Here is a 57,671-nt window from a genome sequence, read left to right as displayed (position 1 = left end):
AGGTCTGATTTTATATTTTGCAAAATGATTGAATTTAATTTTAGGCGATGCGGTCAAGGTAAATTGACCCACCGTCACACCCCGGGGATTGTATGCGCCACCCGCCAATTGCGTAGGCTCGTTCGCCAGCGCATTGCCCTGAATGCCATGCCCATATTGTTTATATTCAAACATCAATTCTGCATCAATTTCGGTATTCGGTATGAACCCCCAAGTATCCTTGGTCAGTTGAAAATCAAACCCAGCGCCGGTATACCAAGCATGTCGGTCTGCTTGATCCTGGGCGCCAACGGGTGCGACACGGCTTTCGATCGATACACCATTGCGATGCTCGTCACTTCTGGCGTAACCACCCCGGAAAAACAACATAATCCTTTTATCACTCATACCCTCAAAATCAATCTGTTCTTTCGAGGTTCTGGTTTCCTGAATTTGCTCAACTTTCTGCATGGTTCGAGCCGATTCTGCTGTCACCCGATTCAATTCATTTTGCATTTCTTGCGTGCGAGCCGATTCAGCTTTCATTCTATTTAACTCATTCTGAATTTCTTGCAGGGCATTTTCCAGTTGCTTGATGCGTTGAGTCGCTACATCTTGCGCGTAGACTTGCGGCGTAGTCACTGCAAGAATGATTAATAGTGAAGCTCTTGTTACAAAATTAGCTGCTGATTTTCCCTTTTGTAAAAAATACTTCATATAATTTTCCTTTATTAGTTTTTAGTTGTGGCGAATAATTAATTGCAATAGCATAATAAAAAAGCTTTGCAGCAACTTTGATCTACATCAAGATAGTAGTAATCAGTGTTTTGTTTTTGGAATTTAATGGATCCTAGTATTAGAACGTTTGCATCATTTCCACCCGTGGAAAATGCGTTGAGCGAGCCCAATGGGTTGCTGGCCATTGGCGGGGATCTTACTTCGCAGCGCTTGCTCGAGGCATATAGCAGGGGTATCTTTCCCTGGTTTAATGAAGGCCAGCCGATTCTTTGGTGGAGCCCGGATCCGCGCATGGTGTTGTTTCCCCATGAGTTAAGAATCTCTCGTTCACTTCGCAAAGCTATTAAGAAGACAAACTATGAGATTTGTGTGGACTGCAACTTTACCCAGGTTATGCTAGCTTGCGCGGCACCGCGCAAAGGTCAGTCAGGCACCTGGATACACCCGCAAATGATTGCTGCTTATACTGCGCTGCATGAAATGGGTTTAGCGCATTGTGTGGAAACCTGGATCGATGGTGAGCTTGTGGGGGGGCTGTACGGAGTGGCTTTGGGTAAGGTGTTTTTTGGCGAGTCAATGTTTTCACGGGTTCAGGATGCATCAAAGATTGCCTTGGTGCATCTGGTAAAGCAATTACAATCCTGGCAATTTGGTCTGATAGATTGCCAGGTTAGAACCCAGCATCTGGAATCCTTGGGGGCGCAGGAAATTTCCAGAGCGGAATTCAGTCAAAAGCTGGATAGTCTAATTACTGCCGGATTTGAACCCGGCAGTAAATGGAGCTTTGAACGCATCTTGATTGAGTAGAGTGCCCGTGCTTAAATTTCACACCACTAATCCCTATTCCTGCAGCTATTTGCCTGATAGATTGGCATGCTCTGAAATCGCAACGCCAGAGCATCTAATTGATACAATGGCTTACGGAAATCTGGTTCAGGCGGGTTTTCGCCGCAGTGGACATTACGTCTATCGCCCTTGTTGTGAACATTGTCAGGCTTGCCAATCAGTGCGTATCAATGTCAAAACTTTTACTTCCAAACGTACCCAACGCCGTGCTTGGAAACGGCATCAGAACTTAGTAGCCATACAGCATCCGTTGCATTATCAAGCGGAGCACTATGCACTCTATCAGCGCTACCAATCCAAACGGCACTTGGGCGGCGGCATGGATAATGATTGTCGGGAGCAATATCATAATTTTTTGTTACAAAGTTATGTGAATTCTAGATTGATAGAATTCCATGAAGCAGGACAGTTGCGCATGATCAGCATTATTGACATTTTGCCCGATGGCATTTCATCGGTATACACATTCTATGACGCGGATATTGCTCATGCAAGTTTTGGCACCTACAATATCTTATGGCAGATTAAACAATGTCGGGAGCTGGGGCTAGACTATCTTTATCTCGGCTATTGGATTAAAGAAAATCAGAAGATGCGGTATAAGGCTGATTTTCGATCACTCGAAGTTTTGATTAATGGTCGCTGGCAACTGCTGGATGACAACAATATTTCTTAAGATGCATTAAAATTGGCCATCGCTTCGGGATAAAATCATTTATGTTCTATGCTTTGCTTCGTCCGCTGCTGTTTAAATTAGATCCTGAATTTGCTCACAGAATAACATTTGGCGTAATTCAACAGATCAGTAAATTAGGCTTGCTAAAGAACGTTTCTATTCCTTGTCAGCCACGAAACGTGATGGGATTGACGTTTCCTAACCCTGTAGGATTGGCTGCTGGCTTAGATAAGAACGGTGAGTATCTGGATGCGCTCGCTACGTTGGGGTTTGGTTTCATTGAGATTGGCACCGTAACACCAAGACCTCAGCTAGGCAATCCAACGCCTCGCATTTTTCGTGTGCCTGAGGCAAACGCGATCATCAATCGCCTAGGTTTTAATAATCAGGGTGTCGAGCAATTGGTGGGGAATATTAAGCGCTCGAATTATCAAGGTATCTTAGGTATTAATATCGGCAAGAATTTTGACACGCCGCTAGAAAAAGCGATCGATGATTATTTGATCGGATTGCAGAAAGTTTATCGTCACGCTAGTTACGTGACAGTCAATATTTCATCGCCAAATACCAAAGATTTACGGCAATTACAAGCTACTGATGCCCTTGATCAGTTGTTAGGTGAATTAAAATCTGAACAAGCCAAGTTAGCGCAAATTCATGGAAAATATGTGCCGATGGTGGTAAAAATAGCCCCCGATCTTGATCAAGAGCAAGTCGAGTCGATTGCAACGTTATTGCTGAAACATTGCGTAGATGGCGTAATTGCAACCAACACGACTATCTCTCGAGCCGGTATTGAGCATCTGGCACTCGCGCAGGTGAACGGGGGGCTCAGTGGTGCTCCATTGACTCAGCGCGCTACGGTGGTAATTCGGCAACTGCATCATTTCTTGCAAGATGCTATTCCTATCATCGGTGTCGGCGGTATCCTGTCAGCAGGTGATGCGCAAGATAAATTAAGCTCCGGTGCCAGCCTGATTCAGCTATATACCGGTTTAATTTACCGTGGTCCTGATTTGGTCAGAGAAATTGCCAAGACGGTTTGTGCTGATTTAAAAGTTAGTCATTTGCAATAATGGATAAACTGCTTATAGATCAGATAGATGATATTTTACCGCAAACCCAATGCAGGAAATGTAGTTTTATTGGGTGCAGACCTTATGCAGAAGCTATCGCAGAAGGTCGTGCAGATATCAATCAATGTCCACCTGGTGGGCAACAAGGTATCCATAGAATTTCCGAGTTATTGGGTGTTCCGGCTAAGCCGCTCGATACAACATATGGTTTCCCAAGATCCAATCAAGTTGTTGCCTGGATTGATGAACATTTGTGTATTGGGTGCACCTTTTGCATCCAGTCTTGCCCCGTTGATGCGATTGTTGGTGCTGCAAAACAAATGCATACGGTGATCGCAGACGAATGCACAGGTTGCGATTTGTGTGTTGCACCATGCCCGATGGATTGCATTCGCATGATTCCAGTTGATAAAGAAATAACAGATTCGGTTAGCTCGCTCGTAGATGTGGATAGAAAACAAGCTGCAGAAAGAGCGCGTTCACGTTACCAATTTCGCCAGCAACGACTTGCACATATCACCCAAGTTGGTAACAAGATACATACTGAAGAATTTATTCAACCGCCGGAAGATAACCAGGTAAGCGCTGAAGTGCGTAAAAAGACTATTATTGCAGCTGCACTCAAGCGTGCAGCTGCAATACGCGTTCACGCAACAAACGAATCGAATTTCAGAAAAGCCAAATGAACTCAATCAAGCGTCACGAAATTTTTGCTTGCCTGAAATCAGCCAATCCCCATCCGACCACTGAGCTAGAATACCATTCACCTTTTGAATTGCTTATTGCAGTCATTCTGTCTGCACAGGCAACAGACAAAAGCGTCAATTTAGCGACACGAAACTTATTCTTGCAAGCCAACACGCCAGAAAAGGTTCTTGCTTTAGGAGAGGCTGGCTTAACAGAATTTATCCAAAGGATTGGATTATATAAAACCAAAGCAAAGAATATCCTGGCCACCTGTCAATTGTTGGTGCAACAGCATCATAGTGAAGTGCCCCGTACGCGAGAATTACTCGAGCAATTACCCGGTGTTGGACGAAAAACTGCCAATGTGATTCTGAATACAGCTTTCGGCGAACCAACAATTGCTGTCGATACTCATATTTTTAGAATTGCCAATCGCACAGGCTTGGCTCCTGGAAGGAATGTTTTGGAAGTGGAATTGAAATTGCTCAAGGTGGTGCCTAAAGAATTTCTTCAGGACGCGCATCATTGGCTGATTCTTCATGGTAGGTATGTTTGTAAGGCGAGAAAACCAGAGTGTTCAACATGTAAAATTAATCATCTGTGTGAATTCAAGAATAAAAATATTTAACTTCAACAACGCTATATCTATGTTTAAACCATCTCGAGAACAAGCGCGCCAGTTATTTTTTGATACTTGGCGTAAATTCCGCCAGCAGGATGTCTTATCCGGGATTGAAGCAATTGCGTTGGAGGTGATACTGCAGCACCAGGAGTACCAGGGGTTACTTGATAATGCCGATCAATATTTAGATAAGGACTTTTTGCCTGAAATGGGTAATACGAATCCATTCTTGCATATGAGCATGCATGTGGCGATTAAAGAGCAGCTGTCAATCAATCAGCCAATTGGCATTTGTGAGCGATTTGCTCGATTGCAGGAAAAAACGGGAAGCGATCACGATGCTACCCACCAGGTAATGGAATGCCTCGCAGAAATGATTTGGCAAGCGCAGCGCTATCAATCTGCGCCGGATGCAACTATTTATTTTGATTGTCTGGATAAGCGATTAAATAAAAGCGAGATAAAACCAAATAGATAGTGGTATTTATCCCGCCTTTAAATTTCAGCTGCAAATAGAATTATTAAATCTACTTTCTTTATTTGTTCGAATTCAAAGTACCCGGTAGGCTTGAATAGTAAAAAGCCAAGTTGTCAATATCTGCTGCACTCAAGTTGGCAGCCATCGCAGTCATGATAGGATCATTTCGTGCACCGGATTTGTAATCATTCAACGCTTTTGCTAAATAGGTCCTGTACTGTCCACCAATCTTAGGGAAATTTGGTGCAGGACTGTTTCCATCGACACCATGACATGATGCACACACTTCAGCCGCTTTACTTTTACCTGCTTCAATATCAGCAGCCACTATTTGACTTGATAGCATCAAGGCCGCTGCACTTACTGCAGCAATTACATAATTCTTCATAATTCGTTCCTTACGTAAATGACTTAATTAATTTTTAGAATAATAAGCAGCAAAATCTTTGAAATCTTGCTGCGATAGCGTTTGAGCCAAGCCATTCATGGTCGGATGGTTGCGCGTGCCATTTTTGTACGCTTCCAACGCTTTAACGAGGTATTCTTCATGCTGCCCGCCCAGCTTAGGAACATTATAAGCACTAGGAAAAGCTGTTCTATATCCTGGAATTCCGTGGCAACCTTCACACATTGAAAGTTTGTCTTTTGCCGCAGCTGCATCTCCTTCCGCTTGAGATGCGCCTGTAAATGCCAAGAGCAGACCCATGGCAAGTAATAAATTCATAATTAATTTTTGTTTCATCTAATCCTCCTTCTCTCAAAACTTGAACTTTAAACGATACGCCCGGTTTGGTCAATGAAAAGTGTGAGTATGTCCATGTTGTTTATAGGGAAATGCTAGTCTCAGGTGCTCAAGTCTTTGGCAGATATTGATTCCAATTCTTCCCATCTTGTTAAGCAATCTGTCAGTTCTTTTTCAATCATTGCAAGGCGTTTTTGTAATGCCTTTACTTCGTCGGGATAATCGCGATAGATTGTTGGCTCATTCAGGCGCAAAATAATATTAGCCTGTTCATGTTCCAATAAATCTATTTTACCAGGTAACGCTTCAAGTTCCTTAGCTTCCTGATAACTAATTTTTTTGGTTAGAACAGATTTGGATGATTTGGAAATTTTGGTTGGTGAAGTATCTGGCTGGCTGGATAATGTTTTTTGCTGACTGATATTATTTTCAAAACGTTTTACACGTACCCACTCTTCATAACCCCCAATATATTCACATAATTTTCCATTTCCTTCAAAAGCAATTACTTGTGTAACTACGTTATCTAGAAATTCGCGATCGTGACTGACCAGAAACAACGTACCAGTATAATCCTGCAGCAATGCTTCCAGTAACTCTAGCGTTTCGATATCCAGATCATTGGTGGGCTCATCCAACACCAGTACATTGGCTGGGCGGGTAAATAATCGTGCCAGTAACAACCGGTTACGCTCTCCACCCGACAGTGATTTGACCGGCGAGCGTGCGCGCTCCGGAGGAAACAGAAAATCCTCCAGGTAACTGATGACGTGTTTGCGTTTGCCGTTAATCTCGATAAAGTCTGAACCTTGACTGATAGTATCGGTCAGAACCATTTCTTCATCGAGTTGCTCACGCATTTGGTCGAAATAAGCAACTGCCAGCTTGGTTCCTTGCTGAATCTCTCCGGAATCCGGTGCTAATTCACCTAAAATTAATTTTAATAAGGTTGATTTTCCAGCACCATTAGGGCCCAATAACCCCACCCGGTCCCCTCGCATAATGCGGCAAGAGAAATCTTTGATAATTATTTTATCGCCATAGCTTTTATTGACAAGTTCCAGCTCAGCCACTAATTTTCCCGAACGTTCGCCGACATCGACATTAATATTGGCTTTGCCGGCTTTTTCCCTTCTTGCTGTGCGTTCTAGCCGTAATGCTTCCAATCTTCGTACTCTGCCCTCATTGCGTGTGCGTCGCGCTTCGATGCCTTTTCGTATCCAAACTTCTTCTTGTGCCAGTATTTTATCGAATTTTTGCTGATGCACCGCTTCAACCTCGAGCATTTCTACTTTCTTGCGCTGATAATCCTTGAATCTTCCCGAGAAATTTTCCAGATTGCCGCGGTCTAGTTCGATAATTCTGGTTGCCACATTATCCAGAAAACGCCGGTCATGCGTAATAAACAAAACACTGCCGGAGAAATCTTGCAATAATCCTTCCAGCCATTCAATCGAAGAAAAATCCAGATGATTGGTGGGCTCATCCAGCAACAGTACATCCGGCGATATCACCAGTGCGCGCGCCAACGCCACGCGCTTTTTCAAGCCACCGGAAAGATGTTCAATCAAGGTATCCGCAGGCAGATTCAACTTATCGATTACTGTTTCTATTTTTGCCTGCAGACTCCAACCGTCTTCCACTTCCAAAGTACTTTGCAAATCCTGCAATCGAATCAGCAACGCTTCAGTGTCATCTGTTGTTTCACTCAACGCATGCGAGACAGCATGATAATCCAACAATATTTGGCTAATATTGCCTAAGCCAGTTGAAACTTCCAAATACACCGTATTGGCAGGATTCAACAGAGGTTCTTGTGAAACGTGAGCCAGCTTTAAATTAGGTGCACGCCAAAGTTTTCCATCATCCAACTTGATTTCTCCTGCCAAGGCACGCAGCAAACTTGATTTACCTCCGCCGTTTCTGCCAATTAACCCTACACGCTCTCCCGGATCCAGTTGCAAATTTGCATGATCGAGTAAAGCATGGTGGCCAAAAGCCAAACAGGCGTTTTCCAGTGTAATGAGCGGCATCAGTAAGGTTTGTTTTTTGCAGGAGTAATTAGATTCTGTTTTTTGATAAGCAACAGGGAGGCGATTTTGTCATGCTTTAATCTGCTTGGCAAAAATGTATTAATAAAAATGGAGCCCATGAGCTCCATTTTTACAACAATCATTAAAATAAATTGAATTACTCAACTGCCGATACATTGATTTTTTTCGGCAGTACTGCTTCCCGTTTCGGAATAACCACTTCCAGTACGCCGTGTTTTGACGATGCGGAGATTGCATCGGCATTCGCAGTATCCGGTAAACTGAAACGCCTGTAGAAAGAACCGTAGGTACGTTCAACACGTTTATAACCTTCTTTTTCTGTTTTGCTTTCAGATTTCTTTTCGCCCTTAATAGTAAGCACACCATCTTCCATGCTGATGTCAATTTCCTCCGGCTTTACCCCAGGAATATCCGCATGAATGACAAATTTATCATCTCCTTCCTTAATATCCACAGCGGGCGCCCATTCCGCAGTTGCGGTGGAACCTTCAGCGACACCACGGTCCAGCTCTCTTTGTAGTTGACTCAACAAACCCCAAGGTTCATAACGTGTAATAGCCATGATAATTTCTCCTTATAAATTAAAAACACATCATGCAAGTTCAATACCAACGCCTTGTTCAATCCCACACTGCTAATCAATTGAAGCGGCGGTTTTACAGTTACAGAAAATACACTTTCGATGCTGATATAAGGTTCATTTGATTTTTTTCAAGCGATTGGATAAGAATCTTTAACCGATTTTCAGTTATATTGATCGCAAATAAAAGAATTGCAATTATTGGGAGTAACGTCGTCGCAATCCATACATAATTGCTACCGTAATTGCCAGCAGTAAAACTATCCAGATCATGTTCCGTTTAACCCATTCGATTGGATTTGCCCGAACGGAAAAATTTGCTTCGGCAAGGCCAAGTATTTTGTTCTTTGTTTGTGCACTATTTTGTGCCAATAAGTGCAACTGGAATTTTAATACTTGCTCACCCGAAGAATTCGGTGTCACCCACCAACGCCATTTCGCCGCGCCACCATAGTCTGAAATTGGATCTTGCGGTCCCTGCCGATCAATTTCAAAGGTTGCTCCGGCAATTTCTGCCTTCATGTTGGAGGAAACAGTACCGCTAATTCCCTGAATCGAAGTACCCTCGGAAGCTGTGGCAACAATTTCGTTCAGAAATCTGGAAAGATGCTTCGTTTCCAAATTGAGAATTACTTCAAAGCCTTCATATTGTTTGACTGTTGACGGAATCGTAATCGCCGCGCTATCGACTGGTAATTTCATAATCACCGGATTAATCCCCCTCTGGGCCGATAGCATGTGCAACAACGCATTGATTGAGAAAGGTACAACTAGTAATACCGCCAATAATGCGATTGGCATGATGAAATTAATATTCAAACCGGATTCAGGTTCTGAGTGGGGCATGATTTCTCCAACTGTTCATTTTATAGCGAAATAATATCATTCTTAGTCCAACACTTTTTCTAGACAAGTTACGCAGTTAATTACTATCGCATTTAGTCGATTCGGAATCAGCGCACAAGATCATAATAAAAAATAATTTTAAGTCTTTAGTGAATCATTCCGAACAGAAATTGTTGAATTTTTTATACCTTATAGTACGTAATGTACACACTAAACGATAACATCTGTCGTGCAAGATTAATTTTTTATTTGTATTGTATTGACAAAAAACCGCCAGATCAAAATCTAATCGTTTGAATCCTTTTCTGATCGGGATAATAGATGCGGCCATAGCCGCTGCATTGCCAAGAAAGTGAAAGAAGCGGACCAGGTTATCATGGCAAGGCCTGCTAAACCTTCAGCAGCACTCAGCATGCGGATGGCACCAACGGGTAATAAGTCACCGAATCCGACGGTTGTGTACACAACCGACGAATAATAAATAAAATCAAATAAATTGCCTTTATCCATGCCGGTAATATGTCCCATATCGGGGCTATGTTGCATCAACATATAGCCTAAAGCAAAAATCACAATTTCGAGTACGTGCGCCACCAACAAGCCCAGCATGACGATCAGCACTCCGATGCGTTTATGCACATGCACGCCAATCGTGCGACTTAAAAAACGCAATGCTTCGTAATGCAATATCACACAAACAGTAACAACCGCACCGGAGATCACTAATCCCAGTAAATAAGAAGCATGCTCATTCATAATTTCAAGCGAATTTTTTGATCACAAAACGTATTGTAGCTACATATAATAGGGAGAGGTTTAAGTGCAGAACCTTTATATAGCGATAATTACGCCGTCATAGGGAAAATTCATGGGGCAAGTGACTGAAATCATAGGGCGTGGATTGGCCCGATTTTTAACCAAGCAGGTACGACAAAGCATTCAGGTTGCAACAATCAGTCAGGAAAAGCTTGCTGCTACCTTGCAGCCTGGCGATGTGCTGTTGGTGGAGGGAAATACGCGCGTTAGTGTCGCTATCAAATATCTGACGCAATCCACGTGGTCACATGCAGCACTTTACATCGGCAATGTACTTCCGCATGGCGCTCCCTGGGAACTCCCCCGAGTACTGATCGAAGCCGATCTGAAAGAGGGTGTGCGCGCCATTACACTGGCGCATTATGCGCAAATGCATACCCGGATCTGCCGTCCTGTCGGTTTGAGTAATGATGATCGCAAGCGCGTTGTCGATTATGTAGTTGCACGCATCGGCCATCATTATGACCTGAAGCACATTTTCGATCTCTTGCGCTATCTACTCCCAACGATCCCGGTTCCTACACGATTCCGCAGGCGCATGCTGGCATTGGGAAGTAACGATCCGACACGGGCAATCTGTTCCACTCTGATTGCACAAGCCTTCGAATCGGTGCGTTATCCCATTCTGCCGGAGATCGAGCGTACTTGGTCAGATGATCCCGCGCGCACCGATTGTTATGCAGATATTTACCATATCCGTCATCACAGCTTGTTTACCCCAAGGGATTTCGATATATCGCCTTACTTTGATATTATCAAGCCGGCAATCGAAAATGGCTTTAACTACCGCTCACTTGCTTGGAGCGATACAACGCACGATCCTAAACGAGTTCAGTGTGAAGTTGCTAAAGTAAAAGAATGAGGTTAGGTACGGTGATATTTTTGCTAGAGTTGGCGCTGTGCCGGCTACACTTGATAGACCGTATCGGCAAGTTGGTGAAGCTGCATGTGATGATAAACGAAAACAGTAAATGGAGCGCCGCAACTAAAACTTATGTATTCCGGCTATAAATCAGTTCAGCTTTTATTCTGGCAATACGCGCTGTGCGCACTTTGGTGTTAATAGCGCTAGGCAATGCAGTTGACTCAGGTAAATTTTGCCTGAGTTCAGCGGCAATTGCACCGGCATCCACTTTTTTTGCCGCAAGATATGCTTTTCTAAATCGATCGGCTTGCACATAAGGCCTGATTGCATAGCCTGGGCGGCCATGAAAATCGCATGCGCAAGCTTGCAAGAATTCCTCAAATCGTCCTGGTTTACGGTAAGCATCGACCGCTTGCAGCATATTTGCCATGGTGGATGGTTTAAGCTCTTCCGCCCGGTGTACATCGCCGTGATAACGGGCAACCAGCAACGCGAGGTCACGCGACTCTTTAGGGACTTTGATGCGTTCACACAAATTCTTTGTCAATTCGATGCTGCGCGCTTCATGGCCTATATGGCGCGGCCATTCTTCGGGCGATGTTGTGCCTTTGCCCAAATCATGGGTCAGTGCGGCAAAGCGTACCGGTAACGAATAGTTTTGTGCGGCGGCATAATCAATGACCATCATAATATGCACACCGGTATCGATTTCAGGATGTACATGCCCCGGTTGCGGAACGCCGAACAACACGTTTACTTCGGGAATAATCCGTGCCAAGGCGCCGCATTCCTTCAGTATATAAAACATTCTGGAGGGGTTTCTCTCCATCAATCCGCGCGCAAGCTCCTGCCAGACACGTTCCGGTACCAGTGCATCGACTTCGCCGTTGTGTACCATATCATTCATTAGCATCATGGTTTCCGGCGCAATGCGGAAACCGAAGCGTGCCGCAAAGCGGGCGGCTCTGAGAATACGTACCGGATCTTCCGTGAATGCCGGACTGATATGGCGTAAAATACCAGCTTCCAGATCAGCGACACCATTAAAAGGGTCGATGATATTGCTATCTGCGTCTTTGGCAATCGAATTAATGGTGAGGTCTCGACGCGCCAGATCTTCCTGTAAGGTAACCTGGGGGGAAGTAAATACTTCGAATCCTTTATATCCGAGTGAAATTTTTCGTTCAGTCCGGGCCAGTGCGTATTGCTCATTTGTCTGCGGATGCAAGAAAACCGGAAAGTCCTTACCCACTGGACGATAACCCAATCGCTCCATCTCCTCCGGCGAAGCGCCCACTACCACATAATCATGATCCTTGACCGGCAATCCGAGCAGTTCATCGCGCACCGAACCACCTACGAGATACGTTTTCAATTACTGTTTTGCCCTCACAATCCCTAGACGCTCCTTAAGTGTTGGTGAATTATGCCCATGCTCGAGTACTTTGGCGTAATACATCGAATTCTTCAAAACCTTCTTGACGTAATCCCGGGTCTCATTAAAAGGAATTGTTTCAGCATAAATAGCGCCTTCCAACATTCTAGTGTCGTCACGCCAGCGTCTGGCCCGACCCGGCCCGGCATTGTAGGCAGCTGAAGCCAACAGCGGTTGATTATCCAATGTGCTCAGCACGTGCTTCAGATAATAAGTACCCAATTGCAAATTAGTATTCACATCCACTACGAGGTTCTGGCGGAAATTTGGTATTCCCAATTGCTTGGCAACCCATTCGGCCGTGGCCGGCATCAATTGCATCAAGCCTGTTGCCCCAGCATGAGATTTAATATCTGCGATAAATCGACTTTCCTGCCGAATTAAACCATACACCCAAGCTTCATCCAGCTCATGCCGTCGCAATACATTTTTCAGTGTTTCCCGATGTGGCGATAAAAAACGCAGACTGAAATCATGTTGCGTTATCGTTCTATTCGCAGTATTGATTGCGCGGTCATACATACCTTGACGGCGCGCTACTTCCGATGCAGCCAATAATTCTGCATCGGAAAATTGCCGAACGGTCCAACTCCATTCACGAAATGCCTCGGTGCGTAAATTCATGCGCGCAAAAGCCAATGTTCGCTGTATGCCGGGTCTGCGTTCCATTGCGGATACCTCGTTAGCGTTTGCGCGATAAGTTTTGCCTGCGATGCTGAGTGTGGTGCCCAGCTCTTCCCGTGCCAATTGGCCATAAAAACTGTGCTCATCGCTGAGCGGAATTAAAATATTATTTGCATCTAGCGTTTGGCCTTTAGCGATTAACGCACGCGCTTTCCAGTAGCGCCAGGTATCAATCTGCTGCTCGGTAAGTGACATTTTTTCGATAGTCTTCAGTACCTCATCCCAGTGAGTGACCCGCAAAGCTGCGCGTGCTTGCCAGGCAAGCACGATATCCGAAGGTGGGTAGGTTTGTGGTGTATTCTGAGCTTCCCGGAACCAATCCAGAGCACGTGGATCATGCCGCATTGCTGCGCGGTACCCGAGCCTTCCAAGGAAAAAGGAACGATCAAATGGAGTAAGCTGGTTTTTGATCTTTAACCACTGCACATAGGCTTGATTGGTATCATTGCGAAGCAGACGCAATAGCGCAAACAAAGCAATTTCGCGGTCACTGCGCGATTTAATTTTGTTTTTTAATGTATCCAGATACCGCAACGGATTCTTTGCTGCATTATTCAAATCAGCGCTGTTTAACGATTCGCTGTTAGGTAAATAACGATTAATGTGCGTAGCCACGCCAGTTTGACCTTCTTCCAAGGCGAGTCGAATTCGGGTCCAGATATCTTCCAGCGTAATTTGTCCGCTGTAGATTAACGTTCGAAAAACTTGTGTGCAGCTTTCGGGCTGACTGGTCGGCGTAAACCACAATGACCGTACTTCCGATAGCACTGAATTATCTTTCGCATTCAGGCGGTTCTGATAGTAATAGCACAAGAGTTCAGTATCCCTATTCACTGACAGCGGATATTCAGTTTCAAAAAGTAGCCATTGTTGATTCTTGCCCAAGATCTTGAGCCAATCGCCGCGTAATCGATCTGCAACCAAGTCGCCGTCATAGCGTGTGAGAAAGTATCGAATGTTGGCAATGTCGGTGGCTTGCAACCTCATGCGCAATTTAAAATACTCCACATAGGGTCCAAGCACGTGGTGCTGCAACCTTGCGGCATATTCATCTAAGCGTTTGACATTGCCGACCTGAAAAGCTTCACGCGCGGCGATAAAATCAAAGTCCTGACTTGCAGATAGCGTTCCGGAAAAGACTAAAAAGATTAGTCCTAAAAGATAATTTCTCATAGCTATTTCCCGCGCAGGAACACAATCAATGAAGGGTACTTACAATCAAGAAATAGAGCAAATATTTTACAGCTAGCTTGGGTTTCCACATCTTTGCTGTAAAAACCCAGCATTATACTTCACGTTCCGGCAAAAATTCCGCAACCAGTCGGGTAATGATGATTAAACAACACCTTGACCCAGCATAGCATCAGCCACTTTGACAAAACCGGCGATATTGGCACCATCCACATAATTAATGCTGCCATCGGGTTTGGTGCCATACTTCAGGCAGGATTTGTGAATGGCCTGCATAATTGCTTGCAGGCGTGCATCAACCTCTTCATGAGTCCAAGACAAGCGCATTGCATTCTGACTCATTTCCAGACCTGAGGTAGCGACACCGCCGGCATTGCTTGCTTTGCCCGGCGCATAGAGTACTTTATTATGGATAAAACATTCGACCGCATCAGCAGTCGACGGCATATTGGCGCCCTCGGCAACACAGATAACACCGTTGTTAACCAGTGTTTGTGCATCAGACCCAGTGATTTCATTTTGCGTTGCGCACGGCAATGCCACTTGTACCGGCACATGCCAGGGATTATCTCCTGGCAGAAAAGTGACATCGGCGACACGTTTTGCATATTCATCCAGGCGCGCATACAGATGATTCTTTACTTCAGCCAATATCGCCAGTTTTTCCGAGGTAAAGCCATTTTCATCTACGATCGTGCCGCTGGAGTCAGATACAGTAACTACCTTGGCACCTAGTGCCATGGCTTTCTCTACGGCAAATTGGGCCACATTACCCGAGCCGGAAACCGAAACACGCATCCCTTCCATATAACGTCCTGCATGCCGCAGTACTTCCTGAGCAAAATATACCGTGCCATAACCCGTTGCTTCCGGACGAATCATGGATCCGCCAAAACTCAATCCTTTACCGGTAAATACACAATCAGCTCGATTGGATAGTTTTTTCATCATCCCCGCCATGAATCCGACTTCACGCCCACCAACACCGATATCACCGGCGGGGACATCGGTATTCGAACCAATATGGCGAAATAGCTCACTGATAAAAGCTTGGCAAAAACGCATAACTTCACCCGGGCTCTTACCTTTCGGGTCAAAATCGGAGCCACCCTTGCCACCACCCATCGGCAGCGTCGTCAATGCATTTTTGAAGGTTTGTTCAAACGCCAGAAATTTAAGAATCGACAGATTCACCGAAGGATGAAACCGGACGCCGCCTTTGTAGGGGCCAATGGAAGAGCTGTGCTGAACCCGGTAACCCCGATTGACCTTAACTTCACCATGATCATCGACCCAGGATACGCGAAATATTATCACTCGTTCCGGTTCGACCAAGCGATCCAGCAAACCATGTTCTGCATACCGTGGGTGTTCCATTATGAAGGGCCACAAGCTCTCAACGACTTCCGTAACCGCCTGCATATATTCTGGTTGATTAGGATTGCGCTCAGTCACATACGCGCTGAACTCCTGAAGGCTCTTATATTTCATTTTCAATTCCCCGGTAAATGAAAGGTTATTTGCGAATAGCCCAATTCTGCCAAATAAATTCACAGGTTGCACTGTATTTTTGTTAGAAATGGAGTTTTTAGTAATTTTTTTGTGCTGTTACATTGAAATTATCAGCTATTGAGGGCTAGGTTGCAGGAAACTGATTCTGACAGTAGGTGGAATTCTTTTTCTACTGAATTGGTTTTATACGCAGAATGAAGGTCTCTAGTTGTCGTATCCCTTATCTTAGGGGATAATGTACCCTTTTATTTACTTTATTTTTCTGAAAAATTAGGGAGCTAGTATCGATGGGGACTTTCAAGGATTTTGACGCGACGGTATTTAAAGATTTGACCAGTGCGGTGCGTGCATTGGCGATGGATGCCGTGCAAAAAGCCAATTCCGGTCACCCCGGTATGCCGATGGGTATGGCTGAAATTGCTGAGGTGCTGTGGATTCACCACTTGCGTCATAATCCTGGCAATCCGGGTTGGGTTGATCGTGATCGGTTTGTTCTATCTAACGGGCATGGGTCCATGTTGATTTATGCTTTATTGCACTTAACTGGTTATGACTTGCCGATGGAAGAACTTAAAAAATTCCGTCAATTCCATTCAAAAACGCCTGGGCATCCAGAATACGGCTATACGCCGGGCGTGGAGACTACTACCGGGCCGTTGGGTCAGGGTATCACAAATGCAGTAGGCATGGCTTTGGCAGAGAAAGTATTGGCGGCCGAATTTAATCGTCCGGGCTACAATATTGTCGATCATCATACTTATGTTTTCCTGGGTGACGGCTGTTTGATGGAAGGTATTTCGCATGAAGCTTGTTCATTAGCCGGTACTTTGGGTTTAGGCAAGCTAATCTGTTTTTATGACGATAACGGTATTTCCATAGACGGTCATGTGGAAGGCTGGTTTACCGATGATACGCCGAAGCGTTTTGAATCTTATGGCTGGCATGTGGTGCCTAATGTCAACGGTCATGATCCAGTAGCGATTGAAGCGGCGATTGAAGCCGCGAAGCAAGTAAACAATAAGCCATCGATGATTTGTTGCAAAACGGTCATCGGATTGGGTTCGCCGAATATGGCCAATACCCATTCAGTACATGGTGCCGCATTAGGTGATGCGGAAATTGCTGCCACTCGTCCACATATTGGTTGGCATCATCCGCCTTTTGAAATTCCGCAAGATGTTTATAGTGTTTGGGACGCAAAAGCGAAGGGCCAGAAGCTCGAGACGGAATGGAATCAGAAATTTTCCGAGTATGCGGAGAAGCATCCTGCTGAGGCAGCGGAATTTAATCGTCGCATGGCAGGGGAATTGCCCGCAAATTGGAGCAGTCATGTTGAGAATGTTATTAATCAAGTCAATGCGAAGGCAGAATCTATCGCGAGCCGCAAGGCTTCACAAAACGCAATAGAAGACTTGGCGCCCATTCTGCCGGAATTAATTGGAGGATCTGCCGATTTAGCCGGCTCCAACTTGACGCTATGGTCAGGTTCCAAAGGTGTTGGTAATAGTGTCGGCGGTAATTATGTTTATTACGGTGTGCGTGAGTTCGGTATGAGCGCCATGATGAACGGATTGTCGTTGCACGGCGGCTTGATTCCTTACGGCGCAACCTTCTTGATGTTTTCAGAGTATGCTCGTAATGCACTGCGCATGGCTGCTTTGATGAAGATTCGCAACATTTTTGTCTTTACACATGACTCAATCGGGCTGGGTGAGGACGGTCCAACGCACCAACCGGTGGAACAAACGGCAACATTGCGTTATATCCCGAATATGGATGTATGGCGGCCCTGTGATACCGTTGAATCAACCGTTTCATGGGTGCGTGCCATTGAACGTAAAGACGGCCCTTCAATATTGATTTTCAGCCGCCAGAATCTGCCATTCCAGAAACGAGACGCGGTAATCATCAAGCAGATCGAAAAAGGTGGCTATATATTAGCCGAAGCAAGTAATAGCAAACCGCAGGTTATTCTCATCGCTACCGGTTCGGAAGTTGGTCTGGCCGTGAACGCACAGAAAGTGCTGGCGGATGAGGGCGTGCATGCACGCGTTGTCTCCATGCCTTGTACCAATGTTTTTGATCGCCAAGAACCTTCTTACAAGGATAGTGTCTTGCCAAAGGGTGTCAAACGAGTTGCCATTGAGGCCGGTGTGACAGATTTCTGGCGTAAGTATGTCGGATTGGATGGCGCAGTAGTGGGCATTGATACTTTTGGCGAGTCAGCGCCTGCAGATGTGTTATTCAAGCATTTTGGTTTTACCGTCGAGAACGTGGTAAAAACAGTGAAAGGCGTTCTCTAATTTAAGAATAGGGTGTTCGGATGACGAATTTTGTTTGTCCGAAAGCAGTAAGTTTTTTATTCAAGGAGTTTTAGCATGACAATTAAGGTTGGGATTAATGGGTTTGGTCGTATCGGGCGTATGGTTTTCCGCTCCGCAGTACAGAATTTTTCTGACATTGAGATCGTCGCGATCAATGATTTGCTAGAGCCGGATTACTTGGCTTATATGTTGAAACACGATTCAGTGCATGGTCGTTTCAAGGGCGATGTGTCAATTGATGGAAACACATTAGTGGTTAATGGCAAAAGAATTCGTTTGACCGCAGTTAAAGATCCTGCTGAATTGAAATGGAACGAAGTGGGAGCTGAGGTTGTTATCGAATCTACGGGATTGTTCCTGACTAAAGAAACTTGCGAAAAACATCTGGTGGCAGGTGCTAAAAAGGTCATCATGTCTGCACCCTCGAAGGATGATACACCCATGTTTGTGTATGGCGTGAATGACAAATCCTACAAAGGTGAAAATATAATTTCCAATGCTTCCTGTACTACCAACTGCTTGGCGCCAATGGCCAAAGTATTGAATGACAAATGGGGTATTAAGCGCGGATTGATGACCACAGTGCATGCGGCAACAGCGACACAGAAAACAGTGGATGGCCCATCCAACAAGGATTGGCGCGGTGGTCGTGGTATTCTGGAAAATATTATTCCATCTTCAACGGGTGCTGCCAAAGCAGTCGGCGTGGTTATTCCTGAGCTGAACAAAAAACTTACCGGTATGGCTTTTCGTGTCCCAACCTCAGATGTTTCGGTGGTTGATTTAACAGTTGAGTTAGAAAAAGAAGCTAGCTACGATGAGATTTGCAGTGCGATGAAGGAAGCTTCTGAAGGCTCAATGAAAGGTGTATTAGGTTATACCGATCAAAAAGTAGTTTCTACCGATTTCCGCGGCGAAAGCTGCACTTCGATTTTCGATGCTGAGGCGGGCATGGCCTTGGATAAAAGTTTTGTTAAAGTAGTGGCATGGTACGACAACGAGTGGGGTTATTCTACCAAAGTGTTGGAAATGGTTCGTACTGTTGCCAAGTAATTTATATTGATGAATACGCGGTCGATGATAATTAAGATCTTGATTGCTATATAAATTAATATTAACTTCACCAAGACTTAAAGGGTAGCGTTTGCTATCCTTTTATTTTCTTAAAGACAATTTTGGAGTTTATCGTGTCTGTTATTAAACTTGTTGACCTTGATCTTAAAGGTAAGCGTGTATTCATACGTGCTGATCTGAATGTGCCCGTGAAAGATGGTAAAGTGACATCGGATGCACGTATTACCGCCTCTATGGCGACGATTAATCATTGCCTCAAAGAAGGTGCCAAGGTGATGGTTACTTCTCACTTGGGGCGTCCTGAGGAAGGAAATTGGACTGAAGAAAATTCTCTGAAACCGGTTGCTGATAATATTGCTAACCGGTTAGGAAAACCGGTTCGATTAATCAAAGACTGGGTGGATGGCGGATTTGATGTTGCTACTGGAGAGCTGGTGGTGCTTGAAAATTGCCGTATCAACAAAGGTGAAAAGAAAAATGCTGAGGAAACTGCGCAGAAGTACGCAAAATTATGCGATGTGTTTGTAATGGACGCCTTTGGCACAGCACACCGCGCAGAGGCTTCAACCCATGGTGTTGCGAAATATGCTCCAGTAGCTTGTGCAGGAATTTTACTGACTGAAGAGCTGGAGGCCTTAACTAAAGCGCTGTTGAGTCCAGCTCGTCCTATGGTTGCTATTGTGGGGGGCTCGAAAGTTTCCACCAAGTTGACTGTGCTTGAGTCGCTATCCGAAAAGGTAGATCAATTGGTTGTTGGTGGAGGGATTGCTAATACTTTTCTTAAAGCAACCGGCAAGAATGTCGGTAAATCATTGTGTGAAGATGATTTGGTTCCAACGGCTAAAACTTTGATGGATAAAATGGCTAAACGCAATGCATCGATTCCGATTGCGGTCGATGTTGTGGTTGGTAAGAGATTTGATGCAAATGAACCAGCCGTATTGAAAGACGCCGGTAGTGTGGTAGATGATGAAATGATTTTCGACATCGGCCCAAGAAGTGCGCAGGAATTAGTGGATATTATTATGAAAGCCGGTACGGTGGTATGGAACGGCCCCGTGGGTGTATTTGAATTTGATCAGTTTGGCGCTGGAACCGAAAAGATTGCACGAGCAATTGCAGAAACCAAGGCATTCACGCTGGCAGGCGGTGGTGATACCATCGCAGCGATTCAAAAATATGATATTTATAACAAAGTTTCCTATATCTCAACGGCAGGCGGTGCATTTCTAGAGTTTTTAGAAGGTAAAAAATTGCCTGCAGTAGAAATTTTGGAAATGCGTGCTAACGAATCGTTAAGAACATAATGATTCGAAGAACAAAAATTGTAGCTACACTGGGTCCTTCAAGCGGTAATCCGAGAACTTTGGAACGTATGATCCGGGGCGGTGTCGATGTTGTTCGGATCAATTTCTCACATGGAACGCGCGAACAGCATATTGAATTGGTGGAGATGACGCGTTCATTGGCCCGCGCAGCAGGTTTTACTGTGGGCGTTCTAGCTGATTTGCAAGGCCCCAAGATCCGTGTCGGCAAGTTTGAACACGGCAAAATCAGGCTTGAAGTAGGTGATCAGTTTATTCTCGACGCGGCATGTGAAATGGGTAATCAGGAACGAGTTGGTTTAGATTATAAAGAACTGCCGAGCGATCTGGAAACCGGGGCCACACTGATGCTGGATGATGGACGTATTGTACTGGGAGTATCTCAGGTGAAAGGCCATCAGGTATTTTGTGTGGTCGAGCAAGGCGGAATATTGTCAAATAACAAAGGTATTAATCGTAAAGGTGGTGGGTTGGGCGCTCCCGCTCTGACTAGCAAGGATTTAGAGGATATCAGAACGGCTGCTGAGTTTGACGCAGATTATTTGGCAGTATCGTTTGTTCGTTCGGGTGATGATATACGACAGGCGCGCACCTTGTGGCAAGAAGCAGGAGGCAAGGGCATGATTATGGCTAAGATCGAACGATCGGAAGCTATTCTTGCGCTGGATGATATACTTGAAGCTTCAGATGCAATTATGGTGGCGCGTGGCGATCTGGCGGTTGAAGTTGGTGATGCTGCTGTTCCGGCACTGCAGAAGAGAATGATACGTTCGGCGCGGGCAAATAACAAAATCGTTGTGACCGCAACACAAATGATGGAATCCATGATTACCAATCCAATTCCAACGCGTGCTGAAGTATCAGATGTGGCCAATGCAGTGCTCGACGGTACTGATGCAGTGATGCTGTCGGCGGAATCTGCTGCTGGTGAATATCCGGTTGAAGCGGTGGAAGCCATGGCTAGGGTTTGTCTGGAAGCGGAAAAGGAATACCTGGTGAGTATTGATCGACGGATGCAGAGTATTACTCCGGCAACCATTGAAGAAGCAATTGCGCGCGCTACGATGTATACCGCTGGTGGTCTGCAGATTCGCGCAATTGCAGCATTGACACAAAGTGGGGTGACCACATTGCTGATGTCGCGCAGGAGTTCCAAGGTGCCTATTTTTGCGTTAAGCCCGAACGAGGAAACGCGTAGAAGAGTTACTTTGTTCAGAGGTGTTTACCCGGTGGAATTTGGTGAAGGAATGAGCGATCCAGAAGAGATTCTCAATCTGGCCGAGCAGGAATTACTCGACCGCGGTGTTGTGCGCAGCGGTGATATCATGGTGATGACGATAGGTGAGCCGGTAGGAAAGACGGGCGGTACTAATACCATGAAAATTATTAAGGTCGGCGAGTGGAAAATAAGACAAGGAATTGATGCGACTTAAAAGCACTGACATGATGTCTACGCAGTCAAATGTACGAACACAGCTGTAGTTAAAAAGAATCAATCGCATTCGTGTGGAATAATCGCTTATACTAATATTTACAAAATTTTATTCAGATAGTTTTATTAAGGAGATCTAAATGGCACTTGTATCATTAAGACAATTACTCGATCATGCGGCAGAAAATAGTTACGGATTGCCTGCGTTTAATGTCAATAATCTGGAGCAAATCCAAGCGATCATGCAAGCGGCAGATGAATGCAATAGTCCGGTGATTATGCAAGGCTCAGCTGGTGCAAGAAAGTATGCCGGTGAGGCGTTCTTGCGTCATTTAATCGCTGCCGCAGTAGAAGCTTATCCTCATATTCCTATTGTAATGCATCAAGATCATGGCGCTTCTCCATCGGTTTGTGTCAACGCAATCCGTAGTGGCTTCTCGAGCGTAATGATGGATGGTTCCTTACAAGCCGACGCTAAGACTCCATCCACTTATGAATATAATGTCGATGTCACAGCGGATGTCGTTAATACTGCGCATTCAGTAGGTGTTTCCGTAGAAGGTGAGCTAGGTTGTCTGGGTTCACTGGAATCCGGCATGGGTGAAGCGGAAGATGGACATGGCGCAGAGGGTGTGTTGTCCCATGATCAATTGCTGACCGACCCGGAAGAAGCTGCTGATTTCGTCCGTAAAACTGGCGTGGATGCATTGGCTATTGCAATCGGAACCTCGCATGGTGCCTACAAATTTACCCGCAAACCTACGGGCGACATTTTGGCGATTCAACGTATTAAGGAAATTCATGCGCGTATTCCTAACACCCATTTGGTGATGCACGGCTCGAGTTCGGTACCGCAAGATTGGCTGGATATCATTCGTCAATACGGCGGTGACATCAAGGAAACCTATGGTGTGCCAGTGGAAGAAATTCAGGAAGGCATCAAATATGGTGTGCGTAAGATTAATATCGATACCGACATCCGTTTGGCAATGACTGGTGCGATTCGCCGCAGCCTGGAAAAAGATAAAAGCAATTTCGATCCGCGCAAATTTCTGAAAGAAGCCACGGCAGCCGCCAAGGATATTTGTAAAGCACGTTTTGAAGCATTTGGTTGTGCTGGACAAGCAGGAAAAATAAAGCCAATTTCTCTGGAAGATATGGCTAATCGTTATGCTAAAGGCGAATTGAACGCCATTGTTAAGTAGTTAAGCGAATTTTTAATAACCCTATGGTCAATGTGCAGTTTAGTATAATTTATCATAGGGTTCAGATTCGAGTGTAATTGTTTCGGCACAAGTTAAACTAACTACGGCGGAATCGCTGGATTCTCTCAAAGAAACTGTTTGCCGGTCACTAAAGTGTCGCATACGTTCCCAGCTTAAATCGATTATTGCATTTCCTTCTCTAGAAAAGTATAAAATTCATTCTCTTGGCGATGGAGGCATTGTCTAAATTAACAGATAACGCTATCCTGATAACGATATTATTTATTATTTGTAAGAGACATCATGACACAAGACGAGCAAAAACGCGCTGCAGCTGTAGCTGCGATCCAATATATTCCGGTCGATTGTGTTGTTGGAATAGGTACAGGATCCACCGCAAATTATTTCATTGATGAGCTGGCTAAAATCAAGCATAAAATCGATGGCGCGGTAGCGAGCTCGGATGCGACGACACAAAGGCTTAGGAAACATGGAATCGAAGTGCATGATCTCAACAATGTTATTGATATCCCTGTTTATGTTGATGGTGCGGATGAGATCACTGAAAATTTGCATATGATTAAAGGCGGCGGTGGCGCATTGACGCGAGAGAAGATCGTTGCTGCGGTAGCGCAGAGATTTATTTGTATTACCGACCAGAGCAAGCTAGTAAATATTTTGGGCGACTTTCCTTTACCTGTAGAGGTTATACCGATGGCACGTAGTTATGTTGCTCGTGAAATTGTTCATTTAGGTGGACATCCAGCTTTGCGTCACGATTTCATCACGGATAATGGCAATATCATCCTGGACGTGCATGGATTGCAAATTATGAACCCGGTTGAGCTGGAAGCAGCGCTCAATCAAATTGCTGGTGTTGTAACTAATGGTCTTTTTGCCCGGCGTGCGGCGGATACGTTATTATTAGGAACAGATAACGGTGTGCGAACAATTTCTATTTAATATTTAATAGTTGGTAGATAAGAACTCTAATCTTAGCTACGAGCCAAAGGCTAGGTATGGCAAACAAAGAGCATATTTCAAAGCAGTTTGATGCAGATCTTGAGGAAGTCCGTACCCGTGTTTTACAGATGGGTGGTTTCGTTGAAGAGCAAATCGAATATGCAATTGAGGCATTGACGAGTGGTAATGAAGAACTTATCGACCAAGTGATCACACGCGATCATCGTGTCAACGCCATGGAGGTATCGATCGATGAAATCTGTAATCAGATTATTGCGCGCCGACAACCGACTGCAAGTGACTTACGTATGATCATGATGGTGATTAAGACTATTACTGATCTTGAGCGTATTGGTGATGAAGCGGCGAAAATTGCCCGGATGGCGAAATTGATTTATTCGTCCGATCGTATGCACATTCCGCGTTTTAATGAAATCAAACATGTTGCCAGTATTGCAATGGATATGTTGCATAAGGCACTTGATTCCTTTGCCAGACTGGATTTGAATGCAGCTGCACAAATTGTCAGACAGGACGAATTTGTAGATGAAGAATTCCGTTCTATCTTACGCCAATTAATTACGTTCATGATGGAAGACCCAAGAAAAATCTCAACTTGTTTGGAGATAGTATTTATCGCCAAAGCAATTGAACGTATTGGAGATCATGCAAAGAACATGTCTGAGTATGTTGTTTACATGGTAAAAGGCAAAGATGTGCGCCATGTCACGGCCGACCAGATTGAACAGGAAATCAGAGAATAGTTTGAATGATTCTTTCTTATACCAAGTGCTAATTTGGAACAATTTACTCTTTGAGACCTTTGTAAAATTCGTTACAATTTCTAATCTTTTGTGAGTATCGGGGTGTTTTTTAGTAATTTTCTTGCTTAAATCACTTTTATCGATCATTATCGGCTTAAAAAGCACATTTCTCCTGTGATTGCAATTGTATCTGCCTATTAACATAAAATCTGGGTAGCCTTTTTAGGTAGTATGCCATAGCTTGTAAGATATGCTACGCATGTGCTTTGGTCTTGTCCCGGTAACGCAACACCTTGGCTCCAAACCAGCGTGCTTGGCTACCAAAGGTTCGCTCCACAACATACCGGGCTTTGGAAATCAAGCTATTGCGTTGCAATTGCCGCTGTGTCAGCAGCCTGTTCTTAACTGCCTTATCCTGAATGCCATTTTTAATGCCGCGTGCTTTCAAGGCTCCGCGGTGTTTCTAACTACAGTAAGCTTTGTCCGCATGAATGCGAGTACCCGGTTCGCTCGCTCTCGGCTTTATCAAGCAGAGTCAGCAGTGGTTTGCTGTCATGTTGATTGGCAGCAGTAGTTTCAAGAGCTAACATCAAACCGTTGTTATCAACCAGCGTATGCTGTCTATAACCAAAAACAGATTTACCACCTTTTTTAACCCATCGTGCTTTTGCATCTACACCGGGCTGAACCAATTAAATAACGCGCATGGCTGCTTTCGCATCTTCTTTATCGTCCCGATCTTCCTCCCGCTCAGCAACCACTTCATACGAAGACCTAATCTTTGGTTTGCGCGGGCTGTGCGTGATACTGGCGTCGACATGGCAATCCTGAGTCACCGTGCCAGATTCCTACCAGCAACATTTTGAACAGTAGCAGACCCGGGATAGGCAGGACGGACGGTCTGCGGCATCAGGTGTAGGGGCATAATGTTCAGCGATTGCTTTTTCTATCGGTACCCAATCAATCTGGTAATCGATTTGATTGAGAAAGTTTCCTTTGCGAGTACGGCGGGTAACATCAAACTCTGAAAAACTCACACCAATTAACTCAACAATATGATTCAAAATGTTAATTATTATTTCGTCATCCGCACCTGAAAATGACTCTAACCGTGCAAAGTTCTCTCTAGATAAACTGTGGTATACAGCAGGGCTGCTAGTCAATGTTTTAATCTCTTCCGGGTTTAATTCCTCGCCCCTTGGGGCGAAGGCTGGTTGAAAACCAGCAGTCTGAAGAGCGCTTTTAATACCTCGCTGCTTGCGGCGGGGTGCTTTATTGAAACCTTAATCTGCAGAAGGCAGAAGGCAGAAGGCAGAAGGCATTGGATTGTTATGTGAAATTAACGATTCCAACAATCCGCTACATTCCCACCTGCACCTTGAGCTCCTGTATTTCTCAAAGTAAGTGTGCCGCAGACATCTCCCGTCATCGAACCGATTGGTATTGCCTGAAGTATGAAAGTATTGTTATCCACAAATTGTAATGAAATATTATATTGTGTCACTCCTGTTCTCGGTGATTGGGTGATAGGTAGTGTTACAGCTATATCATCACCTGTATTAATGATTCCATCTGCGCCTACGGTTGCATCATACTGGTTATTCTGTGAATAAAATCGTTCCATAAATTGAGCATTCTCATACAGAATTGATTTTGCAACAGTCCGGTTAGATTGTCTTACATAATCTTGGTAGGATGGGAGCGCAACGGCTGCGATAATACCTAGAATTGCCACTGTTATCATTAACTCAATCAAAGTAAAGCCCATCGCTTTAGATGGATAGAAAGGTAATTTCATAAGCTTTTAGTCTCCAAGGATTTTAATTCCAGTGAGCATTTATTTTATAAATAATTTTGATGCTCAGTTGTTACAAATTTTTATACCACCCATCTTGAATTCAAGAATAAATGGCAACGATTAATGATAAAAATAATTTACTTGCTAGATTTATTTTAGTGCAAAAGCTCTCGCCACGTAATTCTGCCACGTAATCCGGCAGCACCTTTCGCTGTAGTTGTCTGTGAGAGCGTACCATCGGCTGTTGAGTACACAAGTGTGTCAGAATCCGAATGACCTCTAATCCGTGTAACGCCACCTACAGCAAAACCAATATCCATACCTGCCGATAGCCCGTCATCAAGTGCAAGAACCCGATTTCTGTTGGTATCAAATGCCGGAAAAGAAAGCATCCCCCCTGTTAAGAAATCGAGCGCGTTAACAACTCCTCGACCGCCAAAATCGCATGGTGATGTAGAAGGCATAATAGTAGAAAATACCAAGATTCCATCCTCCAAACTAGGCACACCTGTAATTCTTTCACCGTTAACGGGAAGATTTGCATACCAACCTTTAATTGTGGTCGAATAGGGTACCAAATTTCGTGTTGCAGTCCTGACTGTTCCGTCAGTTATCACTTGTTGTACAAGTGCTCCCGTTGCTACTGTTGCTACAGTACTATCATCCCATATTCCGTAGACAGTCTGAGCATTTATACTGGTGGTATCAGCAGTCTCTAAGTATTTTCCTGTGCCAAATAAAACCAATTGACCGCCTTTTGGGTGAAAGCTTACAGAAGGTGGAGAAATGATAGGCTTCGATGTGCCGGATACAAATAAAGGTGCTCCACTAATGGCCATTTTCCAATTTGAAGGCGTAGCAGAGCTTACATCGAATTTCCACAAATTTCCTTTGATATCACCCGCATATATGGCGTCGACTTTGCCATTGCCATTTGAATCAAATGGAGTTGGCGTTGAAAGACCGTTTCCTGTGCCTGAGCTGGCAATCAACTTAATATAATCCGTTCCAACTGTCCAAGTACCATCTTCACCGCCTGAAATAAACAAAATATAAAGGACCGCTTTACCGCCTGCGCTGTTATAACCGTTACCTACAATTACAGCCCATTGATTGTTCTCCATTTTGACGATTTGCATTGATTGACCAGTAAACGAATTAATTTGCGGATAATTATGGCTATAACCCATGTCAGCATCATCAGCATTGGTAAATTCCCATAGTAATATATTTGCTGCATTTGCTGCAGTAAAGGACGGTGCTAATTTTGTTGCATCCGCTGGGTTTGTAACATCCAATGCATAATAGCCTTGACCCCCGCCATTCAGCCCACCAACAAGGATACTTCGCCAGCTCGAGGTTGAACTAGAATAAACATCACCCGTCATCGGAGACCCATCGACGAAATAGCGATGATTGGCGGTATAATCTTTGTCCGTCAATCTACTTAGATTCTCATAAACCGTGCTTGGCATATAAGTCAACAATTCTTTGCCTGCATCAGCTGTAGTGCACCCTGCTGTTACTCCAGCAATACAGGCATTAAACCCATGTAGCATTCCGTCATTGGCGCCAACGTATATCATTGGAATACGATCCTTATAGCTAGTATAAAAAGATTTATAGCCGGGATGGTCCACATCAGAATAACCTGCACTAGGCTTTCCTACATAGAGCGGACCAGAGTTCACGATATCACCTAGCTTGCTGACAGGACGAGTACGAAAATTATTGATCGAAGTAGAACTCGAGCATGTAAATGTTCCAGTTGCACTTTCACGTGTTGAGCCTCCCCGCAGAAATGCTACTCTCTCAGGTCCACAATTATCAGTAGAACCCGCAGCGTTCTTATCGAGTAACGCCTTTTGGACAGTGGTTAAATTACCGTATTCAAATGAAACTCCATCATTACTACCTTTTGTAATTATGACCCGTGAAGCAGGATTAATCGCACCTGATGCAAGTGAGACTTCCCCAGCGTTCCATTCTGCTGTACCGAATACTCCGGTGGAACTTAGCGGAATCGATAATAACTGCCCACTCCAATCGCCACTATTAAACTTTGCTTGATAAACGCGTCCGTTTGTCATCAGTGAGTTTGAATTAGCTGCCACAGCAGAGGCGGAACCTGTTCGAGACACGATACTCCTTAACGAATTGGTTAATGCATCCGCAAAAGTAGATGGATCAGCAGCGCTAAAGAATTCTCCCCGACTATTGACAGCAGCGTGCCACAAATCATCTATTTTGGCAGCATCACTTGACGTTGGATTGGGCCAAGTTTGTGTTCCGGAGGGTAATTCTGTCATTGTGCCAGTTACTCCCAAACCTACGGTAAAGGTCACCAGATGCTGCCAGAATGCCGGATCGTGAGGATTGGTTGGTACCTTATTGGGTAAATCTGTACGCAAATCATTTTTCCAGTATTGCATGGCTGCATCAGCTAATGTATCACTATAAGCATCGGAAAAAGGAAGTGCAGGAGTATATTTATATGTTGCTGGAACCGCAGGTGAAGAATGATTAGTAATTGTAGAGCCAGACAGATTATCCGAATTATCCAAGCCAGATACAGAGCCCGCTGTCCAGTATCCATCTGTCATCAAAATATTATAATTTTGTCGGCATTCGTGTTGGGTACCACCGCTTGAGCCTGGTGTTAGACCCCAAGGACCTTTATCATCTGTTCTTTTGAAATATTCTCCTACTGCGAGTACGGCTTCCCGCAGCGGTGTGCCTGCTGCAGGAATATCATGATTATAAAGACTGGTAAAAAAATTTGTTCTGTCCGTGCCCGTAAACTGCCTTACTCCGGTTTTGACTACTGTTGTTGCCACACCATCGATTGTTGTAGAGCCTTTATTGATAGCTGCAAACCCGACCCGCATGTTATTTGACTGTGCTGCGAATGCCCGACCTATACCTGCACGAGCCAATAAGATACGCGAACGATAATAAGTATACCAATTGGCAAAGTTTTGAATTTCTTCGTTATAGGTACATGTGGCCGCTGCTGCACAATCTGAGCGATTGGGGCCTCCCGTATAGGTAGTAGTAGAAGACTTGATTTCTACTTTTGTATAGCTACTAGAACTGTAGATGCTACCACTATTATACTGATAGTATACGGCAGGATAGAAAGTCTTTGACAAAATAGCAGACAAAATGCTGTTATTCATGAGCCAGTTCGCAGTCTGTGTATTGTTGATTGTCAGGTTACGACAACCAGCGGCAGTATTGATTGGATTGTAGAAGGCACATGTCGGATCGGCGTTACTCATCAACGATCCATCAGCATTACTCCAGGGTAAATACCTTACCGTCGGATTATAATAGATTTTGTTGACATGACTAGAGCGCAAATAAGCGGTTTTATTGTTAGCCGAGTCAAAATCGATACTATAATTGCTGTAATCACTAGCACCATAAACATTTGATGCACGAGGAAACATATAGCGAGCATTTTGAATAATCAGATCGTCCGGCATGATCTCGAATTGCATCGAGCCAGAATCATCGAGCGTAAACATAACATTTGGAGAAATCATTCCTCCTAGAAAAAGCGGGGTATTCGATAACGGTGGAAGAGCATGAACACTACCGGTTAAAAAAACTAATGAAAAAAATATTGCATTTGTTAATGTTAAAAAACCGTATAAATTTTTTTTCTTCATGATCTTTACGTCCTTGACAGTATTTTTCTATAACTATGGCCTAAAAACCTCTTGTATCCATACAACAGTACCTTGCTTGGCTCCTTGAGCTCGAACAGTAATACGATAGTAGTACCGTAAAGTATTTCCGGGCGGTGTTTTCTGTATCCCTTCAATCAAATATGTGGGTGCTGGGACACCGACTGGTAGACCAGGTGCTGTGTAAGGAACACCATTAAATCTAAAAACGTTGCCTTCTACATAATTAATCGGACAACCCGGGTTACAGTACGTATCCCAGGATTTAGCTGGAGCATCAACACCTGCGCCGTAATAACAGAATCCGTCTGTGCAGTTCGTGTCAAACTCACTCATGCCCTCAATCGATTTGGGTGAATTTGTAGAAGGATCATTATCACGAATATGATTTTCGGCATAGCGCAAAGCCATTTCTGCTGCTTGCATTGCGAGCATGCGGTCTCGCATATTGGCCGACATTCTTTCTTCTATCGTTGCCATTTTCGCGGCTGTTATTCCAAGAAGAGATAAAGCCAACAGAAAAATCAGGCCTGTTACAAAGACAGCACCACTTTGCCGCTGAAAATAATAAAGATTCCTACTCATGGCGTATCATTAATGCGGTTACGTAAATTAATCGTTGATGTAAACGCGCGTCTTAATCGCCTATCTGACGGGATGGCAATTGATGCACCATTGCAGTCGAGATAATTGCCTGCTGAAACAACATTTGTTTTTTCAGAGCGAATCAAAACACAAATACGCGCTGTGATAACTTGCTCCCAATCGGCTGGTAGATCGGTATATTGATCAACGGATTGATCACTGTTGGTATCCACTCCGTAAAGAATTTGTAGATCTTCTACATCGCTTAATAAAACTTGCCCGATTGGTGGTGCGCCGGGTGCCAGCGGGGTATCGGAAATTTGCCCATCACACTGTAATTCTGCATTGCCTGCATCAATGTTAAAATGATTCTGGATAATTTGGCCCGCAACACCTACCACTGTACCTTCGCAATCACTGTCTCCAATTGCTCCTTCAAATTGCACAGTTAAAGTATCGGCCACACCAGCACTGCCATTAGTGCCGCTAATGGCAGTGCCCGTAAATTCGACTTTAAACCCAGTAAATGGTATTTCTACGTGTCCAGCTTGCTTGATACTTCGTCCAATAATCTCCAACGCGAAACGCCCATTTTCTTGTACCCGGGCATTATCTTCCTGTTCGCGAAAAACTCCCTGGCTACTGACAAACACAGTGCCGATAACGAGTAGTAAAACCAGACCTACTATCATTCCAATCATCAGCTCAATCAGAGTGAAGCCACCCTGAGCGTTCAGTTTTCTATTTTCTTGTTCGGGCTCGAACCCTTCTTGATGAATTGTTGAAGTAGTTATCACGGCGCAAACCTTGTTACAAAACATTGAGTATTTGCTGTTCCCCCTGGACAGTTAGGACTAGGGTTAGGATCATCTGCCATTTCTTTTTCTGTCCACATCAAAGTAATTGAATATCCTGCTGCTAGGTTTCCATTTACAATGCCAACACCGCCGGGAAGTAATCTAGCGTTAGCTGTATTCCATAGCGCATGATCAAAAGTCGCGATTTGTGTCGGACTACAGGTATTTGCTACACAATCCGCGCTGCTGGGAATATTTGCTGAAAGTGCGTCATATGCTCCGGCGACTACACCTGCTATGTTGGCACGCATACGATCGGCAATATCCTCTGTTTGTTTGCTGGCTACAGAACGATAATATGCAACATTGTTACTACGCGCACCGGATACAACCAGTGCCGCCATACCTAGTAAGCCAAAAGACACGATTAGAAGCGTAATTAGTACTTCAATTAAGCTAAAGCCATTGTTCTGAATTTTCTTTTTTATTGAAAATACCCTATTTATCCGCATGTTCCTGTACCTGTTTCAGAACGAAAGCGCCCCTGGTTATTTAAAATAATGGTTTTTGAATGCGATCCCCCACGACTATCGCACAGTGTAAAAGAACCGTTAAATCCCATGGAAAAACCATTGGCAGTAAATGTAACCCTGCCAATATTTCCCGAGAATGTATTTCCTCCCGAGAAAGTTATTCCAACCTGTAGAATTTCTTCACCTGCGTCAACTACACCAGCATTATTGGCATCGGCAAATACTAGCCAGCCATTCGACCAGATCGATCCCCCTGTGCAGCTCGTACCATTTGTACTGGGGCAAAGTGAAACCGGGCTGCTGCGTCGAACAGCTTCACTTTTAGCTAAAGCCAATGCCGAATAGAAACTATTGCTTTGTGTTGTCAATAAATTGTTTTGAATAAATGTACTAAAACTTGGCACAGCAACTGATAACAAAATACTGGCCACGCTCAATGTGACAAGCAGTTCAATCAAGGTAAAACCATGTTGGTGTAGCTGTTTAATTAGTTGCATCTTTTTCATGCGCGAAATCTCATACCATCTTTGTTTTATCTTCTAAGCTCATTTATTAATATCTTTCGGCTAGATTCTAGCGGCCATAATTTAGACAAACTTTAGTTTTTAGAACGAAATCTTATGTATCTCTCGATTGTTGATTCAATGCATCTATACACAATTGGTATGGGATAATGTTCGTTTTACCAAGCTTTACAATTTTTCAGTATGAGCAAATAATTAATCCATCATGAAGCAGGATATAGTTGTCATTGGTGCGGGAATCATTGGACTTGCAACGGCTGAAAGGCTTTTAGCACGGGGCGCGAATGTTACGGTACTTGAACGAAATCAAGCAGGACAGGAATCATCCTGGGCGGGTGGTGGTATTTTATCGCCGCTTTTGCCATGGGATTATTCCGATTATGTCACACAACTTACCAGCTACAGTGCCAAGCAATTTCCAGCTTGGGTTTCAGCTTTGCAGGAGGTGTCTGGGATAGATTCAGAATACGAAATATCCGGCATGTTGATATTGCCGCCTTACGATTTAGAAATTGCTAAGCAATGGTGTGCGGTTCGAGGGATTGAAATCGAACAGCCCACAGTTCCCAATATTTTTTCTATCGGAAAAAAATTCGGTTCTGATAGAATGAAAACACAAGATCGTTCTTTATTTCTGCCAAATATTGCTCAAGTGCGTAACCCTAGACTATTACGTGCATTAATCAGCCGAGTTTTACAGCTAGGTGGGAGAATCATAGAAAATTGTGCAGCCTATTATTTCAATTCTAGTCATCAACAGATACAATCGCTTACATCGTCTTGTGGGGAATTTGTTGCTGATTACTATATTGTTAGTGCGGGCGCCTGGAGTAAAGAGGTATTGGGAGTTCACGCTCTGCAGCTCGATATCAAGCCAATAAAAGGGCAAATGTTATTATTTAAATTTAATATACCACCGGTAAGTAACATTGTGGTGCGAAATGATTTTTACATCATACCTCGTCGAGATGGCCATGTGCTCATTGGCAGTACACTCGAGGATGTAGGGTTTGATAAACAAACGACGGTATCAGCATTTAACCAGTTATTAAGACACGCCTATGATATTTTGCCGTCACTTCATATGATGCCAATTAAGCAACACTGGTCAGGATTACGCCCTGCTTCATCCAAAAATATCCCTACGATTGGTTGGCATCCGGTCATTCGTAATTTGCTGATCAATAGCGGACACTATCGCTATGGGGTAACGATGGCACCTGCTAGCGCTGAGATCCTAGTCAATGAGATGACGGGTGCTACACAACCATTCGATATCTCTCCGTACCAAGCAGGATGGGAAATTAACTAACGTTCATCTAGGCCTTGGGTAATGGGAACACAACCGACTCTACAACACCACTTAACTCTTCTATCATTACATCCTCACCAATTTGATCGGCACCTATTTGTTTGAGTCTGGATATCACTTGCTGTACTAGAATTTCAGGTGCAGAAGCTCCGGCCGTAATGCCAATAATTTTCTTTCCGATGAACCATGCTTCTTGCAACTGCTCGGCGCGATCTACCATATAAGATTCCACATTGGCATTTCTCGCTACTTCACAAAGTCGATTTGAGTTCGAACTATTGGGAGAGCCAACTACGATAACTAAATCACATTGGTTAACCATCTTTTTAACAGCATCTTGACGGTTTTGCGTGGCATAGCAGATATCGTCTTTTTTAGGGCCGGTGATCATTGGGAAGCGTTTTTTTAGGGCATCGACAATGCGTGCAGCATCATCGACAGATAACGTAGTTTGAGTCACATAAGCCAGATTTGTCTCATCTTTAACCGTTAAAACCTCAACATCCATCTCTGTTTCTACCAGATACATTCCTTTGTCTTCACCTTCAATCTGCCCCATGGTGCCTTCAACCTCAGGATGACCTTGATGGCCGATCATAATGATTTCCTTGCCATCTTTACGCATCTTACCTACTTCGACATGAACCTTGGTAACCAGCGGACAAGTTGCGTCAAATACCTTCAATTTCCGATCAGCGGCTTCCCGGCGGACCGCATGAGAAACGCCATGTGCGCTAAAAATTAGAATGCTATCTTGTGGTACCTCATCCAAGTTCTCCACAAAAACTGCGCCTTTCTTCTCCAGGTTTTCTACCACAAATCGATTATGCACCACCTCATGACGGACATATATCGGTGCGCCATGCATTGTAAGTGCTCTTTCTACAATTTCGATCGCGCGGTCCACGCCGGCGCAAAAACCTCTTGGATTTGAGAGTAATACTTTGATCATTTTTTCATTCTCCAACAATGGATATTATGTTTGCAATTATTCGGTAATAGATAAATTTTACAGACAATAAAACTTAGCGGTTTTTAAATTACGCAGTATTTTGTTTTTCTCGATAACGCTCAGCTAGTAGGGTACGTTTTTCATAAGCTTCACGAGCGATTTGGATGTCCTCAAGAAACTGCGGCAATTCCTTGATCAGTAATGCTTGTGGGCCATCCACCAACGCGTTACTGGGTGCCGGGTGAAAATCCACCAGTACCATATTGGCGCCTGCAACGATGCCTTGTGCAGTTACATGCATAATGTCCAATATGCCCTCCGGCGAGCTTGCGCGTGTTCCCACTGAATGTGACGGATCTATACAGACCGGCATGCGTGTCAAGCGCTTGACCGCCGGCACATGTGAGAAATCGACAAAATTACGATGCGGGTCACCCATGTTTGTTTTCATGCCACGCAAACCGAAAATCACTTTTCGATTTCCTTCCGAAGCTAAATATTCTGCAGCATTCAAAGATTCATCCAAAGTAATGCCAAAGCCTCGTTTGATCAATACCGGAAAATTCTGCTGACGACCAACGATTTTTAATAATTCAAAATTTTGTGTATTCCTTGTACCTATCTGCAGCATAACGCCGGTTGCACTGCCTGTCTGGTAAAGTGCGTTACGTATCTCTTCTAAATGAGACTCGTGCGTAATCTCCATGGCGATCACTTTTATTCCATATTTCCCTGCCATATCAAATACATAAGGTAGGCATGTCTTGCCGTGGCCCTGAAATGCATATGGGCTGGTGCGCGGTTTATAAGCACCCATACGTGTACAAACCTGACCGTGTTCACGCAATGCCTTCATCATCATTTCCACATGTTCAATGGTGTCAACGGCGCATAGACCGGCAAACACGTTTAGCGTGTCTTGCCCAAAACGAACATCGTTATATTCAAAGTAAGTTGGGCGATCGTCATTCTTATGTCGACCTAAAACGCGATATTCTTCGGATACGCGTACAACGCTATCAACACAAGGTAAGCAACTCACATCTTCAATGGATAATACTTTGGTGTTACCGATTAAATATATCTCTGTTAGTGTTTGCTCGATGCCGACCTCGGTATGGATGCGTGTTGATATCCCCGTGAAATTGGCTAGATGCGCCATCAACTGTTTATATTCTGGGCTTTCAGGTCGGGTATTGGGAGCAAGAATAAGAATCATAAAGTAATTTTAGAAAGATAATGCTAATTTTCGAGCGCAAGAAAGGTGACCGAAGATTTTAACCGAAAAAACCATTGGTTACCATGATTTCAGTATGTGTTCAAATTTATGCTTAAACCAACCTGAGACAATTTGTCACATAGCTATTTTATGAAATTTCAGCTAATGTTCTATAGTTAAAATAAGTCAAAAATTCATCCTATACATGCATCATGTTCAGTGATCTCAGTCAATCACCACTTAGCAAAAACTTGCACCGATTATTTCTGCTCCGAAATATCGCTATATTTGCCCAATGTCTCACCTTTACCATTGTGTACTGGAGCATTGATATTGTAATCCCTTGGCTACCCATGATTTTCGTTGTGATATTACTCTCAGTAATAAATCTACTTACATGGATACGATTACATCGCACATGGCCAGTCTCTCACCTGGAATTCTTTTTTCAATTGTTGATTGATGTTCTGGCACTGAGTGCTCTGCTATATTTCAGTGGCGGATCAACCAATCCATTTATTTCATTATTCTTGTTACCCCTGACTATCGCAGCCGCTACGCTACCTTGGCGCTACACATGGATTATGGCTATTATTACAATTGCTTGTTATACGCTACTGTTATTCGTTTATATACCTCTCCCGCACGAGCATAGCAATCATCTTATAGAGTTTGCATTGCATGTATCTGGAATGTGGCTGGCATTTGTATTAAGTACAGTAATCATTGCCTGGTTTGTCGTTAGAATGAGTTCTTCCATCCGCGATCGGGACCGCGATCTTGCCAAAGCACGTGAACATGCATTGCGCAATGAGCAAATCATCGCCTTAGGAACACTGGCCGCAGGTGCCGCTCATGAGCTAGGCACGCCGCTCTCGACGATGGCGGTAGTAACCGGTGAATTACAGCAAGAATATACGCATGATACAGAATTCCAAAACAACATTCATATACTGCGGGATCAGATAGTTCATTGCAAGCAGACTTTGACTCATTTGCTGGCGAAAGCAGGTCAAACAAGAGCTGAGCATGGTAGCGAGCTTGCCGTTGACGAATTTCTCCGTCAGATATTGGATAAATGGAAGTTGATACGTCCCTCTGTTAAATTCACGTATCAAAGTACAAGCACACAACCCGTACCTCGAATTATGGACAATCAATTATTGAGCCAATCTATACTCAATCTTCTGAATAATGCCGCAGACGCCTCTTCAGAGCGTATTGAGATCAGCAGCCATTGGGATAATCAAGAGCTGCACCTGGAGATTATTGATGACGGCAAAGGATTGTCAGCAGAAGCATTGCAGCGTGCTGGTGAAGCTTTCTTTTCCAGCAAAGCACCGGGGCAGGGTTTTGGCATCGGCTTATTTTTGGCTAATGCCAATATAGAACGATTTGGTGGTAGCGTTCGTTTGTTTAATCTTGAGAATGGCGGGGCCTGCACACAAGTAGTTTTGCCACTGATAGGATCAATTGCATGATCGAATCCTCATTAATAGACAGTACCGAAGATCCCAGTTTATTGATCGTCGATGACGATACCATTTTTTGTGAAGTATTAGCAAAGGCCATGAGGAAGCGCGGCTTTTTCGTAACATGCTCGCAAGCTATTGAAGATGCTATAAATCTAGCTGAGCAATCGACGCCCGAATATGCCATTGTTGATCTAAAATTATCCAGCGAATCTGGATTGGTATTGGTCGAGAAATTAAGAGACTTGGATCCCGGTACTCGCATTGTCATGCTAACAGGCTATGCCAGCATCGCCACAGCTGTTGAGGCAATTAAACTTGGCGCCACCCATTATCTTGCAAAACCTGTTGATGCGGATCAAATCATGGCAGCTTTTGAACGTACAGTTGGGGAGTCGGATACACCTATCAGTGCGAATCCTTTATCAGTGGGTCGATTAGAGTGGGAATATATTCAACGTATTCTTTCCGAGAATGATAATAATATCTCGGTGACAGCAAGAATATTGAATATGCATCGGCGCACGCTGCAACGAAAACTTGCCAAGAGACCCTTGCGAGAGTAGATCTACAATAAGCTCAGGCTTGATGGAAATCTTGCGATGATCCGGATATCTTGTCCAATCATGCGTACATCTTGAATTTTAAATTCTTTTTTTTGCTCAAGACAGGTTAATTCAGGCAGTTTAATCATTCCTCGCGCATCATCACCCAGCAAGTGTGGCGCAAGATAACAAATCATTTCATCAACTATTCCAGCTTCAATTAATGCGCCATTCAATTCACGCCCAGCCTCTACCAGCACTTCATTGATTTCCAACTCAGCTAAGATGGTCATCATTCTCCTCAGATCAACTGAGTTTTCCGCATTGGGTATAACAATAACTTGAGCGCCCATTCCGCTAAGCGCTTTTTTTTTCTCAATATTCCCATCATGCGCGGTAAAAATTAATACTTCGTCGCTACCCTGAAGCAATTTCGCATCCAGCGGAATAGTCAACTGGCTGTCCACAATAACCTTTTTAGGCTGGCGTGCTGTCTCAACATGCCGAACTGACAGCTGTGGATTATCGGACTTTACTGTACCAATGCCTGCTACGATAGCACATGAGCGCGCGCGCCATCGATGACCGTCATGTCGTGCAGCTTCGCCAGTAATCCATTGGCTGATTCCGTTGTTCAGTGCTGTTTTGCCATCCAGGCTGGCAGCAGTTTTCAGCCTGATCCATGGTCTCTTATCGGTCATGCGAGTGATAAACCCCGCATTGAGTGTTTGTGCTTGTGTTTGCAGTAAGCCCGTCTGCACGGTGATTCCCGCTTGCTCCAGGAGTGCACAGCCACGTCCGCACATTATTGGATTGGGATCTTCCATGGCTATTATGGCCTTGGCAATTCCAGCGTCAATTAAGGCGTTAACACAGGGCGGTGTCCGTCCATAATGACTGCAAGGCTCCAAAGTAATATAGGCTGTTGCGCCACGCGCCTTTTCTGAGGCTGAGGCTAGTGCATTAATTTCTGCATGTGGCTGCCCCGCCTTTTCGTGCCAGCCACTACCTACGATTTGATCATGTAGGGTGAGTACGCACCCTACACGAGGATTGGGTGTTGTACTGTAGAGTCCTTTTTCTGCCAGACGCAGTGCAAATGACATGAAAGCGTAATCGGCAGAAGAAAACATCTAAAATATCTCTCTGATAAAATATAGGAAAGTCCAGCTTAAAAAAAACGAGAATCATTAGAGATTTCCTGATGGATTTTGGATACTTTCTCCCGTTGTAATTGCTGCCCCGGCTATTGCACTTCCTTAATCGCATCACGAAAATCATCCACGTCCTGAAAGCTTTTATAAACAGATGCAAATCGGATATACGCTACTTTGTCGAGCTTATAAAGTTCTTCCATCACGCTTTCACCAATACTGCGTGATGAAACTTCGCGTTCACCTTTAGCCAGGAATTTTTGTACAATACGATCAATTGCCGCATCGACATAACTGGTTGGAACTGGACGTTTGTGAAGCGCTCTTTTAAAGCCGGTTAACAATTTGTTACGATCAAATTCCGCGCGAGTACCATCATGTTTCACGACCTGAGGTAAACGCAGCTCAATTGTCTCATAGGTTGTAAAGCGTTTATCGCAAGCCAAACAGCGTCGACGACGGCGAATTCTGTGGCCATCCTCACTTACGCGCGAGTCTATGACATTGGTGTCATCGGTATTACAAAAAGGACACTTCATATTTAATCATGATCTGTAATCGTCAACTCAAGTCACGTCACGTGTCGGCTTTGGGATTATCCATACACCGGAAACTTTGCACATAATCGTTTTGCCTCGATAGCTACACGTGATATGACTGCCGAGTCTTCAGGCGCAGCCAGAACGTCTGCTATCAGGTTCGCCAATTGCTCCGATTCTAGTTCTTTGAAACCCCGCGTGGTTATTGCGGGCGATCCGATGCGAATGCCACTGGTAACAAAGGGTTTCTGCGGATCATTGGGGATAGCATTTTTGTTAACCGTGATATGCGCCATTTCAAGCGATTCTTCTGCTTGCTTGCCAGTTAAGTTCATCGCGCGCAAGTCAACTAAGAATAAATGACAATCGGTCTGTCCAGATACAATCCGCAATCCGCGACTGGTTAACACCTTAGCCATGACTCTCGCATTATCAATTACCTGCTCCTGATAATCTTTGAATTCCTTAGTCGCAGCCTCCTTGAATGAAACAGCTTTGGCTGCAATTACATGCATCAATGGACCCCCTTGAGTTTGTGGGAAGATTGCAGAATTCAATGCTTTTTCGTGTTCGGGTTTGGCCATGATGACGCCCCCACGTGGGCCGCGCAATGTTTTGTGCGTAGTGCTTGTGACAAAATCAGCGATGCCGACTGGATTTGGATAAAAGCCTGCTGCCACCAACCCAGCATAATGTGCCATATCCACCAACAAATACGCTCCAACAGCATCGGCTATTTTCCGAAAACGCTTCCAGTCTATCACCCGCGCATAAGCGGAAGCACCCGCTACGATCATTTTAGGTTTATGTTCATGAGCTAATTTCTCGACTTCATCGTAATCAAGCAACTCGGTTTCCGGAACCAAGCCATAAGAAACGGAATTGAAAATTTTTCCGCTCATGCTCACGCTAGAGCCATGGGTTAAATGACCTCCGTGCGCCAGCGACATGCCAAGCAAAGTATCGCCCGGCTTTAGCACTGACAGGTAAACTGCTGTGTTAGCTTGGGAACCCGAGTGCGGTTGTACATTCACATACTCAGCGCCAAAGAGTGCTTTTAATCGATCAATCGCGAGTTGTTCAACCTGATCCGCATACAGGCAACCACCATAATAGCGTTTGCCTGGATAACCTTCGGCGTACTTATTGGTCAGAACGGAGCCTTGGGCTTGCATGACAGCGGGGCTGGCATAATTTTCCGATGCAATTAATTCGATATATTCTTCTTGGCGTTGTACCTCGCCTTTAATTGCTCGCCATAAATCCGGGTCGACATTTTCTATAGTTTGTTTCTGCGAAAACATGTTAGTACCAATCCTTCGAAAATTATTAAAACCTCTATAGTAACATTACCTGTTGAAACGCAGATAATTGATCAAAAAGGCAGTAAAAAAATGAATAGGATTTCCTTGCTGCAGGTCATGCCTTTGTCTCTCAATTGGTGCCAGCGTTCTCATTGTTGAGAATGACCTGATAACAAATGAACTTCACGGGTTATTTCAAATGAACGATCCATTGCTGATACAACCTTTCAGCTACCCTATTTAGCGCTGCCACCCGCTCAGGTAAATCTTTTTCAATCTCTTCCATTGATTGCACTGATGGCTCGTTGATGTTGGCAAGCTCTTCCGCAGCTACGCTGCACCAGTCTCGCACCAAACGTTCTGTCATTTCGACATGGCATTGCATGCCTAAATGCATGTCGAGTGCAAAAGCCTGATTCTCGCAGTACTGATTGGATAGGATGCACGTGGCCCCTTGGGGCAGACTGAAAGCTTCGCCGTGCCAATGAAAGGAATTGAAAGTGGTTAGATCACCAAACCATTCCCGCGCAATCGGATGATCCGGCACGGTGACTTCACCCCACCCCATCTCTTTCACCGGATTGGTGCTGACAGCGCCTCCCAGTGCCTTAGCCATCAATTGTCCACCCAAACAATGGCCCAATACCGGCATATCCACGGCAGCTGCGTGTCGGATCAATGTTAGCGACGATTCGATCCAGGGTAAATCATCGTTGACGCTCATTGACCCACCCATAAACACTAAACCACTGAATGCATCGATACAGGCTGGTGGTTTTTCTCCAGCGTCGATTTTAATCAGGCGCCAAGGAATATGATTGTTGTCGAGAAATGTGGCAAAATAGCCCGGCCCTTCGATGGGTATATGTCTAAAAATTGCAACCGGCTTCATAAAGGCTTCCTGTCATTATATTGAATGATGTGATGATCAATTTTAGCTTGTTTTGCAGCATGCTGAAAATTCAGGTTGGTTTCTCTTGGACACTTATGAGTCGCTCATTCACCACAAATCGTAACTCTTTGATTGTTATTTGCTCAAAATGGATCGCGCAATGTCAGTAAAAAAATATACCTTTTCTGATTTGGTGCGGATTGAACAATTACGCAAGATCGAATCGATCAAGGCAGAAGAACTATCCTATACCAGCATCAAAAACATACTGAATTCTACAAGCAGCGATTTCAGTTATCATGCATTCATTCATCAGCTGAAGATTCGTGCTCATCATTTGATATACGAGAATGCGCTGGCAGATGAGTTGCGGCAGCCAAGTCAACAGTTTATTCGTGCGCGCCGAATAGGTTTGATCATAGCAGTGATCTTGGGCGGCTTGGCAGCGAGCCAGGCGGTGAGTGAGTCTTCTACGCTGAATATTTATTGGTTGCTTGCTGTGCTGCTGGGATTTAATCTGATTTCCCTATTGCTATGGATATGCGGCATTACTTTGAATTTACAAAGTTTAAGTAGTGGTGTCGTGGCGCAGTTAGCCAGCTGGTTGCCTTATCGGCATAAAAATGATCCCACGATCGCATCGTCGGCATCGCAGGCTTGGTGGGAGAGTTGTTTAACGGGGAAGGTAGGAAAATGGCGTATCAGTGTACTGACGCACCAACTCTGGTTGACTTACTTAACCGCCGGATTAGTGTTGTTGATATTGCTCATGCTGGCCAAGCAATACAATTTTATCTGGGGTACGACATTATTGCCAGAAAGCACTTTGCCTAAACTTACCCAAATCTTAGGCTCACCTCTGGAGGCCGCCGGTTTAAAAATACCGGATAACCCGCAAACGGTTGCAAGCAGGATAGGGGCAGATAAGCAGGATGCGGAAACACGGATGGCTTGGGCTACTTTTTTGATTGGCACCTTGATAGTTTATGGCATATTTCCACGACTGTTATTGCTCGGTCTTTCCTGGGCCATGCAAAAATGGAGTGAGTATCGGTTTAAGCTGGATCTATATCTACCTTATTATATTGAATTGCGTCAGCGTTTGATGGGACGAGATGTTAAAGCGGAAGTTATTGATGCCGATCCGCAGGCAGGTATAAAACCTGTTGACATAGCTCGCCCGCCTGAAAATATCTCTATTCCAGCTAATGCACAAGCGTTTGGCATTGAATTGGATAGCACAACGACCTGGCCTGAGCGGGTGACTTGCCGACTGAATATTATCGATCAGGAATCTCACGACGCAGCGATTTCACTGATAAATAACATGAAAGCTCCTGTATTGTTGGGTGTGGCTGCACATCGCCTGCCGGATCGCGGTGTGCAGCGCATGATTAAAGAATTAGTTGACAGTAGCAATACCAAGCCTTGGTTGATTTTGTTGAGTAAGTCATCAGCACCCGTTGCGCGTGCGCGTGAGTTTGCTTGGTTTCGCTTGGCGGAAGCTTGCGGCATTCCGGCTGAACATGTGATTACTCGATAAATCATGTTAGTCAAAAAGCCCAATGGTTTGGATGCACAATTATTGCTGAATATTGCTGTTGTCGGACATACTAATACCGGTAAAACATCATTGATTCGCACCATGCTACGTAGCACAGAATTCGGTGTTATTGAAGATGCCGCGGGTACAACGCGGCATGTTGAGCAAGCGACAATAAGCGCCGACAACGAACCGATTCTGCATTTGTATGACACGCCCGGTTTGGAAGATTCCAGAGCTTTATTCGCGCACATCAAAAAGCTACAAACCCAATCAAAATTATCGTCACCGGCACAAATATTGGAGCAGTTTGTAGTTAATATTTTTGTCAGTGATCCATTGGAACAAGAAGCAAAGGTCATTCGCCAAGTACTACGCAGCGATATTCTTTTATACATCATTGATGTACGAGAGCCTTTTCTAGAAAAATATCGTTTGGAACTGGAGATTCTCACGCAATCCGGTAAACCGATTATTCCGGTATTTAACTTTATTGCCGGACATGATCGGGAGCTGGCGAAATGGCGAGAGCATTTGACTGCTTTTCATATGCACGCAACGCTCGAGTTTGATACGGTTGCATTTGCCTTTGACGCCGAGAAACGTTTGTATCAGAAAATGCAGACCTTGCTGGAATCTCACTACGATCGATTGCAGAAGCTGATCGATTATCGTGCCAAATTATGGAATCAGCTTTGCTTGTCGGGTGCCAAGCGGATTGCTGAGTTGATTGCAAATGTCGCTTGTTACCGCGAAAGCAAGGCGACGAACAACAATTTAATCGCAAATTCATTGACCGAAAATCGGGTACACGATTTTGTTCGTAAAACCGAGCAACATTGTTTGCATGATTTGTTGGTGATCTTCAATTTCTCAGAAAAAGATGTCGAAATTCAGAAAATTCCTGTCAGCAATGGTCAGTGGCAGTTGGATATCTTTGCGCCCGGTATACTTAAAGCGTATGGGTTGGATGTCGGAAGTGCGGCGGCTAAGGGCGCTGCAGCAGGCGTTGGGATTGATCTGATGGTCGGAGGTATGAGTCTGGGAGCGGCTAGCGCATTGGGTGCCATCGCTGGTGCTGGTTGGTCGACGTTCAAGCGCTATGGTGATGAAATCAAGGCGACCGTCAAAGGCACCAAATGGCAGTGCGCTGATGAAACTACTTTGCAGGTATTGTATTTGCGTCAGAAACACCTATTGAAAAAACTGATGCATCGTGGGCATGCGGCGCAAGATACCTTGCAGGTGGATAAGGCTGATGACGAGAAGTTACCTAATGATTGGAGCAAATTGATCAGCGCCTTACGTCAGAATCCAGGCTGGCAAGAACCTTCTGCTCTGCGTCACAGTAATCCGCAATATCAGCAGATAGAAACTAAATTAGTAGATGAATTGCTGGGTGAAGAGTAATACTTAAATTATGCAATCGTGGTCTACGATGTTTGGAAGAATGTGTTGGCTATACTTGCGGATACTGCTTGTCTCCGTGAAATCTACTTTGTTTGGTTTGTTTTATGAGGATGCCAAAATTATTCAAGAAGTGGTGAAGTAATTGGAACAGTTGATCAGGATCAAAAGTTTTAGACAGAAAGGCGCAACGATGAATGCTTGCTGATTGCTCTCCATAATGTTAGCCCGGTCAGTGCTATGATGGGGATATTGGTTAACAGCAAATTGTGACGAACCCGCAGCGTTGTTTCCAATCCATCCATTTCCGGCATTTGTATATCCATATAGGTTAACACGGTGAATATTAAAACCGCATCTTCTTGCACAAGATAAAAAACGGACTTGCTGAAGAACGCAACAAATCAATTTCTGTATAGACTTTTCTTAAATCTTAGCCATAAAAAATGGCTCATTAATAAAGATTAAGTATAATTTAATGTACTCAGTTGGGGCGAGATTCAATGTTTTCTCAGATATCTGTGGTAGTTTTAAAGTGCTTTCTTCAGTTTTATGCGAATTCAGCAGAAAAATTAATGGGTGTTAGAATAAATAATGCCTTTTGATGTGTCTGATTGATTATTTGGATTTATGAGTTGCGTGTAATCTTGTGGCTTTAATGCCGCACGCTTTTTGCAAGCGGAACCAATTTTTTGTGCGAATATCTGAGTCTTATGCTTTATTTAGTATTCATTGTCGCAATTGCCATACTTATTCTGGGGCCTTCTTACTGGGTTAAACATACTCTGACGAAGTATAGTTACCCCGATGACCGTTACCCAGGCACTGGCGCTGAGTTAGCGCGCATATTGCTTGATTGGGCAAATTTGCAAGCGGTCAAGGTTGAAGTGACTGAGCAAGGGGATCATTATGATCCGATTGAGAAGGCCGTTCGCTTAACACCTGAAAAATTTAACGGCAAATCGTTGACAGCGATTACTGTGGCCGCGCATGAAGTTGGTCACGCGATACAAGACCGGGATGGTTATTTGCCGTTAAAATTGCGGACACGATTGGTTCAGATTGCTGCTCCGGTTGAAAAACTAGGTGCAGCAATTCTGATGATTGCTCCTTTCATCACAATAATTACACGGGCACCGGTCACAGGCGCGCTGTTTTTTGCAGGTGGTTTGTTAACACTGGGCACGGCTACGGTTATACACTTAGTGACGCTTCCAATGGAGCTGCATGCCAGCTTTGCACGGGCAATGCCTATGTTGCAGCATGGCAAGTATCTGATACAAGAGGATGAGCCCCATGCACGCAGGATTTTACGTGCAGCAGCCTGGACATATGTTTCGGCTTCGCTGATGACACTACTTAACATCGGCCGATGGTGGGCAATTTTACGACGCTAGGATGGTTTGGTATTTGGGATTCCTGACATGGCAGCATTTCAATGCAATACTGAATACTGTCTTGACCCTGTCATATAAGCAACATACTATATAACGTTAAGAATCTTATTGGTTAATAAAGTAAATAAAGGATAGACATGATGTATTCGGTTAGGCGACAGAAAGCAAACAATATGCGTGGATTCACACTGCTCGAACTACTGGTTGTAATGGTTATTATCGGTTTGTTGGCTGCTTACGTTGGACCAAAGTACTTTTCGCAAGTCGGTAAATCAGAAATCAAAATGGCGCAAGCGCAAATAGATGCATTAGAAAAAGCGTTGCACCAATATCGTCTGGATGTAGGTAGCTATCCGGCAACCGAGTTGGGCCTGGCAGCATTGGTGAGTCGTCCCAGTAATGAGCCCAGATGGCATGGCCCCTATCTTTCCAAAATGCCACCAGCCGATCCTTGGGGACGCGCATATGTTTATAAGTATCCTGGCGAGCGTTCTGAGTTTGATTTGCTCTCGTATGGTAGAGACGGGCAACCCGGTGGCGATGGTGAGGCGGCCGATATCACCAACTGGTAAATTAGCTTATGCGTTTTGAAGTGAAAGCGGTTATTTCCGGGCAGGGAACTGTACATTTAGAGCTGGAAGCTAACAGTGAGGCAGAAGCACGCCAGCAAGTGATGGAACAAGGCGGTATGGTGTTGAGTGTACGCAGGAGATTTTCCGGTTTTACGTTTAAATCGCGAACCCATTTTCCTTTAGTGCATTTTAGTCAGGAATTGCTTTCCTTACAAACTGCAGGACTAAGTCTAGTGGAGAGTATCGAAACTTTGCTGGAAAAAGAACAGGATGCCAGCAATCGCAAAATTATCCAGAACATTCTCGATCGACTCTACGAAGGAATAACTTTTTCACAAACATTGGAAGATTACCCGCAAGCATTTCCGCCGTTATACATTGCAACGGTTCGTGCCAGTGAGCGAACTGGCGATCTTGCTGAAGCGCTAACACGATTTATTACGTATCAGTCACAAATGGATTTTGTCCGTAAAAAACTGGTGGGTGCGTCCATTTATCCCGTATTGTTATTAGTAGTTGGCTTGCTTGTCTCGGTTTTTCTAATGGTATTTGTAGTTCCCAAATTCAGCGCCATTTATGACGACATGGGGAGCGACTTGCCTTGGTTGTCATTGTTGCTGATTAAATGGGGTCAGTTTGTGCATGAGCGTGGTTGGGAATTGGCCATTGCCGCAATGGCGCTGTTGGTTGTGATGGGATATGTCGTCAGTCGACCCACTTTCTGGGCGAATGCCATGCAGCTATTGTGGCGCATTCCCGCTATTGGCGAACATATGCGGGTTTATCAATTAGCTCGTTTCTATAAAACACTTGGTATGTTGCTGCGTGGCGGAATTCCTGTCACGCAAGCATTGGAGATGGTCAGCGGATTGTTGCAGCCCCATTTTCGACCCAAAGTTGCTGCCGCTGCCAAACATATCCGTGAAGGTAAAACAATTTCCAGCGCAATGGAACAAGAGGGACTGACGACTGCGGTGGGTAATCGCATGCTCCGTGTTGGTGAAAGAACCGGATTGATGGGAGATATGATGGAACGAATCGGTAATTTTCATGATGAGGAGATTGCTCGTTGGGTGGAATGGACAACCAAGCTGATTGAGCCTCTATTGATGGCATTTATCGGCATTGTGATCGGTGGCATTATCATTCTCATGTATATGCCTATATTTGAATTGGCAGGAAGCATCAATTAATGGAAGCCTCCGTGCAAATTGACAGCAAACAACCCATTGATCTCAATCAATTGGCTGAAATTCGTCGCAAAGCAGCTGTGCAAGGTGTTTCTGTTATTCAGATTTTGGAAGAAGATAGCACTTTTACGCCCGATGAGCTGATGCAACAGCTGGGTCAATTAATGCGCATGCCCGTGCTGGAGATGAAAGAGATCCATACATTGCAGCCCGCTTTTGATATTTTGCCGTTTGGTGAAGCAATGACGCATGAGTGCGTGTTGTTTTACAACGACCAGAAGTATTTATTCGCGATTAGTAACCCATTCTCCGGCAGACTGCGTGCATGGGCGGAAGAACGGTTTGATCGGGCAGTGGAATGGTATTTGGTGCATCCGGCCGATTTGAGCGCTTTCTTCACCCAGCAAGAAAAAACCATGCGCGCTATGGATCAAGTGCTGTCATCGGCTGAGCTGGATAAGATGCAAAGCGGTATTGAAGATTTATCGTTGAAGAGTATTAACGAAGGTACCAGTAAAGTAGTGCGGCTGGTACATTCCACATTGTATGACGCGCATAAATCACAAGCCAGTGATATTCACTTGGAGATGTCTCCGGGTTTATTGTCGATAAAATACCGCATTGACGGTGTGTTGACGGCTATTGGTACGATACAAGGCGCAGATTTAGCTGAACAAGTCATTTCCCGCATTAAAGTGATGTCCGAATTGGATATTGCAGAGCGCCGGGTGCCACAAGATGGCCGGTTTAAAATTTCCATCCAGGGGCGGGAGATAGATTTTCGGGTTTCCATCATGCCGAGCATTTTCGGCGAAGATGCAGTGTTGCGTATTCTCGATCGTCAGGCGCTATCCGATCAACTCGAAGGTTTAACCCTGAACCAGCTGGGTTTTAATCAGGCAGCAATCGCGAGTATTCGCCGCTTAAGCTCTGAGCCCTATGGAATGCTACTGGTTACCGGCCCAACCGGTAGTGGCAAGACGACATCTTTGTATGCTGCGATATCGGAAGTGAACAAAGGTCATGACAAAATCATTACGATTGAAGATCCGATTGAATATCAGCTTCCGGGCGTGTTACAGATACCGGTAAATGAGAAAAAAGGACTCACATTTGCGCGAGGTTTGCGTTCAATTCTGCGGCATGATCCTGACAAGATTATGGTAGGTGAGATCCGTGATGCTGAAACTGCGCAAATCGCCATACAGGCTGCATTGACCGGGCATTTGGTGTTTACTACGGTGCATGCGAATAACGTGTTTGATGTGATCGGCCGGTTTTCACATATGGGTGTGGATCCCTATAGCTTTGTGTCTGCTTTGAACGGAATTGTTGCGCAAAGATTAGTGCGCTTGCTTTGCACGCATTGTGCCGTTGATGAGCGTCCGGATGACAATGTAATTGAGGAATCCGGTATTCCTCTGGATCAGGCAAGTCATTACCATTTCCGGAGTGGCAAAGGTTGCGGGCAATGCCGGGGCAGCGGTTATCGCGGTAGAAATGCGATTGCTGAGATTTTGTTGTTGAATGATGAAATTCGTGAATTGATCGTCGCTCACGAGCCGATCCGGCGTATCAAGGAAGCAGCCCGGGACAATGGCACCCGTTTCTTGCGCGAGGCGGCATTGGACATGGTTAAGCAAGGACTAACCAGTTTAGAGGAGGCGAATCGTGTCACGATTGTGGCGTGATCAGATTCAGGTGTTTCTGGCGCCAGAGCGGCTGGACTGGGTGCGTTTGAAACACGGACTTAAACCAGTGCAGACTGCCAAAGTAACGGTGTTTTTCGAGCCTGTTGCGGATGCTCCTGTCTGGTATGCTGCGGTGCAGCAACTGGAAAAGGTTTTGGCAGAAGCTGCCGGAACGGAAGTGTCTGTGATTCTATCCAATCATTTCTTGCGCTATGCAGCGTTGCCACCGCAAAACGAAATCGCCACCCCGGAAGAAGTAAAATCTTACGCCGAATTCCGTATGCGTGAAGTATATGCGGAGCGGGTTGATTCCTGGGTGCTCAGCATCAGTAATTGGAATCCGATCGATGGTGCGGTTTGTGCGGCGATTCCACGTAATCTGCTGATGCAGCTGGAGCACATGGCATCAAGTCATGGTTGTAAGATTAAAGTCATAGAACCCTATCTGGCATCGGTTTACGATCGATGGCAAGTGCAATTGAAGGGAGAAAAAATCTACTTGGCAGTGATTGAGGCGGGACGTATTTGCATCGCGATAACGCATCACGGTAAGTGGCAAAGCATCAGAAATCAACGGATTTTGCACAATGCGGCCGACGATCTGTTGGCGGCATTGGATCAGGAAGTTATCTGGTCTGGAGCAAAAGAAGCGATGGAGTTTGTTTATCTATTTGCACCTGAGCACCCTGAACTGACCCTACCGCAGGAAAGTGGCTGGTGTATCATTTCGCTTCCTGCTGGGAAAATGCCAGCTTTGGCGCATTATCCATCCGTTCCAACCCATCAGTCTGAGCTCAATCAATGTCCCGCCTGAGATTACGATTTCCTTATCGAGAGCAATCTGCGCCACAGCTTGATCTTTCGCTGTTACTGCTGGGTTTATTGATAGTTGTGGTGGTATTTTTTCAATTCCGTTATCAGGTTGAAGAGATCAATGCCTGGAGTAACCGGGTCGAGCGCATGGAGAGACAGCAGCAACAAAAGGCTGCTCCACGCACCCGGGCTACTTCCCGTATTCGTGAATTTGGCCAGGAGATCCAGAAAGAAATCACACAAGCCAATGCAATTCTGGATCAGCTGAACTTACCCTGGGAAATGTTGTTTGACTCGATCGAGCAGGCAGCGACCGAAGATGTTGCCTTGTTATCATTACAACCTAATTTCTCCAATCGCAGCTTGCGCTTGAGTGGAGAGGCTAGGAGTATGGCCGAATTACTGGATTTTGTGGAAGCGCTGGAACGGGAATTGGTATTTGAAAATGTGCACTTGTTAAATTACAAAATTAAATTAGAGAATCCGCAGCGTCCGATTATTTTTCTGTTAAATGCCGAATGGATTCAAACTATTTAAAAAGAGAATTGCCACAAATTTCGTGGAATCGACTCATACCGCTGCTGCGCTGGCAGCTGGGGCGCTTGGGTAATCTGGGCAAGGTCGGCATTGGTTTGATGCTGGCAACAGGTATTTATTATTTGCTGGTCGTGATGCCGCAAGAAACAGAGTTGCAAAAACTTAAAGATCGAGCTGTTACGCTGCAGGCTGCATCGAAAAATTCTTCCGGTGAAGGCGCGGATTCCGAAGCTGGTAAAAAAATGAGCGGTGATCAGGCATTACAAGTGTTTTATGATTTCTTTCCGCGGGTTGATTCTTCGCCATTCTGGATTCGTGAATTGGTGCGAGTGGCTAAGAAGCAAGGTGTGGAGCTGACTAGTAGCGAATATCGGCTGATAAATGACAACGATGCACGTCTGGCGCGCTATGAAATGGTTTTGCCGGTGAAAGGTAAATATTCCCAGATCCGTGCATTTATTGCCGAGGCTCTGGAAACTGTCCCGGCTATGGCGATATCGGCGATCGCTATAAAGCGTGAGAGTACGGCCAGTGATAAGCTTGAAGTGCGACTGGAAATTAATCTTTATATGAATAAATAATAAAATGGATGCAGCGGAAAAAAAACGCAAAATGATTATTGGAGGGGTACTGGTAGCGACAGTGATCGCTGCGGCTTTGGTCGAAGTTGATGACGAGCCTGAATTTCATGTTCCAGAAGCCCTGCAATCAGGAAGAACGGCTCAGGACAGAGCCAAAAAAAATGAATCAAACGCTGCGCAACTGGATGTGAGTAAGCTCGGGCAGCGGAAATTTAGCCCGGTCGCCGGTGAGCTGTTTGCGTCTACGACCTGGGTGCCGAAACGGGTTGTTATCGACGATCATGAAGAAGAACAACAAGCCATCAGAATGGCACAGGCTGCAAGAGCCTCGGCACCTCCAGCACCGACTGCGCCGCCTTTGCAATTTAAATACGCTGGCAAAGCGATTGCGGACGATGAAACATGGGTTTTCCTGTCGCAATCCGGAGAGAATTTGATTACCAAGCTTGGTGGAGAAATTAACGATACATACCGACTGGATTCGGTCAATGACGATGCTATTACGATGACTTATTTGCCGCTCAATATCAAACAGACGCTTACGATCAATAATCAAATAGCAGGAACTTTCCGATGAGAAGCTGGAGAATAATTGTCCTTATCATTTTATTCATATCTATTGCCGGGTGCGCGGTTAATAACCGAACGTTCGGCACCCGGAATATAGCATTCGATGATGGACAAAAGCTGATTGCGCAAGGCCAGTTTGAAAGCGGGCTTGCAAAACTAGAACAAGCGCGACGTGAGGAGCCGGAGAACCAGGAGATTCATGCAGTAGCAGTACGTCTGGGCGAAGAAGTTATAGCTAAGCTTCAATTTGATGCTGAGAGCTTACGCTTGTCTGGAGATTTGGAGCGTGCAGAAAAAGCATTTCAACGCATCTTAAATCTATATCCATTCAATGAACGCGCTAAAGCAGGCCTCGAGTTGATAGCATTGGAGCGCCGCCATATTGCTGCGGTCGATGTTGCAAGAGCATTGTTGGCACGCAATGATGTGTTGGGAGCAGAAACAATGGTTCGTGCCATTTTGCAAGAGAACTCCGAGCAGTTACATGCTCGTCAATTGATTTCAGAAATAAATTCACGCCTATCTCGACCGGAAGTAACTGATTTGGCATTGGAATCCGCTTTCAAGAAAGCGATAACTATGGAATTTAAAGACACTGATTTAAGAACTGTGTTTGAGTTGATGTCCCGTACGGCAGGTATCAATTTTGTTTTTGATAAAGATTTAAGACAGGATGCCAAAATATCTATTTTCGTTCGGCAAAATACTATCGAAGATATACTGAAGTTGATTCTTACGACGAATCAATTAGCCTACAAAGTGCTCAATAGTAATTCGCTATTGATTTATCCCAACACACCGGCCAAGCTGAAAGATTATCAAGAGCTGGTCGTACGCAGTTTTCAAATTGCACATACCGATGTCAAACAAATGGTTGCGATGGTTAGAGGTATCGTCAAGGCCAAAGATATTTATGTCAACGAGCAACTCAATCTATTTATCATGCGCGATACGCTGGAAGCGATCCGTTTAACTGAGCGATTGGTAAGCCTAAATGATTACGCAGAGCCCGAAGTCATGCTCGAAGTTACAATTCTGGATATTACGCGTACTAATTCCTTTTTACTGGGGCCTAATTTTCCTCAATCACTCCAATTTAACTATGCAGGAAATGCCGTTGCAGGTACCGCAGCAGCTTTAATCAGTCAATTTGGTTTTTCCGGTCTTAGTAGTTTTGGTATGACTAGTCAAGCTAAAATTGATTTCCTGCAAAATTTTTCAGCGGGAGATATATTGGCAAATCCCAGGATTCGAGTCAATAATCGAGAAAAAGCGAAAATTCATGTGGGTACCAAGGAACCCTTTTTCACGGCCAATGTGGCTGCTGGTGTTGCTGCCATTGTTACTTCAACTCCAACTTTTATCGATTTGGGTGTTAAGCTCGATGTTGAACCCCGTATTGGAATAAACAATGACATAACACTAAAAGTTACGTTGGAAGTGAGTTCTCTGTTAAGTACTATAACAGGTCCAGGTGGAGCAACTGCTCCACGTGTAGGGACGAGGAATGCTGAAACTCTTCTCACTGTAAAAGATGGGGAAACGCAAATTATAGCGGGGCTTCTTGATAATCGAGATAGAAGAGATATGAAAGGTCTCGCAGGATTATTTAACATTCCAGGATTGGATCGATTGACGTCGAATCAAGATATTCAAAGAACAAAAAATGAAGTGGTGTTGCTCATAACTCCTCGAATTATCCGCAATCTTCCCAAACCAATCAATTTAGAAAATGAACACCACTTCGGCACTGCCAGCGAAGCGGGTAAATTGCCGGTTGTGATTCAAAAAACCGCAGCGCAATCCCTGGCAATTGCGCCAGCCGGTTCTGGCTCTGGTTCATCTACTGCAAGAGGCTTGGATGCCTTTGCTGCGGCACGGGAAGAATCGGATATTCCTAATCCTTTTGCCGCTGCTGCGGCGATGACGCCTACATTGACGATGCAAGCGCCAACCACGGTGGGTTTGGATAAGGAATTTTCGGTCAATGTTCGGCTGGTCGGTGCAAAACCGATGGTTAATACGGAACTCCAATTAAATTACGAATCCAGCGTCTTGGAAGCGCTCGATGGCGGGGATAAATCCGGTACGCGCACTATCAGGTTGGGTAGAGATCAAACGACCGGTTTGGCTACGCAAATACGATTTAAAGTGATTGCGGCCAATCCTAGCATCACGGAAATCAATATTCAGAATGCCACTGCTGAAGATCTGGAGACTGGAGAATCGGTCGATGTGATGTTGCCTGCAACCGCGACTGTCAATATTAAATAATTTTCATGCGGAGTTCATTGACCTTCTTTCGTAAACATAAAGGCTTTACACTGATTGAGTTGATGATCGTGGTCGCGATCATGGGGATTCTGGCGACAGCGGCCATGCCGTTACGTGAACTCATGGTAAAGCGAGAAAAGGAGCAAGAGTTGCGTGTTGCATTGCGCCAGATACGTACCGCAATCGATGCCTACAAGCTGGCCACCGACGAGGGACGCATCGCCAAAAAAGCCGATGAATCGGGTTATCCTCCCAGGCTTGAAGAGCTCTACATGGGCGTGCCGGATATCAAAGATCCCAAAAAGAAAATTATTTATTTTTTGCGCCGCCTGCCTAGAGACCCCATGTTCACAGAGCTGGATATTGTCGGTATACAGTTAACTCCGGCAGAAGAAACCTGGGGGAGACGTAGTTATGAAAGCCCCTGGGATAGCCCCAAAGAAGGCGATGATGTTTTTGATGTTTTTTCACGCTCGGAAGCCATCGGCATGAATGGCATCCCTTACCGGGAATGGTGATCGCATGTCAGCAAATCTGAGACACCAGGGATTTACCTTGATTGAGTTGCTGGTGGTCATGGCCATTGTCGCCACATTATTGAGCCTTGTCGCCCCACGTTATTTCAGTTCGCTCGATAAAGCCAAAGAAGCGGTATTGCGACAAGATCTCTTGATTATGCGAAATGCAATAGATCAGTTTTATTCCGACACAGGAAAATATCCGATTGATTTGGAGGAGCTGGTGGACAAGCACTATTTACGCAAGGTTCCGATAGATCCATTTACTGAAAACAATCAAACCTGGATTGTGATGCCGCCCAAGAATGAAATGGAATCAGGTGTCTATGATGTTCATAGTGGTCACACCGGGCAATCGGCGGACGGTACCTATTATGAAGAATGGTAAGCGATTCTTTCTGAGTCGCATTCTTTAGCGAGCTAAAATGTCTCAGCTGGAAAATGGTTTTGTCTATCTCTGGGCTTTGTTTTCTATCGCTTTGGCTGGCGTTATCATGGCCGGGGCAGCGCAAGTATGGCAAGCCAAATCACAGCGCGATAAGGAAGCTGAACTGTTGTTTGTTGGCGAACAATTCCGTAAAGCCATCATGTCGTATCATAGTAGCGGCACAAAGCAATACCCGGAAAAGTTGGAAGATTTGCTGCAAGATGGCCGTGCAATAAACGTTCAACGTCATTTACGTAAAATCTATCTGGACCCGATCACCAACTCAGAGGAATGGGGCCTGATTGAGGAAACTCCGGCTAATACCGCCGCCGGTGCTGCGGCAACGCAAAACAACGCAGCGTCGAACCAAAGATCGGCGACAAATCCAAGTTCAGCTACGAATCCAGGTGCAGCTTCAGGGTCGGGCGCAACTTCAAGTCCGAGCGCAACCCCGAATAATCCCAATACCGCTGCCAATCCGAGCGCAGCAGCGAGCCCCGGCTTAGCCCCTAATGCTAATCAAGCAGCGGGCACTGCTGGGCAAGCTTCCAGCAGTAATCCGACAGCAAGCACCAGCTCTGGAATGAGCTCTAATATTGGGAAAAGAATCATCGGGGTATATAGTCTTTCGGAGAAGAGACCCATAAAAAAAGACCAATTTCCTGAGGTTTATGCCAAGTTCTCGGAAGCTAAAACTTATCAGGATTGGAAATTTATCTATAAACCTGGAGAAGGCGCCGCTGCAAAAGGATCGGCATCGCCACAGAATCAACCCAGTGCCCCTGGAGCAGCGCCAGCGAAAGGTTCGCCTTTTTCACCGCAATCCTCCCAAGGCTCTTCGGGTTCATCCGGTTCATCTGCTTCGCCTTTCGGGTCGCAATCTTCTCCAGCACCGGCTCAAGGCGCTTCACCTTTCGGATCGAAATAGCTCAACGGGAAATTTTGAGATATCGCAAATCGTATTCCCGCATCACTCAGCTCCGGTATTGCGGTAAGCTGTCACCTGAATTTCAATTTTCATGCGCGGATCGGACAAGCCGGCCGCCAGCATCATCGCCGATGGCCTGACATTACCAAGATATTTGCGCATCACCGGCCAGCATTTCTCGAAGTCTTCGGCTTTTGGAAACACATACGTGACGCGTACTACATCTTTCATGCTTGCACCGGCTTGTTGCAATGCCGACTCGATGTTCTGAAAACATTGTTCCGCTTGCTCCAGCAAATCATTCGAGATGGTCATTTTGCTGTAGTCAAAACCGGTCGTGCCGGATACCAACACCCAATCACCTTCGACCACCGCGCGAGAATAGCCGATTTCCTTTTCGAAGGTTGAACCTGAGCTGATGAGTTTGCGTGCCATACTGTGTCCTTTTTGTCTGATTGAGAAAGTTTTGCGCAAGATATCTCTATAATGGCGCAATGCTTTTATTGTAAAACGAGTTTTGAACCAGCGCATTCAAATCTGTAAATGACCAAGAAGATGACATTTTATTGGCATGACTACGAAACATTTGGTGCCGATCCGCGGCGTGATCGTCCGGCGCAATTCGCCGGGGTGCGTACCGATGAAGCTTTACATGAAATTGGCGAACCGCTGATGATCTATTGCAGGCCGGCGCGGGATTTTCTACCGCATCCGGAAGCCTGCCTGCTCACTGGCATTACGCCACAATTGGCCGATGCTCAAGGGATGCCGGAACCCGAATTCATTGCGCGTATCCACGCCGAATTGGCGCAACCGGGTACCTGTGGCGTTGGCTACAACTCGCTGCGATTTGACGATGAAGTGACACGCTTTACCCTGTATCGCAATTTTTACGATCCCTATGCGCGCGAGTGGCAACAAGGCAATTCGCGCTGGGATATCATTGATCTGGTGCGTATGACGTATGCGTTGCGCCCTGCGGGTATCACCT

The 57,671-nt window shown here is 44.9% G+C and carries 59 protein-coding genes (2 of these 59 cut by a window edge); 32 read left to right on the top strand and 27 right to left on the bottom strand.

Annotation, left to right across the window (positions count from 1 at the left end; translation table 11 throughout):
- A protein-coding gene (locus K2Q13_RS04975) for a porin family protein (RefSeq protein ID WP_292919578.1) crosses the window boundary here: on the bottom strand, window positions 1-696 show its 5' portion. It extends 222 nt beyond the left edge of the window; only the first 696 of its 918 coding nucleotides appear in the window; the start codon lies at window positions 694-696; its stop codon lies off the left edge, out of view.
- Window positions 697-822: 126 nt separating this feature from the next.
- On the opposite strand from K2Q13_RS04975, the gene aat reads away from it, so the two are divergent.
- Genes aat through K2Q13_RS04945 form a run of 6 tightly spaced genes read left to right on the top strand, consistent with a single transcriptional unit; the run spans window position 823 to window position 5,102 of the window.
- Window positions 823-1,524 (top strand): leucyl/phenylalanyl-tRNA--protein transferase, encoded by a 702-nt coding sequence (gene aat, locus K2Q13_RS04970; RefSeq protein ID WP_292919576.1) that lies wholly within the window; start codon window positions 823-825, stop codon window positions 1,522-1,524.
- 7 nt (window positions 1,525-1,531) lie between these two features.
- The gene (locus K2Q13_RS04965; RefSeq protein WP_292919574.1) at window positions 1,532-2,239 is read left to right on the top strand and encodes an arginyltransferase; all 708 of its coding nucleotides are present in this window, start codon (window positions 1,532-1,534) and stop codon (window positions 2,237-2,239) included.
- A 41-nt stretch (window positions 2,240-2,280) separates the two neighbouring features.
- Window positions 2,281-3,315, top strand: coding sequence for a quinone-dependent dihydroorotate dehydrogenase (locus K2Q13_RS04960; RefSeq protein ID WP_292919572.1), 1,035 nt, complete (start codon window positions 2,281-2,283; stop codon window positions 3,313-3,315).
- Complete coding sequence (gene rsxB, locus K2Q13_RS04955; RefSeq protein ID WP_292919570.1) at window positions 3,315-4,001, top strand: electron transport complex subunit RsxB; 687 nt, start codon at window positions 3,315-3,317, stop codon at window positions 3,999-4,001. The genes K2Q13_RS04960 and rsxB overlap by 1 nt, the downstream gene beginning before the upstream one ends.
- Complete coding sequence (gene nth / locus K2Q13_RS04950) at window positions 3,998-4,630, top strand: endonuclease III (RefSeq protein ID WP_292919568.1); 633 nt, start codon at window positions 3,998-4,000, stop codon at window positions 4,628-4,630. The genes rsxB and nth overlap by 4 nt, the downstream gene beginning before the upstream one ends.
- A 19-nt stretch (window positions 4,631-4,649) precedes the next feature.
- The gene (locus tag K2Q13_RS04945) at window positions 4,650-5,102 is read left to right on the top strand and encodes a DUF1841 family protein (protein ID WP_292919566.1); all 453 of its coding nucleotides are present in this window, start codon (window positions 4,650-4,652) and stop codon (window positions 5,100-5,102) included.
- Window positions 5,103-5,160: 58 nt separating this feature from the next.
- Here K2Q13_RS04945 and K2Q13_RS04940 read toward each other — a convergent pair whose 3' ends face one another.
- The 6 genes from K2Q13_RS04940 to K2Q13_RS04915 all read right to left on the bottom strand — a co-directional run bounded on the left by K2Q13_RS04940 (window position 5,161) and on the right by K2Q13_RS04915 (window position 10,080).
- Entirely contained in the window at window positions 5,161-5,490 is a 330-nt protein-coding gene (locus K2Q13_RS04940; RefSeq protein WP_292919565.1) for a cytochrome c, read from the bottom strand.
- Window positions 5,491-5,517: 27 nt separating this feature from the next.
- The gene (locus K2Q13_RS04935; RefSeq protein ID WP_292919563.1) at window positions 5,518-5,844 is read right to left on the bottom strand and encodes a cytochrome c; all 327 of its coding nucleotides are present in this window, start codon (window positions 5,842-5,844) and stop codon (window positions 5,518-5,520) included.
- A 101-nt stretch (window positions 5,845-5,945) separates the two neighbouring features.
- Window positions 5,946-7,877 (bottom strand): ATP-binding cassette domain-containing protein, encoded by a 1,932-nt coding sequence (locus K2Q13_RS04930; protein WP_292919561.1) that lies wholly within the window; start codon window positions 7,875-7,877, stop codon window positions 5,946-5,948.
- A gap of 157 nt (window positions 7,878-8,034) precedes the next feature.
- Window positions 8,035-8,460 (bottom strand): Hsp20/alpha crystallin family protein, encoded by a 426-nt coding sequence (locus K2Q13_RS04925; protein WP_292919559.1) that lies wholly within the window; start codon window positions 8,458-8,460, stop codon window positions 8,035-8,037.
- A 216-nt stretch (window positions 8,461-8,676) separates the two neighbouring features.
- Window positions 8,677-9,324, bottom strand: a complete 648-nt coding sequence (locus K2Q13_RS04920) for a hypothetical protein (protein WP_292919557.1) — start codon at window positions 9,322-9,324, stop codon at window positions 8,677-8,679.
- Between the two features lie 285 nt (window positions 9,325-9,609).
- Window positions 9,610-10,080 (bottom strand): potassium channel family protein, encoded by a 471-nt coding sequence (locus K2Q13_RS04915; protein ID WP_292919555.1) that lies wholly within the window; start codon window positions 10,078-10,080, stop codon window positions 9,610-9,612.
- 112 nt (window positions 10,081-10,192) lie between these two features.
- Between K2Q13_RS04915 and K2Q13_RS04910 the strand changes: the two genes are divergently transcribed.
- Complete coding sequence (locus tag K2Q13_RS04910; RefSeq protein ID WP_292919553.1) at window positions 10,193-11,002, top strand: YiiX/YebB-like N1pC/P60 family cysteine hydrolase; 810 nt, start codon at window positions 10,193-10,195, stop codon at window positions 11,000-11,002.
- A gap of 130 nt (window positions 11,003-11,132) precedes the next feature.
- On the opposite strand, the gene K2Q13_RS04905 is transcribed toward K2Q13_RS04910, so the two are convergent.
- The 3 genes from K2Q13_RS04905 to gdhA form a co-directional block, all read right to left on the bottom strand.
- Window positions 11,133-12,380 carry a multifunctional CCA addition/repair protein gene (locus K2Q13_RS04905; RefSeq protein WP_292919551.1) on the bottom strand — a complete coding sequence of 416 codons (1,248 nt, stop codon included), beginning with the start codon at window positions 12,378-12,380 and terminating at the stop codon, window positions 11,133-11,135.
- Complete coding sequence (locus tag K2Q13_RS04900) at window positions 12,381-14,297, bottom strand: lytic transglycosylase domain-containing protein (RefSeq protein WP_292919549.1); 1,917 nt, start codon at window positions 14,295-14,297, stop codon at window positions 12,381-12,383. It abuts the gene before it with no gap.
- Between the two features lie 162 nt (window positions 14,298-14,459).
- On the bottom strand, window positions 14,460-15,806 hold the full coding sequence (gdhA, locus tag K2Q13_RS04895; protein WP_292919548.1) for an NADP-specific glutamate dehydrogenase: 1,347 nt from the start codon (window positions 15,804-15,806) through the stop codon (window positions 14,460-14,462).
- Between the two features lie 308 nt (window positions 15,807-16,114).
- Here gdhA and tkt point away from each other — a divergent pair, with 308 nt between their 5' ends.
- From tkt to phoU, 7 genes are all read left to right on the top strand, one after another.
- Window positions 16,115-18,130: a transketolase gene (tkt, locus tag K2Q13_RS04890; RefSeq protein WP_292919547.1), complete on the top strand. Its 2,016-nt coding sequence runs from the start codon at window positions 16,115-16,117 to the stop codon at window positions 18,128-18,130.
- A gap of 75 nt (window positions 18,131-18,205) precedes the next feature.
- Window positions 18,206-19,204 (top strand): type I glyceraldehyde-3-phosphate dehydrogenase, encoded by a 999-nt coding sequence (gene gap, locus K2Q13_RS04885; protein WP_292919546.1) that lies wholly within the window; start codon window positions 18,206-18,208, stop codon window positions 19,202-19,204.
- Window positions 19,205-19,338: 134 nt separating this feature from the next.
- Window positions 19,339-20,532, top strand: a complete 1,194-nt coding sequence (locus K2Q13_RS04880; RefSeq protein WP_292919545.1) for a phosphoglycerate kinase — start codon at window positions 19,339-19,341, stop codon at window positions 20,530-20,532.
- Window positions 20,532-21,983, top strand: a complete 1,452-nt coding sequence (pyk, locus tag K2Q13_RS04875) for a pyruvate kinase (RefSeq protein ID WP_292919544.1) — start codon at window positions 20,532-20,534, stop codon at window positions 21,981-21,983. The genes K2Q13_RS04880 and pyk overlap by 1 nt, the downstream gene beginning before the upstream one ends.
- A gap of 139 nt (window positions 21,984-22,122) precedes the next feature.
- Entirely contained in the window at window positions 22,123-23,187 is a 1,065-nt protein-coding gene (gene fba, locus K2Q13_RS04870; protein WP_292919543.1) for a class II fructose-bisphosphate aldolase, read from the top strand.
- 303 nt (window positions 23,188-23,490) lie between these two features.
- Window positions 23,491-24,150, top strand: a complete 660-nt coding sequence (rpiA, locus tag K2Q13_RS04865) for a ribose-5-phosphate isomerase RpiA (protein ID WP_292919542.1) — start codon at window positions 23,491-23,493, stop codon at window positions 24,148-24,150.
- 56 nt (window positions 24,151-24,206) lie between these two features.
- Window positions 24,207-24,914, top strand: a complete 708-nt coding sequence (gene phoU / locus K2Q13_RS04860) for a phosphate signaling complex protein PhoU (RefSeq protein ID WP_013646214.1) — start codon at window positions 24,207-24,209, stop codon at window positions 24,912-24,914.
- Between the two features lie 253 nt (window positions 24,915-25,167).
- Here phoU and K2Q13_RS04855 read toward each other — a convergent pair whose 3' ends face one another.
- The 9 genes from K2Q13_RS04855 to K2Q13_RS04815 all read right to left on the bottom strand — a co-directional run bounded on the left by K2Q13_RS04855 (window position 25,168) and on the right by K2Q13_RS04815 (window position 32,825).
- The gene (locus K2Q13_RS04855; protein WP_292919541.1) at window positions 25,168-25,362 is read right to left on the bottom strand and encodes a transposase; all 195 of its coding nucleotides are present in this window, start codon (window positions 25,360-25,362) and stop codon (window positions 25,168-25,170) included.
- A 19-nt stretch (window positions 25,363-25,381) separates the two neighbouring features.
- Window positions 25,382-25,606 (bottom strand): transposase, encoded by a 225-nt coding sequence (locus K2Q13_RS04850; RefSeq protein ID WP_292919540.1) that lies wholly within the window; start codon window positions 25,604-25,606, stop codon window positions 25,382-25,384.
- Complete coding sequence (locus K2Q13_RS04845; protein ID WP_292919539.1) at window positions 25,607-25,750, bottom strand: hypothetical protein; 144 nt, start codon at window positions 25,748-25,750, stop codon at window positions 25,607-25,609.
- Window positions 25,751-26,253: 503 nt separating this feature from the next.
- Entirely contained in the window at window positions 26,254-26,712 is a 459-nt protein-coding gene (locus tag K2Q13_RS04840; RefSeq protein ID WP_292919538.1) for a type IV pilin protein, read from the bottom strand.
- 155 nt (window positions 26,713-26,867) lie between these two features.
- A complete protein-coding gene (locus tag K2Q13_RS04835) occupies window positions 26,868-30,260 on the bottom strand; it encodes a PilC/PilY family type IV pilus protein (RefSeq protein ID WP_292919537.1) in 3,393 nt (1,130 codons plus the stop codon).
- A 159-nt stretch (window positions 30,261-30,419) separates the two neighbouring features.
- Entirely contained in the window at window positions 30,420-30,989 is a 570-nt protein-coding gene (locus K2Q13_RS04830) for a PilX N-terminal domain-containing pilus assembly protein (protein ID WP_292919536.1), read from the bottom strand.
- On the bottom strand, window positions 30,986-31,786 hold the full coding sequence (locus K2Q13_RS04825) for a PilW family protein (RefSeq protein ID WP_292919535.1): 801 nt from the start codon (window positions 31,784-31,786) through the stop codon (window positions 30,986-30,988). The genes K2Q13_RS04830 and K2Q13_RS04825 overlap by 4 nt, the downstream gene beginning before the upstream one ends.
- Complete coding sequence (gene pilV, locus K2Q13_RS04820; RefSeq protein WP_292919534.1) at window positions 31,783-32,298, bottom strand: type IV pilus modification protein PilV; 516 nt, start codon at window positions 32,296-32,298, stop codon at window positions 31,783-31,785. The genes K2Q13_RS04825 and pilV overlap by 4 nt, the downstream gene beginning before the upstream one ends.
- Window positions 32,289-32,825, bottom strand: coding sequence for a Tfp pilus assembly protein FimT/FimU (locus K2Q13_RS04815; RefSeq protein WP_292919533.1), 537 nt, complete (start codon window positions 32,823-32,825; stop codon window positions 32,289-32,291). The genes pilV and K2Q13_RS04815 overlap by 10 nt, the downstream gene beginning before the upstream one ends.
- 223 nt (window positions 32,826-33,048) lie before the next feature.
- On the opposite strand from K2Q13_RS04815, the gene thiO reads away from it, so the two are divergent.
- Window positions 33,049-34,155, top strand: coding sequence for a glycine oxidase ThiO (gene thiO, locus K2Q13_RS04810; protein ID WP_292919532.1), 1,107 nt, complete (start codon window positions 33,049-33,051; stop codon window positions 34,153-34,155).
- Window positions 34,156-34,162: 7 nt separating this feature from the next.
- Here the strand turns inward: thiO and ispH are convergent, their stop codons facing one another.
- Both ispH and K2Q13_RS04800 read right to left on the bottom strand, forming a co-directional pair.
- On the bottom strand, window positions 34,163-35,107 hold the full coding sequence (gene ispH / locus K2Q13_RS04805; protein WP_292919531.1) for a 4-hydroxy-3-methylbut-2-enyl diphosphate reductase: 945 nt from the start codon (window positions 35,105-35,107) through the stop codon (window positions 34,163-34,165).
- A gap of 88 nt (window positions 35,108-35,195) precedes the next feature.
- Window positions 35,196-36,326, bottom strand: coding sequence for a 3-deoxy-7-phosphoheptulonate synthase (locus K2Q13_RS04800; RefSeq protein WP_292919530.1), 1,131 nt, complete (start codon window positions 36,324-36,326; stop codon window positions 35,196-35,198).
- Window positions 36,327-36,538: 212 nt separating this feature from the next.
- Here K2Q13_RS04800 and K2Q13_RS04795 point away from each other — a divergent pair, with 212 nt between their 5' ends.
- Both K2Q13_RS04795 and K2Q13_RS04790 read left to right on the top strand, forming a co-directional pair.
- A complete protein-coding gene (locus tag K2Q13_RS04795) occupies window positions 36,539-37,807 on the top strand; it encodes an ATP-binding protein (protein WP_292919529.1) in 1,269 nt (422 codons plus the stop codon).
- The gene (locus K2Q13_RS04790) at window positions 37,804-38,364 is read left to right on the top strand and encodes a response regulator transcription factor (RefSeq protein WP_292919528.1); all 561 of its coding nucleotides are present in this window, start codon (window positions 37,804-37,806) and stop codon (window positions 38,362-38,364) included. The genes K2Q13_RS04795 and K2Q13_RS04790 overlap by 4 nt, the downstream gene beginning before the upstream one ends.
- Window positions 38,365-38,366: 2 nt before the next feature.
- Here K2Q13_RS04790 and ribD read toward each other — a convergent pair whose 3' ends face one another.
- From ribD to K2Q13_RS04770, 4 genes are all read right to left on the bottom strand, one after another.
- The gene (gene ribD / locus K2Q13_RS04785) at window positions 38,367-39,476 is read right to left on the bottom strand and encodes a bifunctional diaminohydroxyphosphoribosylaminopyrimidine deaminase/5-amino-6-(5-phosphoribosylamino)uracil reductase RibD (RefSeq protein WP_292919527.1); all 1,110 of its coding nucleotides are present in this window, start codon (window positions 39,474-39,476) and stop codon (window positions 38,367-38,369) included.
- A gap of 113 nt (window positions 39,477-39,589) precedes the next feature.
- Window positions 39,590-40,036, bottom strand: coding sequence for a transcriptional regulator NrdR (nrdR, locus tag K2Q13_RS04780; RefSeq protein ID WP_292919526.1), 447 nt, complete (start codon window positions 40,034-40,036; stop codon window positions 39,590-39,592).
- 56 nt (window positions 40,037-40,092) lie between these two features.
- Entirely contained in the window at window positions 40,093-41,340 is a 1,248-nt protein-coding gene (gene glyA, locus K2Q13_RS04775; RefSeq protein WP_292919525.1) for a serine hydroxymethyltransferase, read from the bottom strand.
- A 190-nt stretch (window positions 41,341-41,530) separates the two neighbouring features.
- Window positions 41,531-42,232, bottom strand: coding sequence for a type 1 glutamine amidotransferase (locus tag K2Q13_RS04770; protein ID WP_292919524.1), 702 nt, complete (start codon window positions 42,230-42,232; stop codon window positions 41,531-41,533).
- 160 nt (window positions 42,233-42,392) lie between these two features.
- Here K2Q13_RS04770 and K2Q13_RS04765 point away from each other — a divergent pair, with 160 nt between their 5' ends.
- Together K2Q13_RS04765 and K2Q13_RS04760 are read left to right on the top strand one after the other, a co-directional pair.
- Window positions 42,393-43,775: a DUF2868 domain-containing protein gene (locus tag K2Q13_RS04765; RefSeq protein ID WP_292919523.1), complete on the top strand. Its 1,383-nt coding sequence runs from the start codon at window positions 42,393-42,395 to the stop codon at window positions 43,773-43,775.
- A gap of 3 nt (window positions 43,776-43,778) precedes the next feature.
- Window positions 43,779-45,185, top strand: coding sequence for a GTPase/DUF3482 domain-containing protein (locus tag K2Q13_RS04760; RefSeq protein WP_292919522.1), 1,407 nt, complete (start codon window positions 43,779-43,781; stop codon window positions 45,183-45,185).
- Window positions 45,186-45,355: 170 nt separating this feature from the next.
- Here K2Q13_RS04760 and K2Q13_RS04755 read toward each other — a convergent pair whose 3' ends face one another.
- Complete coding sequence (locus K2Q13_RS04755; RefSeq protein WP_292919521.1) at window positions 45,356-45,496, bottom strand: hypothetical protein; 141 nt, start codon at window positions 45,494-45,496, stop codon at window positions 45,356-45,358.
- Window positions 45,497-45,895: 399 nt separating this feature from the next.
- On the opposite strand from K2Q13_RS04755, the gene K2Q13_RS04750 reads away from it, so the two are divergent.
- From K2Q13_RS04750 to K2Q13_RS04695, 12 genes are all read left to right on the top strand, one after another.
- Window positions 45,896-46,579, top strand: coding sequence for a zinc metallopeptidase (locus tag K2Q13_RS04750; RefSeq protein ID WP_292919520.1), 684 nt, complete (start codon window positions 45,896-45,898; stop codon window positions 46,577-46,579).
- Between the two features lie 137 nt (window positions 46,580-46,716).
- Window positions 46,717-47,151 carry a type II secretion system major pseudopilin GspG gene (gene gspG / locus K2Q13_RS04745; protein WP_292919519.1) on the top strand — a complete coding sequence of 145 codons (435 nt, stop codon included), beginning with the start codon at window positions 46,717-46,719 and terminating at the stop codon, window positions 47,149-47,151.
- Between the two features lie 8 nt (window positions 47,152-47,159).
- The gene (locus K2Q13_RS04740) at window positions 47,160-48,344 is read left to right on the top strand and encodes a type II secretion system F family protein (protein WP_292919518.1); all 1,185 of its coding nucleotides are present in this window, start codon (window positions 47,160-47,162) and stop codon (window positions 48,342-48,344) included.
- The gene (locus tag K2Q13_RS04735) at window positions 48,344-50,032 is read left to right on the top strand and encodes a GspE/PulE family protein (protein ID WP_292919517.1); all 1,689 of its coding nucleotides are present in this window, start codon (window positions 48,344-48,346) and stop codon (window positions 50,030-50,032) included. The genes K2Q13_RS04740 and K2Q13_RS04735 overlap by 1 nt, the downstream gene beginning before the upstream one ends.
- Window positions 50,013-50,846: a hypothetical protein gene (locus K2Q13_RS04730; protein ID WP_292919516.1), complete on the top strand. Its 834-nt coding sequence runs from the start codon at window positions 50,013-50,015 to the stop codon at window positions 50,844-50,846. Before K2Q13_RS04735 ends, K2Q13_RS04730 begins: the two co-directional genes overlap by 20 nt.
- Window positions 50,834-51,382: a PilN domain-containing protein gene (locus tag K2Q13_RS04725; protein ID WP_292919515.1), complete on the top strand. Its 549-nt coding sequence runs from the start codon at window positions 50,834-50,836 to the stop codon at window positions 51,380-51,382. The genes K2Q13_RS04730 and K2Q13_RS04725 overlap by 13 nt, the downstream gene beginning before the upstream one ends.
- Before the next feature lie 8 nt (window positions 51,383-51,390).
- On the top strand, window positions 51,391-51,963 hold the full coding sequence (locus tag K2Q13_RS04720) for a hypothetical protein (RefSeq protein WP_292919514.1): 573 nt from the start codon (window positions 51,391-51,393) through the stop codon (window positions 51,961-51,963).
- 4 nt (window positions 51,964-51,967) lie between these two features.
- Window positions 51,968-52,540 (top strand): hypothetical protein, encoded by a 573-nt coding sequence (locus tag K2Q13_RS04715; RefSeq protein WP_292919513.1) that lies wholly within the window; start codon window positions 51,968-51,970, stop codon window positions 52,538-52,540.
- Window positions 52,537-54,807 carry a secretin and TonB N-terminal domain-containing protein gene (locus K2Q13_RS04710; protein ID WP_292919512.1) on the top strand — a complete coding sequence of 757 codons (2,271 nt, stop codon included), beginning with the start codon at window positions 52,537-52,539 and terminating at the stop codon, window positions 54,805-54,807. The genes K2Q13_RS04715 and K2Q13_RS04710 overlap by 4 nt, the downstream gene beginning before the upstream one ends.
- A gap of 5 nt (window positions 54,808-54,812) precedes the next feature.
- A complete protein-coding gene (locus K2Q13_RS04705; protein WP_292919511.1) occupies window positions 54,813-55,325 on the top strand; it encodes a prepilin-type N-terminal cleavage/methylation domain-containing protein in 513 nt (170 codons plus the stop codon).
- A 4-nt stretch (window positions 55,326-55,329) separates the two neighbouring features.
- Entirely contained in the window at window positions 55,330-55,713 is a 384-nt protein-coding gene (locus K2Q13_RS04700; RefSeq protein ID WP_292919510.1) for a prepilin-type N-terminal cleavage/methylation domain-containing protein, read from the top strand.
- A 37-nt stretch (window positions 55,714-55,750) separates the two neighbouring features.
- On the top strand, window positions 55,751-56,680 hold the full coding sequence (locus K2Q13_RS04695) for a hypothetical protein (RefSeq protein WP_292919509.1): 930 nt from the start codon (window positions 55,751-55,753) through the stop codon (window positions 56,678-56,680).
- 42 nt (window positions 56,681-56,722) lie between these two features.
- Here the strand turns inward: K2Q13_RS04695 and K2Q13_RS04690 are convergent, their stop codons facing one another.
- Window positions 56,723-57,211, bottom strand: coding sequence for a RidA family protein (locus K2Q13_RS04690; protein ID WP_292919508.1), 489 nt, complete (start codon window positions 57,209-57,211; stop codon window positions 56,723-56,725).
- 12 nt (window positions 57,212-57,223) lie between these two features.
- Here K2Q13_RS04690 and sbcB point away from each other — a divergent pair, with 12 nt between their 5' ends.
- Window positions 57,224-57,671: the 5' end (the start) of an exodeoxyribonuclease I gene (gene sbcB / locus K2Q13_RS04685; protein WP_292919507.1), read on the top strand. The gene runs 995 nt beyond the window's last position; only the first 448 of its 1,443 coding nucleotides appear in the window; it begins with the start codon at window positions 57,224-57,226; the stop codon falls past the right edge of the window.

This window comes from Nitrosomonas sp., assembly GCF_019752095.1.
Classification (GTDB): domain Bacteria; phylum Pseudomonadota; class Gammaproteobacteria; order Burkholderiales; family Nitrosomonadaceae; genus Nitrosomonas.
The sequence above is the reverse complement of the archived record's forward strand: the minus strand, read 5'-3'. Positions and strand labels throughout refer to the sequence as shown.

Bases quoted from the DNA above. Each gene is read 5' to 3' on its own strand.
- aat (WP_292919576.1), top strand. From the start codon at position 823: ATGGATCCTAGTATTAGAACGTTTGCATCATTTCCACCCGTGGAAAAT.
- K2Q13_RS04960 (WP_292919572.1), top strand. From the start codon at position 2,281: ATGTTCTATGCTTTGCTTCGTCCGCTGCTGTTTAAATTAGATCCTGAA.
- rsxB (WP_292919570.1), top strand. From the start codon at position 3,315: ATGGATAAACTGCTTATAGATCAGATAGATGATATTTTACCGCAAACC.
- nth (WP_292919568.1), top strand. From the start codon at position 3,998: ATGAACTCAATCAAGCGTCACGAAATTTTTGCTTGCCTGAAATCAGCC.
- K2Q13_RS04945 (WP_292919566.1), top strand. From the start codon at position 4,650: ATGTTTAAACCATCTCGAGAACAAGCGCGCCAGTTATTTTTTGATACT.
- K2Q13_RS04940 (WP_292919565.1), bottom strand. From the start codon at position 5,490: ATGAAGAATTATGTAATTGCTGCAGTAAGTGCAGCGGCCTTGATGCTA.
- K2Q13_RS04935 (WP_292919563.1), bottom strand. From the start codon at position 5,844: ATGAAACAAAAATTAATTATGAATTTATTACTTGCCATGGGTCTGCTC.
- K2Q13_RS04930 (WP_292919561.1), bottom strand. From the start codon at position 7,877: ATGCCGCTCATTACACTGGAAAACGCCTGTTTGGCTTTTGGCCACCAT.
- K2Q13_RS04925 (WP_292919559.1), bottom strand. From the start codon at position 8,460: ATGGCTATTACACGTTATGAACCTTGGGGTTTGTTGAGTCAACTACAA.
- K2Q13_RS04920 (WP_292919557.1), bottom strand. From the start codon at position 9,324: ATGCCCCACTCAGAACCTGAATCCGGTTTGAATATTAATTTCATCATG.
- K2Q13_RS04915 (WP_292919555.1), bottom strand. From the start codon at position 10,080: ATGAATGAGCATGCTTCTTATTTACTGGGATTAGTGATCTCCGGTGCG.
- K2Q13_RS04910 (WP_292919553.1), top strand. From the start codon at position 10,193: ATGGGGCAAGTGACTGAAATCATAGGGCGTGGATTGGCCCGATTTTTA.
- K2Q13_RS04900 (WP_292919549.1), bottom strand. From the start codon at position 14,297: ATGAGAAATTATCTTTTAGGACTAATCTTTTTAGTCTTTTCCGGAACG.
- gdhA (WP_292919548.1), bottom strand. From the start codon at position 15,806: ATGAAATATAAGAGCCTTCAGGAGTTCAGCGCGTATGTGACTGAGCGC.
- tkt (WP_292919547.1), top strand. From the start codon at position 16,115: ATGGGGACTTTCAAGGATTTTGACGCGACGGTATTTAAAGATTTGACC.
- gap (WP_292919546.1), top strand. From the start codon at position 18,206: ATGACAATTAAGGTTGGGATTAATGGGTTTGGTCGTATCGGGCGTATG.
- pyk (WP_292919544.1), top strand. From the start codon at position 20,532: ATGATTCGAAGAACAAAAATTGTAGCTACACTGGGTCCTTCAAGCGGT.
- fba (WP_292919543.1), top strand. From the start codon at position 22,123: ATGGCACTTGTATCATTAAGACAATTACTCGATCATGCGGCAGAAAAT.
- rpiA (WP_292919542.1), top strand. From the start codon at position 23,491: ATGACACAAGACGAGCAAAAACGCGCTGCAGCTGTAGCTGCGATCCAA.
- phoU (WP_013646214.1), top strand. From the start codon at position 24,207: ATGGCAAACAAAGAGCATATTTCAAAGCAGTTTGATGCAGATCTTGAG.
- K2Q13_RS04840 (WP_292919538.1), bottom strand. From the start codon at position 26,712: ATGAAATTACCTTTCTATCCATCTAAAGCGATGGGCTTTACTTTGATT.
- K2Q13_RS04835 (WP_292919537.1), bottom strand. From the start codon at position 30,260: ATGATTTCTCCAAATGTTATGTTTACGCTCGATGATTCTGGCTCGATG.
- K2Q13_RS04830 (WP_292919536.1), bottom strand. From the start codon at position 30,989: ATGAGTAGGAATCTTTATTATTTTCAGCGGCAAAGTGGTGCTGTCTTT.
- pilV (WP_292919534.1), bottom strand. From the start codon at position 32,298: ATGCGGATAAATAGGGTATTTTCAATAAAAAAGAAAATTCAGAACAAT.
- K2Q13_RS04815 (WP_292919533.1), bottom strand. From the start codon at position 32,825: ATGAAAAAGATGCAACTAATTAAACAGCTACACCAACATGGTTTTACC.
- thiO (WP_292919532.1), top strand. From the start codon at position 33,049: ATGAAGCAGGATATAGTTGTCATTGGTGCGGGAATCATTGGACTTGCA.
- ispH (WP_292919531.1), bottom strand. From the start codon at position 35,107: ATGATCAAAGTATTACTCTCAAATCCAAGAGGTTTTTGCGCCGGCGTG.
- K2Q13_RS04800 (WP_292919530.1), bottom strand. From the start codon at position 36,326: ATGATTCTTATTCTTGCTCCCAATACCCGACCTGAAAGCCCAGAATAT.
- K2Q13_RS04795 (WP_292919529.1), top strand. From the start codon at position 36,539: ATGTTCAGTGATCTCAGTCAATCACCACTTAGCAAAAACTTGCACCGA.
- K2Q13_RS04790 (WP_292919528.1), top strand. From the start codon at position 37,804: ATGATCGAATCCTCATTAATAGACAGTACCGAAGATCCCAGTTTATTG.
- ribD (WP_292919527.1), bottom strand. From the start codon at position 39,476: ATGTTTTCTTCTGCCGATTACGCTTTCATGTCATTTGCACTGCGTCTG.
- nrdR (WP_292919526.1), bottom strand. From the start codon at position 40,036: ATGAAGTGTCCTTTTTGTAATACCGATGACACCAATGTCATAGACTCG.
- glyA (WP_292919525.1), bottom strand. From the start codon at position 41,340: ATGTTTTCGCAGAAACAAACTATAGAAAATGTCGACCCGGATTTATGG.
- K2Q13_RS04770 (WP_292919524.1), bottom strand. From the start codon at position 42,232: ATGAAGCCGGTTGCAATTTTTAGACATATACCCATCGAAGGGCCGGGC.
- K2Q13_RS04765 (WP_292919523.1), top strand. From the start codon at position 42,393: ATGTCAGTAAAAAAATATACCTTTTCTGATTTGGTGCGGATTGAACAA.
- K2Q13_RS04760 (WP_292919522.1), top strand. From the start codon at position 43,779: ATGTTAGTCAAAAAGCCCAATGGTTTGGATGCACAATTATTGCTGAAT.
- K2Q13_RS04755 (WP_292919521.1), bottom strand. From the start codon at position 45,496: ATGCCGGAAATGGATGGATTGGAAACAACGCTGCGGGTTCGTCACAAT.
- K2Q13_RS04750 (WP_292919520.1), top strand. From the start codon at position 45,896: ATGCTTTATTTAGTATTCATTGTCGCAATTGCCATACTTATTCTGGGG.
- gspG (WP_292919519.1), top strand. From the start codon at position 46,717: ATGATGTATTCGGTTAGGCGACAGAAAGCAAACAATATGCGTGGATTC.
- K2Q13_RS04740 (WP_292919518.1), top strand. From the start codon at position 47,160: ATGCGTTTTGAAGTGAAAGCGGTTATTTCCGGGCAGGGAACTGTACAT.
- K2Q13_RS04735 (WP_292919517.1), top strand. From the start codon at position 48,344: ATGGAAGCCTCCGTGCAAATTGACAGCAAACAACCCATTGATCTCAAT.
- K2Q13_RS04725 (WP_292919515.1), top strand. From the start codon at position 50,834: ATGTCCCGCCTGAGATTACGATTTCCTTATCGAGAGCAATCTGCGCCA.
- K2Q13_RS04715 (WP_292919513.1), top strand. From the start codon at position 51,968: ATGGATGCAGCGGAAAAAAAACGCAAAATGATTATTGGAGGGGTACTG.
- K2Q13_RS04710 (WP_292919512.1), top strand. From the start codon at position 52,537: ATGAGAAGCTGGAGAATAATTGTCCTTATCATTTTATTCATATCTATT.
- K2Q13_RS04705 (WP_292919511.1), top strand. From the start codon at position 54,813: ATGCGGAGTTCATTGACCTTCTTTCGTAAACATAAAGGCTTTACACTG.
- K2Q13_RS04700 (WP_292919510.1), top strand. From the start codon at position 55,330: ATGTCAGCAAATCTGAGACACCAGGGATTTACCTTGATTGAGTTGCTG.
- K2Q13_RS04695 (WP_292919509.1), top strand. From the start codon at position 55,751: ATGTCTCAGCTGGAAAATGGTTTTGTCTATCTCTGGGCTTTGTTTTCT.
- K2Q13_RS04690 (WP_292919508.1), bottom strand. From the start codon at position 57,211: ATGCGCTGGTTCAAAACTCGTTTTACAATAAAAGCATTGCGCCATTAT.